The sequence below is a fragment of the Psychrobacter sp. BI730 genome (assembly GCF_013414195.1).
GTDB lineage: Bacteria > Pseudomonadota > Gammaproteobacteria > Pseudomonadales > Moraxellaceae > Psychrobacter.
This window is the reverse complement of record NZ_JAATTV010000004.1, coordinates 115,343-173,013: the sequence shown is the minus strand read 5'-3', so window position 1 is coordinate 173,013 and position 57,671 is coordinate 115,343. Positions and strand designations below refer to the sequence as shown.

Genomic DNA, 57,671 nt, shown 5'->3' with positions numbered 1-57,671 from the left:
GAAAAAGGCGAAACAATCAAATTTGAAGACGTGTTGATGGTTGTTGACGGTGATAACGTCAAAATCGGTCAGCCTGTTGTTGACGGCGCTAGCGTAGAAGTTGAAGTTGTTGAGCATGGTCGCGGCGAAAAAATTCGTATCATCAAGCACAACCGTCGTAAGCATTATCACAAAGAACAAGGTCACCGCCAATGGTACACCTTGTTAAAAATCAAAGCGATTAATGCCTAATTATCCATTTAGCAATTATTGCTAAATAGCGCACTAAATGCTTAAGAGTTATCGCATCAGCGGTAAGTCAAATTAACAAGGAGATTTTCTCATGGCACATAAAAAAGCTGCCGGTTCGAGCCGTAACGGTCGTGATTCAAACCCAAAAATGCTAGGCGTAAAAATCTTTGGTGGCCAAGCTATCACAGCTGGTAACATCATCGTTCGTCAACGTGGTACAGAATTCCACGCAGGCGAAGGCGTTGGCATGGGTCGTGACCATACTTTATTTGCACTGAATGACGGTGTTGTAAAGTTTGCGACCAAAGGTAAATTTAACCGTCGTTATGTTACGGTTGAAAACGCATAATTATCTATTTAGATCGTTTTATTCTTTGGATAGAATGATTAGATAATTAAAAAAGCCCTTACTGCCTTATGGTAGTAGGGGCTTTTTACGTTTGTGGGGTGATATAAATTAATAATAATTCTAAGCGATATCTTTAAAGCCACTATTAGCATAATTACTGTAGCTAATAATTATAAATGCAAACTTTTACCGTGTAACTGTATTGGTTACAAGCGTGTATGGCAGCCGTAGTAAAGATTGCAAATCATGACTAGGCGCGTAATAAAAAAACTGGCACACTGTTGCCATTGCTGATGGTTACCAGCTTTAGCTTGGTAAAATCAGTATTTATAGAAAACAAAAATTTCAATAGAATATTTTATTTTTAGCGACAACTTTAAAGCGATTATGCTTTTTTAGAGAGGATTTATGATGAACTTATCTACGAAAAAATCAACCAAACAAAAAATGATGAGTGGGGCTTTAGCAGGTGTATTAATGACATCGCTAGGTGTCGCAGCGCCAATGATGGCATTGACTCAAACGGCTACAGCAGCTCCTGCTGACAACCTAACAGCTGCTAAACGTTTGAACAAATTGCTGACCAATACCAAGAGTATGACAGCCAATTTTAGTCAAACAACTAAAGGCGCGAGTAGTGGTACGTTTAAAGGCTCTATGAGTGTCCAACGTCCAAATAACTTCCGCTGGGAAACCAAGTCACCATCAGAGCAGCTGATCGTTGCTAATGGTAATTCTATGTGGGTTTATGACAAGGATTTAGAGCAAGCGACCAAGCAAAACGTCGACAGCCAAGTAGGTAATACACCAGCTTTGCTACTGTCAGGTGATCCGAGCAAAATTGATCAAAACTTCAAAATCACTCAGCCATATGACAACAAAAACTACTATGTACTCTATCCTAAGTCAGACAGTGCAAGTTTTAAAAGTCTCTCAATAAGCTTTAGTGGTGGCAAACCTGTCATGATGGTATTGAATGACACCTTGGGTCAAACAACTTCTATCAAGTTCAGCGGTATTAAGATGAACCCAAGTATTGGTAGCAGTCAGTTTAAATTTACACCGCCAAAGGGTGTTGATGTGATTAATCAGTAATTAACAGATATATTGCTAGGTTTTGATATCAGTTCAAAATTAGCAACATAATAAAAAGGACAGATCCTATGCGGTCTGTCCTTTTTTATGTGAGTAACTATAGTTTGTTCAGCAGAAAATTTAAGACATGGATCGTATGGTTTCCATATCTGGCATAGGTGGTAATTCATCTAAATGGCTTAATCCAAAGGCATCTAAAAACTGCGCAGTAGTATGAAGCAATGCAGGACGGCCTAAAGTATCTTTAAAGCCTTTCTCCACAATCCAGCCTTTATCAAACAACTGGCGCAGTATATTGCTCGATAATGTTACTCCGCGCACATGCTCGATATCACTGCGTGTCACAGGTTGTTTATAAGCAATGACACTTAGGGTTTCAAGTAAAGCTTGGCTCAAACGTTCCTGACGCTGCGGAAAAATACGCTGAATTAGACTGCTATAGTCATCAGATATCTGTAAACGATAACCGCTGGCGGTCTCATGTAGCCTAAGCACACCTGTATCTAAGCGTTGTTGGAGTACTTCCAAAGTTTGCTTTAATTCTTTAGTAGATAATGACAAATGTTTTTTTAACGAGTGAGCTGTCAGCGGTGCCTCTGAGGCATGCAGCAGCACCTCAATACGTTTACTCATCTCTTCCAAAGAATCATGCTGCGCTTCAGCTGATGGTGATGTAGTCATAGCTGTTGATTCTTGGGTTTCGTCATGTTGCTTTGGGTCTTCAATATCTACCATCTAAAGTATGCTCTTATTTCAATATTGTGATTTTGATAGAGAATGGGCTAGGAGACAGTCTTAGAGCCTGCTAGGCAAGCCACTGTAACGTAAGTGCGGTAGGCTCACTATCCATATCAGACGGTTCGTCATTGAGAGCAGAGTTGACGATATCGCTATCTACCTCAGTATGGACAACACCAACCAACTGTCGCTTTATAAGCTCAAGTACGGCGACGAAACTCACGACCACGCCTATTTTACCTTGTGCTTTATCTAGTAGTTCATAAAAGGAGCGCGCCCCATCTGTACTTAATTGCCTGCTAATACTGGCAATACGATCGGCAAGGGGTACTGCATCAACTTTGATTGTATGCATTTGATAGTCAGGCTGTAGTTGCATTTTAAATAAGCTATCAATCAGCAAGTTAGGTGAGTAGCTTGGCAGTTCCGCATTCATAACATCTTGACCAGGCATACTAACCATTGCCAAAAACACATCGCGCTCTAGACGTACTAGATTGTCTAAGCGCTGACTGACCACTTTGATTTGCGCGTATTCTTCGAGGCGTTCGATCAGTTCTGCTTTTGGGTCACGCTCATCGGTTGGGGTGTCAGGGGCGGGTAATAGTAGTTCGGTTTTGATAGCGATGAGCGTTGATGCCATTAGCAGATAATCACCCGCTAATTCAAAGTGCTCGGTATCCAATTCACCGATATAAGCTAAATATTGCTCAGTGATGGGCAGAATGGGCATCTGGGTCAAATCGACGTTGTTCTTTTTGACCAAATACAATAGAAAATCCAATGGACCAGCGAATTGCTCTAACCAAATAGCAAAGGCTTGCGGTGGTACATATAGATCTTCTGGCAAATGCTGCACAGGCGTTTGATAGATACGTAGCGACATATCATGGTTGACTGATTCATCAGGCTCATTCTGATTGTCCATAGGCTCAGAAGTTGAATCAGCCATAGCAGATAAGGCGGCTTTAGACAAAGCCGCCTGTTTGGTGTTTGGTTCAGTTTGCACGTTTAGCACCCGCTTTGATAATAAATTGCGCCAGTAAAACGACTATTCCAGCAACGATTATTTAAGCTTAGCAAGCGGACGGATACCGATAGCACGGCGAGCTTTGTCTAGTTGCTTACGACTATGGCGACGGGCTTTATCCGCACCCATCTGCAAGATTTCTTCTAGCTCTTTTGGATTGGCCATCAGCTCTTCATAACGTGCACGGAATGGCGCGATTTCGTCATTAATCTTATCAAACAGAGCTTGCTTAGCGTCACCCCAGCCAATACCAGCGGCATAACGCGCACGCATATCAGCAATCTCTTCAGGGGTCGCAAATGCTTTATAAATCTCAAAGATAGCTGAGTCATCTGGATCTTTTGGCTCATCAGGTAACTGTGAGTTAGTCACGATCTTCATGATGGCTTTATGCATTTGTTTTTCAGGACTGACTTGTGGATTTGGCTCACCGAAGAGGGGAATCGTATTGCTATAGCTCTTACTCATTTTGCGGCCATCAAGCCCAGTAAGCAGCGGTATATCGTTATCAACGACTGCGGACGGTAACGTAAAAAGCGATTTATAACGATGATTAAAAGTACCTGCGATATCACGCGCCATCTCGATATGCTGCACTTGGTCACGACCAACAGGCACGTGGGTCGCATTAAACATCAAAATATCAGCCGCCATTAGCACTGGATAACCAAACAGACCCATGGTGACACCTTGATCAGGATCGACATCGGCTTTCTCTGTATTGATATCAACGGCTGCTTTATAGGCATGGGCGCGGTTCATCAAACCTTTGGCACATGAGCAGTTCAAAATCCAAGCAAGCTCTGGAATTTCAGGTACGTCTGACTGACGGTAGAATGTCACACGCTCTGGGTCTAGACCACAAGCAATCCACGTAGCGGCAATGGCTCTAGTCGATTCATGAATGATAGCAGGGTCATAGCAGCCGATGATGCCATGGTAGTCTGCTAAAAAGAAAAACGCTTCATGATCACTGTTTTGAATAGACTCAATCGCTGGACGAATCGCACCAACATAGTTACCCAAGTGCGGAATACCAGTTGGTTTGATACCAGTCAGAATACGCTTAGCTTCGGTTGAAGTATCAGAATTTTGATTGTCAGGAGTACTTTTATTGCTCATGGAAAATCCGTTATTTTGTTTATCAAATTATTATCAGTGCATAGCTAAAATGCAAAATATTAGCCGCAAAGTATAGCAAACTTCACCAGTATTTTTGGGAATAAAGGCTTACTTATAGATATCAGTACGACCGTTTGGCCCATGTTTAAAACGACGATGGAACCACATCCACTGCGTAGGATCAATACGAATGAGCCCTTCTAAAACTTCATTGACCCGAGTGGCATCAGCGACTTCATCTTTACTTGGATAGTTGTCTAATTCTGGCGTAATTGTTAAATGATAATGGGGACGTTTACCACGCGGCAAGTTGTCAGGCGTTTGCCGATAAGTATGCAATGCCATGACAGCTGGTGGCTTTGCTTTGCTACCCAGTTTTGCCATGCGACGCGATGCAGTGATAGTCGCGGCGGGCACACCGAAAAATGGTGCCATGACCCCTTGCTTAAGGCCATAGTCTTGGTCAGGAGAGTACCAAATGACGTGTCCTGCTTTGATAGAAGTAACTAAGCTTCGCATATCACGACTAGAGATTTGCTTACCAAATATATTGGTACGACCATTATAGATAAACCAGTCCAGCAAAGGGTTGTTTTGCGTACGATACATACAATCTACTGGGAAAAACTGCGCACATAATAGGCCGCCCAAATCTAGCATCGTATAATGCGCACCGAGCAGGATAACTGGCCGCTGCTCATTTTGCGCATTAACAATATGCTGTAACCCTGAGATGGATACAGTTCTAGTAAATACATCTGGCCTGAACCAAGCGCATAATGTTTCAAACACACCAATGCCTTGATTGACAAATACTTGCTTGGCCATTAATTCACGTTCAGCTTCAGGCTTCTCTGGAAAAGCCAACTTCAGGTTGATTAATGTATCGCGTCTACGTGAGCCAGCAGCTTTATAAATCAATATACCAAGCTTACGACCTAGCCAAAACTGCCAACGTAACGGCAGATATATCATGGGTAGCATTATTAAGAATAATAACCAAATGCCCCAATTCTTTGGTGATAAAAACTGCCACTGAAATGGCTTGTTATCTGCTTGCGCTGTACGCTTATGATTTTGAGTAATCGTCGGTGTGCCAGCAGGTATAGCAGGCGACTTAGCCGACTGTTTCATGCTAGGTGGCACGCTGCTATTGGCAGATGGCTTGCTAGGGTCGAATTGTTCTGGCGCTTTCATAATATCCTTCTGCGGCACGGTTTGAGGCATCATGGCTAATAATAAAAAGTTACTGATATGATGGGGTAGCGTTAAACGCTTTGCAAGTTAGAATTTCTACAGAGGCTCTACTCTGTAGGATCGAAACAAAGTGCCCATGTTAGTTATTGCCGCAAAACAAAGCTGGTTTGATGAAGACAATCAGATAATCAACACGCTATCAGTAGGCATAAAAAAACCTTATAAGCTGTGACCAGCTTATAAGGTTTTGCAAAACCAGACTCTTATTTAACTTTGCTACTGAAGCTCTGAGAAAAAGACAACAGCAGCAAAAATATAAGAGATAGTTTTGATTAACGTTTTGAGAACTGTGGACGTTTACGTGCTTTACGTAGACCCAGTTTCTTACGTTCAACTTGACGTGAATCACGAGTAACAAAACCAGCTGCTTTTAGGGCAGGCTTCAAAGTTTCGTCAGCTTCGATTAATGCACGTGTGATGCCGTGGCGGATTGCGCCAGCTTGACCACTAATACCACCGCCTGCAACAGTTACATATAAATCATATGCGTTAACAGAGTCTAGTAGTTCTAATGGCTGACGTACAACCATGCGTGAAGTTTCACGGCTGAAGTATTCGTCAAGTGGCTTACCGTTAACAACGATACTACCAGTACCTTTTGATAAAAATACACGAGCAGTAGACGTCTTGCGGCGACCAGTTCCGTAATTGCGTTCCATAAGTATATCCTTAGATGTCTAGTTCTTTAGGTTGCTGTGCAGTATGTGGATGATCAGTACCCGCATAAAGTTTCAGCTTCTTGATCATCGCATAGCCAAGAGGGCCCTTTGGAAGCATACCCTTAACTGCTTTGTGTAGAACATCTTCAGGCTTATGTGCAAGCAACTTATTGAAGTTGGTTTCTTTAATACCACCTGGGTAGCCACTGTGACGATAGTACTTTTTGTCTTGTGCTTTTTTACCCGTTACCGTGATTTTGTCAGCATTGATGACAACAATAAAGTCACCAGTATCAACGTGCGGAGTAAAAGAAGGCTTGTGCTTGCCACGTAAGCGAGTTGCGATTTGAGTGGCTAAGCGACCAAGGGTTTTGCCGTCAGCATCTACGACATACCAGTCATGGGTCACTTCAGCTGGTTTTGCACTAAGTGTTTTCATGATAAAACCTTAAAATTAGAATTCGTTGAGAGTTTAGCTGGGAACGGGGCTCTCAAAAAACAGACTGCACATTATAAGCAGTAGCGCCTACGCTTGCAAGCTGCATTGGGGTTTATTTTCGCCTTATATACATTAAACTGCAGCGTCGGCCAGTTTTTAGCGGTTCTAAACATTTGTAAAATACGTTAACGGCTTTCATTAACCCGACAATTATGACGATGATAGACGATAAAGTCCAGCAACAACTTGTCCGACTTTGGTTTGTTTGAGGCAATTAAAGCTGATTGGCGCTTGTATCATTGATGTTTCATTGAATATATTCGCTAGCTGATTCAATTGTGCTGCTAAGTCTTTATCGGCCTCTAAATAAATAAGGGTCGTGGGGCTAATGAGCGACTGGCTGATAAGCGTCGTTAAAATCGGCTGCCACAAATCTTCAGCATAGGGCGGATCGATAAAGACAATATCAAAAGGGCGCGAGACAAGGTGACTTTGCATCAATACTTGCTCTGCGGTGCCATTGATAATCTGATAGGTATCAGCGTCGAGGCGTAATTGCTCAGCACTCTGACGTAGCATGTTACTTTGTGCTGGATTAATTTCGATAAATGTCGTGTGGGTCGCACCGCGAGATAGCGCTTCAAACCCCAGTACGCCACTGCCGGCACAGCTATCGAGCACATGGGCATCATGAATGTCAGCGAGTAGCCAGTTAAATAAAGTCTCCCGCAAGCGATCTGGGGTCGGGCGCAGGCCATCTGCATCGATAAAACTTACAATACGGCGCTTAAACTGACCGCCAATGATGCGCACATCACCCGCTGCCGCACTTTTCGCCTTACGGTTATTCTTTGGTGCGCGTCCATTTGAGGCTTTTTTCATTATCGTGTCTCGCTTACCAATTCTTTGCTAGGTTTTACTTTACTAAGTCTTATTTCACTAGGTTTTGCTTTTTATACTATTAATCACTTAAACGTCTAGTTACTCAGACGTCGCTGCTGCCGCTTCAGCTTCCGCCGCTTCTTTCTCTTCCAATGCTTTTGCTTCTTTATCACGAATGGCATCACGCATCGCTTTTTCAAAAGCCTTTTGGCGTTTAATGACTTTTAGCTCATCAGCAGAAGGTGGCAGCACTGGATCTGTCTTACGTTGTAATACCCAGTAATCAAACAGAGCACGGCCAATAGGCGCTGCAACAGCACTACCACCGCCGCCATTTTCGACCAATACTGCAAGGGCAATCTGCGGGTCTTCTACTGGGGCAAAACCATTAAACCAAGCATGATCCCAGTGACGCTTATCGATTGCCGACTTGTCATAGCGCTGGCCTTGAGCGATAGACTTTACCTGTGCAGTACCTGTTTTACCAGCGATACGATAGCGTGGAGTATAGATGCCGCGGCCTGTCCCTCTTTTGACGGTGTCTTCCATAGCATCATGCATTCGTAGCCAGTCAGACGGCTTACCGTTATAGTCTATTTTGCCATCTGGCTTAGTGATGATTTTGACGTCCGCAGCACCGTCACTGCTCTTTAATAAATGCGGGGTAATGTGCTGTCCTTTACTGGCAGTCATGGCTGTAGCATTAGCAATCTGTAGCGGCGTTGCCAAGAAATACCCTTGTCCAATACTGACCGAGATGGTTTCGCCCGGTAGCCAGTCTTTATCGTAAGTGTCTTTTTTCCATTTTGGCGATGGCATGATGCCTGATTTTTCGTTGGGCAAATCAATGCCTGTTTGTTGACCAAAACCAAAGCGTGTCATCCAATCATGTAGACGTTGTATGCCCATCTCGTAGGCCAGTTTGTAGTAATACGTATCGACCGACATCATGATGGATTTTTTGAGGTCTACCGTGCCATGACCGCCACGTTTCCAGTCACGGAATCGATGCGTGTCACCAGGTAAGCTAAAATAACCAGGGTCATAGATAGTGCTGTTCCAATCGCGTAGACCATAATGAATACCGCCCAAACCTTCGAACGGTTTAATAGTAGAAGCAGGGGGGTACATCCCTTGGAGTGCGCGATTGTATAGTGGCTGATCTAAATCTTCGCGTAGATCGTCGTAGTCTTTGAAAGAAATACCCGATATGAAAGGGTTAGGGTCGTAGCTTGGATTACTAACAAATGCCAATACATCACCGTTTTTGGGATCTATCGCGACGATTGCACCGCGGCGTCCATCGAGTTGCTGTTGGGCGATGGTTTGCAAACCATAATCCAAGCTCAACGTAATATCGTTACCCGCTATTGGCGGCTTGGTATCCAGTTGACGTAAGATATTCCCATGTGCGTCTGTCTCTACCGATTGATAACCCGGTTGCCCAAGCAAAATATCTTCATAGTAGTCTTCGATACCGATTTTACCAATCAAGTCAGTACCAGCGTAACGATCTTTATCGATACGCTTTGACTCTTTGTCATTGATACGCCCGACATAGCCGATGACATGAGCAAACAGCTCATCATAAGGATAAGAGCGCGTAAGCTTGCTTTGGATAGAAACCCCGCGGAAGAATGGCTTACGCTCGCTAAACTGAGCCAACTGTGCTTCTGTTAAATCAATCTTGATGGTTACAGGGTCGTTTTTATTTTTACTTAGACGCGCCAAGATATCAGTAATATCTGTATCGGTTAAATCAAAAATCGGCGCAAGCAGATGCAACGTGCGCTCAGGATTTTCGACCTCATCAGGGCTGAGCATCGCTGTAAATACAGGCTGATTGTCTGCCAGTATTACCCCGTTACGATCATAGATATACCCACGACTAGGCGGCGCAGATATCAGTTTGATACGGTTGTTATCGGCTTGCGTTGTGTACTGATCATGAGCGTAGACTTGCAAATACCCATAACGTGTTATCAAACCGCCCAAACCAATCAATATTATAATCCCAAAGATGATAATACGATTGGTAAAGGTACTGTTGACCTGTTCGGTATTGGGAGTTATCGGTTTATTCATAGAAGATCAGAGCCCAAACGGTCAGTGAGTCAATAAAAGAAAAATAAGAGGGCAGGTTGGTTAACCAAAGTGCGGTGAGTCTAAAAGATAATGCAAATGGTTTCAATCACATAGAAGGGTATGGTGTGAAATCGTCATGCAGTCATTTATACGCAGGTAGTTTTTGTTATTTCACTACAAATTATAACAGAACAAATGAGCAGGCGCAGTACTCAGTCATATATTTTGTCTTGATTATCTACTGACCAAGCACTGGCTTATATTTAGGTTTTTATTGGGGAGCAGACGATATCAACCATGTCATCTTTAGTCACAACTTGCCGCTGGTCTATATGTGCTAATAAATGGCAAGTATGCTAAAATCAAGCGATTTATTTTATAGTAGTTATTATGGGCGGAGCGTCTTTTGAAACGTTCTCATTTTGCTAAAGTCTCGTTATCAGTAGCGACAATATTAGCAACGACAATCAACCTGTCAGGGACTAGATAAGTCATGGACGTAAATTCATTATGGCAGACGATAGCTGAACATCCAGAGTTCTTTGCCATGCTGACCATTCCACCAGTGACGGCATTCGTCACTTGGGTACATGTGTGGATGGCGCTCAAGATGCTGTTTTATCCGGTTAAGTTCTGGGGTATTCGTATTCCTAACTTCCCGTTTTTTGGGTTGCCAGGTATCGGTTGGCAAGGTATCGTTCCGCGCAAAGCGGGCAAGATATCAGGAGTTATCGTTGACCAGACGCTCTCAAAACTCGGTTCGCTTGATGAGTTTTTTAAGGCGATGGAGCCTGAGCAAATGGCGATATTTGTCACTGATACGGTAGACAAAAACCTTGAGCCATTGATTGATGAGATTATGTTGGATCACTCGCCAGCATTGTGGGGCAACCTTCCTTACGCCCTAAAGCGCCGTGTCTATGCGCAAGCACACAAAGAGCTGCCCAGTATTATGCAGTCGCTTGTGACAGATTTGACTTATCATGTCGAAGACTTGGTCGATATGCGTAAAATGATTGTCAACACCATGGAAAACGATCGTCGCCTGATGGTCAATATGTTTTTAAAGGTCGGCCAAAAAGAAATCGATTTTATCTGGCACATCAGTGCGTTGATTGGTCTAGTGTTTGGTATTATCCAGATGTTTATATTTTTGGTGGTGCCGCAGCATTGGACTGTGCCGTTCTTTGCTGCGATTTGGGGTTTTCTCACCAATTGGATTGCCATTTGGATGGTGTTTAATCCAGTAGAGCCGCACTTTATACCTTATTTAAAGCTGTTTTCGGTGCAGAGTCGCTTTCCATTTATCAAACCCGTCATACCACATATTGCAAAGTATCGTTTGCAAGGCGGCTTTATGAAGCGCCAAGAGGAAGTTTCTGAGGTTTTTGCTGAAATTGTGGTAAAGGATTTGGTCACTTTAGAAAACATCATGAATGAGATGATGTATGGTGACCGCTCAGCGCAAACTCGTGATTTGATGAAATCGCATCTATATACGGTGCTAGAGTCACCAGTGATTAGCACGACTCTACGTGTGGGGTTGGGACGCCGTGATTATGGCCAACTTAAAAATACCATTATCGACAAATCTATTGTCGCAACGATGGTGCCACTGCGAGATCCTGAGCTAAATGAAAGCCGAGCCAGTAAGATATTTGGTCTGTTTCGCGATAGAATACGTGCGCTCACGCCAAATGAGTTTCAGAACCTATTGCGTCCCGCTTTCCGCGAGGATGAGATGACGTTGATTGTTTTGGGCGGTTTGACTGGTTTTCTAGCAGGTTGGTTGCATTTAGTGTTAGTATTTTTCCCCTCGATGCAATAATGCATCAATAAGTATTTTTAATTAGTCATGAACGGCTGTATTGAATAAGCTTTGAATAACTAAAAAATGTAAAATTAACAACAGATAAGCATTTTGTATCAATCATTCATATTGGTACGTCACAATGATAGTAGCGGGTTTTATGTGCTTCTACAGCAATTGAAACCTCAGTTTTTAACCGTAAACTATGACCGCATAAAGGACTATTAGCGTTTGCCAGTGGCTAGCAATGCCATCGGTGAACCCTTAATTGTATCCAAGGTAAACAAGGTTAGACCGTATGTTAATCACAGAATTGGGTTATTTTGCCTTGCTGGCCGCTTTTATATTGGCGATTTTGCAGGTGGTACTACCAACCATTGGCGTCATGCGTGACCACGTCGCTTGGCAGCGTTTGGCGCCAAGTCTGGCATGGGCACAATTTGCGGCAATGATTACCTCATTTGCTGCGCTGATGGCAGGCTTTTATTACAACGACTTTAGTCTCGTCTACGTCACTCAGCATTCCAATACATTGCTGCCTTGGTACTATAAGCTGTCGGCGACATGGGGCGGGCATGAAGGCTCGCTACTGCTTTGGATGACCATCATGGCCACTTGGTGTGCGCTGGTCTCTTACTTCAGTCGTGGATTACCGTTGTCTATGCGTGCGCGAGTGCTGGTGATATTGGCAGGCGTGCAGATGATGATGTTAGCGATGCTTATCTTTACCTCATCACCATTTGATCGCACATTACCTAATCTACCTGTTGATGGCGCAGATCTAAACCCTGTATTGCAAGATTTTGGTCTGATTATTCATCCACCGATGCTTTATATGGGCTATGTGGGCATGGTTGTGCCATTTGCGTTTTGTATGGCAGCATTGTGGGAAGGGCGTTTGGATGCGGTATGGACACGTTGGTCGCGTCCATGGGCATTGGCTGCTTGGGGTTTCTTAACAGTCGGTATCGCGCTTGGCTCGTGGTGGGCTTATTATGAGCTTGGCTGGGGCGGTTGGTGGTTCTGGGATCCAGTAGAGAACGCCTCATTGATGCCGTGGTTGGCAGGGACGGCGCTACTGCATTCACTTGCTGTCACCGAAAAACGCGGTGTATTTAAAGCATGGACGATTATGCTCGCAATCTTTGCTTTTGCGCTTAGCTTGCTTGGTACGTTCTTAGTACGTTCAGGTGTCATCACCTCAGTGCATTCGTTTGCCGCTGATCCGACGCGTGGTCTAGTGATTCTAGTCATACTCGGTATCATCGTCGGTGGTGGTCTATTGATGTTTGCTGTACGTGGTTGGCGTTTGACGGTCGAGAGTCAGTATCGACTCATCTCACGTGAATCATTTTTGGTGATTAACAACGTTATCATTCTCATTTCAACCTTAGTGGTACTACTTGGTACGCTGTATCCTATTATTGCTGATGCCTTTAATTTAGGTCAGGTATCTGTCGGCCCTCCATACTTCAACGCCCTGTTTGTGCCGTTGACATGGCTGCTACTGGTGGCGATGGGCATGGGTTCTAATATCCGCTGGAAACAAGACAGCCGCCCGTTATTGGGTGCTGGTATGGTTATCGCGGTGAGCAGTTTGGTATTGGCTGCCATTATCACCTATTTCACCAGTCCATCAGCTATGCTAAATATCGGTGTCACACTGGCCGTGAGCTTCTGGGTATTGTTATGGATGGTTGTCGATTTCAAAGACAAGACCAAAAATGCCCCAAGTCGTTTAAACGGCTTACGTCAGTTGCGTCTAAGCTACTGGGGTCAGCAAACCGCTCATATTGGCGTTATCATTGCAGTTATCGGCGTGGCATTTACCACTACGTTGAGCATTGAGCGCGATGTGGCATTAGGGCCCAACGACAGTGTCAATGTGCAAGGCTATGACTTTACGGTAAAAGGTTTTAGTGAAGTAAAAGGCAGTAACTTTGACGCTACGCAAGCAGAAGTAACAGTCAGTAAAGACGGTCAAGAAGTGACCACGTTATATCCTGAAAAACGTAACTATATTATCAGTATGATGCCGATGACGGAGGCTGCGATTGATGCCAATCTGATGCGTGATGTGTACGTAGCACTTGGTGAGCCGATTGCTGAAGATAGCAATGAATGGGCGTTTCGTATCTATGTCAAACCGCTTATCCGCTGGATATGGTTGGGTGCGCTTATCATGGCGTTCGGTGCATTGCTCAGTATGCTAGACAATCGTTACCGTATCAAAAAAACCAAAACACCTGCGCAAATCGCGGCCAAAAAATCAGGATTTGCGACGGTTGCAGATTTGGATACGTCAGCTACAAAGATAGGGGAGCGTTAGTATGACTACCTCAAACAATGAACCTGATAAAAAAGCTCAGCAAAAATCTGTAAACGAGATTAAAACGCCAAGCAGCAATAAAGTAAAAACTAAGAAAAAACTGAAAATTGGGTTTTTGATTCCGCTGGTTATCTTTATTGGTTTGGTCGCTATGCTCTATATGCGTTTGGGCAAGCCGACTGATATCGTAACCAATACAGCACTTGAGCGTCCAGTACCTGCCTTTGAGTTGCCATTATTATCAGATACCAGCCGTATCATGACCAATGACAACTTGCCAGATAAGCCATTCCTCATGAATATCTGGGGCTCTTGGTGTCCAACTTGTATCATTGAGCATCCTTTTTTGATGAAACTAGAAGAGCGCGGTGTTAACTTGGTGGGCGTAAACTACAAAGATGATATTGGTGATGCGTTAGGGTACCTGAATCGCGGTGGCGACCCGTTCTCTATGTCTATTCAAGACTTGTCAGGACAGTTCGCTCTTGACTTAGGTCTGACTGGTGCGCCTGAGACTTTCATCGTCGATGGTGATGGAATTATTCGTCAGCATATCATCGGTGAAATCAATGAGAGCAATTGGCAAAGCCGTATTACGCCTTGCTTAATGGTACTCAATGACGCTAGTAATAATGGTGTCAGTCCAGATCCGAGCCAAATTGCGGAGGCGTGCAAATGATAGCCTACCAAATAAGAAACGCGACCATAAAGTTAGTAAGCTTGTTTATCGCTTGTCTATTCAGCATGGCAAGCTTTGCTGCCATTGATGTCTACGATTTTGATTCTGTGCAACAAGAAGCCCAGTATCGCGGTCTCATCGAAGAGCTACGCTGCCCGAAATGTCAAAATCAGAACTTGGCAGGGTCTGATGCGCCAATTGCGCAAGACTTAAAGCAAAAAACCTATGACTTGATAAAAGATGGTCGTAGCGACGGCGAGATTCGAGCCTATATGCAAGAGCGTTATGGCGACTTTATCAGTTATAAGCCGCCAGTACGTCCTTCAACATGGATTTTATGGTTTTTCCCACCGTTATTATTGATCGTTTTATTGGTCGGTTGGTTTTGGCAAAGTAAACGCCGTCAGCTTGTCGCCAGCGGTGAGAGTGGTGTAGCAGTAGACAACCATGTCAAAGCGTTGTCTGCCGCTGAAAAAGCAGAACTTGATCGCTTATTGTCACGAGCCAATAACGATGACAAAGACGACACTACAAGCCTTGGGGGCAAAAAATGACCATATTTTCTACTGTTGGCTTATTTATTGCGCTAAGTTTACTTGTCGCTCTTTTATTGGGTGTTATCACCATTAAGCCGTGGTTAAGAGCACCGCGTTCGCATAGCATGCCTGTGGACAATCAACTGCTGGATATCAACGTTGCTGTGTTTCGTGAGCGACTAGCAGAGCTGAAAACAGACAAAGACAGTGGTATCATTGATGACCATCACTATCAAAACCAGAAGCTTGAGCTTGAACGTCAGCTTTTGGATGCTCAGCGTGAAGTGTCACCAATGGTCACGCCAGGTATCAAAAGCCGATTGATTATTATGGTTTGGGTGCCTGTATTAACGGCCATGGCATATCTGATGGTCGGTGATCGCACACCTGTATTTGAGCTATGGGCTGCTGAGGACAAAGTCGGTCAAGTGGCAGACGATCTATTAACAGGTAGAATCGATCAGCCACCGGCTTGGGCAATTGAAGATGGTAATCAGCTGATTAGTGCCATGCAGACTAACGTCTATCGTCATGCCAGTGACTACAATCGCTGGATGCGCCTGTCGGAGCTGTTCTTGTCATTAGAGGCGACTGATTCGGCATTAGAGGCTTTGTCGCGCGCTTATCGTCTATCACCTGATAACGAAGAGATTGCGACCACTTATGCGCAGATTAGTTTCTTTGCTAATAAGGGTCAGTTAGATGCCAATAGCCGCCGAGTGTTAGAAAACATACTGGCCAAAAACCCAGAGCATGAGGGCGCACAAATGCTTATGGCGATGGGTGAGGCACGTGCTAGCAACTTCGATCAAGCGCAAGGCTGGATTAAACGTCTGCGTGACAGTATCGCGGCCAAACCAGGCGATCATACGCAAGCGCTATCAAGTCTAGACGAGCTTAGTGCTAATGTGGTGATGCAGCAGCAGCAAGCCTCTGAAGGCGTTGAAGTGACCGTTAAAATAAATGCTAGTCTGTTACCATTGGTAAAAGCTGACGATACGCTATTCGTAGCGATACGTGACGTGAAAGGTGGTCCACCATTTGCGGCTAAGCGTCTACCAATTAGCAATATCAAACAAGGCGAAGCAGTTATTAGCCTAAGTGATCTTGATGCTATGATGCCAGAACGTACCCTAGGATCGGCTCGTTCTGATAAAGTGCAGCTAGCGGTCATCGCTCGTATCAGTCATAGTGGCAATGCTACCGCAGAGTCAGGCGACCTTTCGGGCAATCCAGTGGTTATCAGCGCAGAACAAAATCAGGTCAACGTGGAAATCAATCAACAAGTGCCATAGTCATAGTAGTCATATAAATACCGGACGCTAATGGTATTTATCATACAAACGCTGTTGCTCAGCATAGCCTCGAGCAGCAGTGCTATGATTGTTCTAATTTGAAAGGGATATGAAGTGAACCCAGATGTATAAATGGGCGTTTCAAACGCAGTCAATTCTGCTACTTTTTATCTTGAATTGACCATGTATGAACAGATAAGTCATGCCAACTTGTCACATCAATAATGAAAATACTTGAGCTTTGCAGGGCCACAAGGTAAGGTAGCTTTGCAAACAACTAATCCCAGAGTTTTATTAATCCTAAAATCCTATCTATTAAGGAGAGTCGTGTAATGATGCGTATTATTTTACTAGGACCACCAGGCGCCGGTAAAGGTACCCAAGCCCAGTTTATTTCTAAAGAATATGATATTCCACAGATCTCAACTGGCGACATGCTACGTGCAGCAATCAAAGAAGGTAGCGAGCTTGGCAAAAAAGCCAAAGATATCATGAATGCTGGTGGTTTGGTTTCTGATGACCTCATTATCAACCTAGTGAAAGAGCGTATCGCTAAGCCTGATTGCGTGAATGGTTGTATCCTAGATGGTTTCCCGCGCACTATTCCTCAAGCGCAAGCACTTGCAGACGCTGATGTTGCTATCGACCATGTTATCGAAATCAGCGTACCTGATGACGAAATCGTGAGCCGTTTGTCTGGCCGTCGTCAGCATCCAGGTTCAGGTCGTGTTTATCATGTCGATCACAATCCACCAAAGGTTGAAGGCATCGATGACGTCACTGGTGAAGCGCTCATCCAGCGTGAAGATGACCAAGAAGCGACTATTCGTGACCGTCTATCTACTTATCATGAGCAAACATCAGCATTGGTTGGTTTTTACCAAGACAAAGCTAAAGAAGGCGGTGATGCGCCTAACTATGACAAGTTTGATGGTACGCAAGGTATCGATGACGTTAAGCAGCAAATCCTATCTGCACTAAAAGGCTAACTATCGAGGTTAGCTAATTGATTTAGCCAGTCGATGTAGTCATTGAAGACCCTGTTTAATAGCAGGGTTTTTTTATGGCTGATAATTTTATGCCTCATAAAACATACCCACAAAAAAACCGCTTACTCATTATAAGTAAACGGCCTTTTATCAAATATACGACTGGTAGAACTCATATATTTTAATTAATGCTTATGCATTACCTTGAGCACCAACTTGTGCTTGCTGTTGGCTCTGTGCATACGCTTGATCAAAGTTTACAGGTGCTAGTAGCAATTGTGGGAAGCTACCACGTGTCACGATGTCGCTGATGACTTCACGAGCATATGGGAACAACACATTAGGGCAGTATGCGCCTAGGATTTGACCGATTTGATCTTCTGGAATGTCTTTTAGTAAGAAGATACCTGCTTGATGCACTTCAGCGATAAATGCTGCTTCTTCCGCATTTTTGGCAGTAACGCTCACAGTTAGGATGATTTGATAATGATCGTCATCTAGTTTTTCAGCGTTGCTAGACAAATTGATATCAAGCTCTGGGTTCCACTCTTTGGTGAATACGCTAGCGCCTGGGACTTCAAGTGACATGTCTTTTACGTAGATGCGTTCTAGTGCCAATTGTGGTTGTGCTTGTTCTTCAGCCATGGTAAATCCTCTAAAATTAAATCAAATGATTGGGCAAATCGTCATTTTAATAAAAGTTCATTGTAATATAAATCGAGACTATTTTTTGGTATTGTCTCGATATTTTTTATCGTTACTTCTTACTGCTCTATTAAAACATGCCACTGTCTATCTTTACATAAATAAAGACAGACAGTAAAGAAAGGTAGCAGATTAACCTGCCAATAGCTCGTCAAGTTTGCCTTGCTGGTTCATTTGGTTGAGCTCATCAAAACCACCGACAAAGGTTTCACCAACGAAGATTTGCGGCACAGTGCGGTAATTATTGGTTTTCTTCATTAACGCTTGGCGCTCTTCGCTGCTCATATCATGCATGCCGATTTCTTCATAATCAACGCCTTTGGTTTTTAGTAGTTGTTTGGCGTTTGAGCAGTATGGGCAGATAGGGGTAGTGTAAACTTTCACAGATACAGTCATGATAAATCCTTATTTATAAATTGATGAGATAACAAACGTATTATAAAGAGCATGATAAATTATCATAGTCTAAGCGTTGGTATAGTCTGTTATCAATGAGTAAAGTAAAAATGCATTCGGTGATGCTCATTACTAAAGTGGGGATGGGCATGACAAATTCAAGCCGTTTTGGCTCAAAACGTCCTTTAGTGCTATAAAACATGATAAATAGAATATAAAAAATAAACCACAAAAAAAGACACCTGATAAAAAGGTGTCTTTTTTATAGAGCTGATAATGTTAGTCAGGTCGCATAAACATCAGGTAAGCGATGTGTATAAACGCTTCACTTAAGCGCCCATACAGGTCTATTACTTGCTTAGACTTGGTTTTGTTTTACCTTTAGCCTTTGCTTTGGCGTCTTTTATACCAACCAATGGCATGCCAGCGCCTTGCCAGCCGCCAATACCGCCCTCTAAGCGATAGACACTATCTTTACCAATCATCTGAATCGCAGCGCCTGCTTGGACGCCCATGTCACAGATGATAATCACTGGCTGCTCAATCGCGCGAATCTCTTCTAAGCGGTCTTTGAGGTCAGTGAACGGTATGTTACGGCTGCCTTGAATATAGCCTGATTCAAACTTCTTCTTAGCGCGAATATCGATAAGCTGCGCGTTTTGAGAGTTGACCATCATGCCAAGCGTGTTAGGCGATATTTTTCTACCGCTACGTTTGTTTTCAATCGTAAAAAACAGTATAGCAAGTACGGCTAATATACCAAATAAAAACGGGTGGTTGCCCACAAATTCCAGCGCACGATCCAAACCATACCTCCAAAAAAATAAGTGTTCTATTGAGCTGAGAAGACAGCCCAATGATAGTGAACAAGGCGCTATTATACCGATAAGGCCATCTATAGTAAACGGGCGATAATATAGGCAATAATTGGGTGGTTATTGTACTTATCTATGGAGCTTCTCAGCCTAATAAAAATATCTACTCACAATACCGTTTTTAATTAAGGCGAACACTAACAAGCCAAATATTAATAAGGCTTCGTATCTGCCTCTTCTCGTAGCGTGACGAGGTTTTCAACGCGGCGCTGCAATACCTCACCATCAGCTACTGCTTGCCATAGCGCGCAGCCTTTGCTGTTGTGAGTATGGCGACAGTCACGGAATTGGCAACCGCCGGCCAATGGTGCTAGCTCAACGAAGCCTGAAATAATATCATCAGGGGTAAGGTGCCAAATGCCATATTCACGAATCCCTGGTGTATCGACGATACCGCCTTGGGTGAGGTCTTCGGGGTTGAATGGCAGCAGTCTACTGGTCGTCGTGGTGTGCTGACCGAGCTTAGAGTTTTGCGAAATGATATTGACGCTCTGTCCAGAGTCAGGCAGAAGAGCATTGATTAAGCTGCTTTTACCGACGCCAGATTGACCCGCAAAGATGACCAGCTTTTTATCTATATAGCGTTTTAGTTCATCAAGGCCTTCTTGCTCATCGCTCTCAGCGATATTTTCAGGGCAGTCGACCGAAGTCAGAACGCTTTCATAGCCAAGCGCGGCATACTGTGCCAATAATTCATTGGTGTCCACGCCGTTCTCTTCTGCCAATAAATCGGCTTTGTTGAGTACCAACAGTGGTTTGACACCTGCATGATGACATACCACGAGATAGCGATCGATCAGCGTTGGTGCGGCGGCAGGTAATGGTGCAAAAACAATCGCCAAAATATCGACGTTGGCGGCAACAGGTTTGAGCTTATGATAGCGGTCAGGACGAGAAACCAGCGATGTACGCGGTTTGACCGCTTCGATACGTCCAAAGCCAGTATTAGAATCGGCATTCCAGCGTACTTGATCGCCAGCAGCTAGCATCGGTAGATTGGTACGCACATGACAGCGCCAGATATCATTCAATTCAAGCGTTTGCCAAAACGGCTCAGGATCATCAGGCGCAATCTCTGGCTGCTCAGGTATGACAGCTGGCAGGCTAGTGACTTGTACTTCTAGTTGCTTACCGTAATGCGCCATGACCACGCCATCCATCAAACTGTCATCAATACTATCTTGATTGGACAGTTGCTGCTTGTCGATGCGACGAATCTGTTGTTTAGTCAGTTTGCGTTGCCGGATTAATGCCATGGGTTTTTGACCTATTATAAAAATATTGCTAAGTGTAGCGTGAAAATTTGCTAACATACAGCCTAAAGCGTCTGCGGCAGACAGTGGTTTTGTAATATTTTGGCTGCTTGCTAGATTTTTTGAATCAATCAGTGCATTACAATGCTGCTTGAATATGAGTATTCAACCGTAATACGTTTTTTAAATTATGTTTAAAACTGTCCCAAAATTTAATGACCATAGGATATTGTATGACTACCGGTGACCATCCCAACAAGATTAAAATCAAAAATCAAGGCAAAAAAGGGCTGGTGTGGATTGATTTAGAAATGACCGGACTTGATACCTTAAACGATGAGATTATCGAGATTGCTACTGTCGTTACTGACGAAGATTTGAATGTACTTGCTGAAGGGCCGGTGTTTGCTATCAAGGTATCAGATCAAGTCTTAAATAAAATGGATGACTGGAATACCAAGCAACACGGTCAGTCAGGATTGGTCGATCGTGTACGTCGTAGTACGGTGACATTGGCAGAAGCCGAAGCTGAGACCGTCAAGTTCCTAAACAAGTGGGTTGATAGTGGTAAGTCACCAATGTGCGGTAACTCTATTTGCCAAGATCGTCGATTTATGGCGCGGCAAATGCCAGAGCTTGAGCGGTTTTTCCATTATCGCAATCTTGATGTGTCGTCTATCAAAGAGCTTTGTTTCCGCTGGCGTCCTGATATCTTAAAGAACTTCGAAAAAGGTGGCAGTCATTTAGCCTTAGACGATATTCGTGACTCTATCCGTGAGCTAAAGCACTACCGTCAGCATTTCTTTAAGCTAATACCTTAAACAGCAAGTAGGCGATAAGCTATTTAAAAGTGTAGTAAAAGAATTGTAGTAAAAAATAAAAAGGGTCTGTTGATATTTCAACAGACCCTTTTGTTTTTTAGATAGGTTCAAAGATCAAGTCAAACAAGCATTGTAAACTCAAACAATTCAAACTTAGCATCATTACTGCTTAAATCGTTACTACTAAAACCGTCATTTGAATGCTGGTCATCTGTCACTGCACCAATCACAGCATTGACTTTCGGCTGGCGAGTGTCTTTATCTAATAATCGCCAGTCGCCAAGCACGTAGCGCTTTTTATCATCAGTCGCCTGATGAATGTCTGGACGATGAGTATGTCCGTGTAATAATGCATCGCTAGTAGTAATGGCTTGACGTACAGCTTTATCATTCACATCCATGATATGAGCAGCTTTATGAGCATTATTCTGCTGGCTTCGTTGACGCATATTATCTGCGATGGCTAAGCGTTTTTCTAATGACTTATTAAGCAAATACCACTGAGTCAGACGGTTACGCATGATTTTGCGAAAGAATTGATACTTCTTGTCATCAGTACATAGTGCGTCACCGTGTTCTAAGCGGTAATTTTGTTGACCGACAGGCAAAGTATATGGCTCATAAATCAGCTCACCGCCGAACAGATTACAAAACGGCTGTCCCAGTAGAAAGTCACGATTGCCATGCATGACCAATACCTCGCAACCATTGATACGTAGCTGCTTGAGTTTGGCGATAAGCGGCGTTAGCCAGTGCGTTATTTGTTCGTCCTCTAACCTTTCTTCTTTTAATAGGGATAAATACATATCATCACCTAGCCACACCTCAAACCAGTCGCCCAATATAAAGAGGCGTTTGAGCACTGGCAGGGCAAGGCAGTCATCAAGCAGCGCCAAAAAAGCCTGCACTAAGGCAGGCTCCTGAGGCGATAAATGCAAATCGCTAATCAATACTTGCCGCACTTGATGAGGGCGGGTCGTGATTAAATGATTAAAACTTTGCATTTATCTTTGTCCTCGTGACTTATCGTATAGCGAGCATTAATTAGTAAATTCTACTAGAAAATACTCGCTCATTCATAGCTATTGCTAAGTAACTATTACTGAATAGCTGCTATTGAATGACTATTACTGAGTAACGATGGTTGCTGAGTTGATTACAACTGGCTCTTTTGGCACATCAGCATGCATGCCGAAACGACCCGTTGGTACGCTGCGCATTTTTTCGATAACGTCCATACCGCTGGTTACTTTGCCAAATACGGTGTAACCCCAACCTTGCATGTTTTTGCCAGAGTGGTTTAAGAAGTCATTGTCTTTTACGTTGATAAAGAACTGGCTAGTCGCTGAATGCGGATCTTGGGTACGCGCCATTGCGATAGTACCTTTATCGTTCTTTAGACCGTTGTCCGCTTCGTTTTCAATAGGCGCATTGGTTGGTTTTTCATTCATCTCAGCGTCCATTCCGCCGCCTTGAATCATGAAACCATCAATGATGCGATGGAAAATTGTACCGTCATACTGACCAGATTTTACGTAGTTCAAAAAGTTTTCTACAGTTTTTGGTGCTTTTTCTTCGTTGAGTTCGATAACGATCGCACCCATATTGGTTTCTAGTTCTACTACTGGTGGCATGTCTACCATGGGATATTCCTTTTTTGTTGCAGCGCCTTAAATGACGCTGTCAAGTGGTGGTTAAAAATTAGTGATTAAAAAGTTACGGGTAGTCTAACGGCTTTTTTATCCCGTGTCATGTATCAGGCTGTTAATGCGTTTGCGAAACCTGATAGAATAACGCAACTTTACCCATTTTTGAAAAATTTTGATAATGCGGTCGCACTATCTAAGTTTTAATATTCTCGCTTTATTTTAGCACTTTAGTTTAAACGTTTCGTGATGCGTGATGGCACGCACCATGAACTGACAATTTGCGTTAGGAGCAATGCCCGATGAGTGATCACTCAAGCAACAATGCACAAAAAGACGAAGCAAAAAACGATTTTATTCGTAATATCATTCGTGACGATGTCAATGCGCAAAAATACCAGCAAATTGTAACGCGCTTTCCGCCTGAGCCAAATGGCTACCTGCATTTAGGCCATGTGAAATCTATCTGCTTAAACTTTGGTGTGGCCAAAGAGTTCGGCGGTGTGTGCAACCTACGTTTTGATGACACCAACCCAACTGCCGAAAAGCAAGATTACATCGACAATATTAAAAACGATGTGCAGTGGTTAGGTTTTGAGTGGGCAGGAGAGGCACATCATGCCTCAGGTTATTTTGATCAGCTACATGCATGGGCAATCCAGTTGATTGAGCAAGGCGACGCTTATGTTGATCTGCAAACTCCTGAGCAAATCAAAGAAAACCGTGGTTCATTCAATGAAGCGGGCACGCCTTCACCATATCGTGATGCCAGTGTTGAAGAAAACCTAGCGCTTTTCAACGATATGAAAGACGGTAAATACGCTGAAGGAAAGGCTATTTTGCGCGCCAAGATTGATATGGCTAGCCCAAATATGAACCTACGTGATCCTGTTATCTATCGCGTGATGCATCAAGAGCATCATCAGACTGGTGATAAATGGTGCATCTATCCGATGTATGATTTTGCTCATCCACTCTCGGATGCGTTAGAAGGGATTACCCATTCATTATGCACGCTTGAGTTTGAAGATCATCGTCCATTCTATGATTGGGTCATCGCCAAGATTGGCTTTGACGTACCGCCGCATCAGTACGAGTTCAGCCGCTTAAACGTTGACTATACATTGACCAGTAAGCGTAAGTTAAAGCAACTGGTAGATGAAGGTATCGTTAGTGGTTGGAATGATCCCCGTATGCCGACCGTTGCTGGCATGCGTCGCCGTGGTTATACGCCAGAGGGCTTGCGTGATTTTTGTGAGCGTGTGGGTGTGACCAAAGCGGATAGTGTGGTTGATTTCCGTTTGCTAGAGTTTAGCGTTCGTCAATCGTTAGAGACGACAACTGGTCGCGGTATGGCGGTGCTAAAGCCATTAAAAGTGACCATTACTAACTTTAGCGAAGCGGTCAGCAGTTGGGAGTCGCAAAAAGCCGATAGCGTTAATGCACGTTTTGACGATGCGACTCAGACGCTTTGGTTGACTCAGCCGAACCATCCTAACGTCGATATGGGTGAGCGTGAGATTCCATTTACCGAAACGCTATACATTGACCAAGGTGATTATGAAATTGAACCGCCTGCAGGCTACAAGCGTCTCTCTCCAGAAAAGCCAGAGATTCGTCTGCGTAATACTTACGTGCTAGCCGTCACTGAACATATCACTGATGAAAATGGCAATGTCGTTGAGCTAAAAGCGACGATTGACCCTGCTACTTTGGGCAACAACCCTGAAGGGCGCAAGGTCAAAGGTGTGATTCATTGGGTATCAGCCAGTCAAGGTGTGCCAGCGACGGTACGTATGTATGAGCAGCTATTCAGTGCTGAGGATCCAAGTAGCGTTGCTGATGTTTATCAAGCGCTAAACCCGAACTCGCTCACTGAGCTAAATGCAGTGGTTGAACCATCTTTGGTCAATGCAGATGCTGGCACGCGTTTCCAGTTTGAGCGTGAAGGTTACTTCATCTCTGATAGCGAAGATCACAGCACTGATAAGCCAGTATTTAACCAAATCGTTAGCTTACGTGATAGCTATAAGCCAGCTTAATTTATGTTGGCTTAGTATTTAAAAGTATCCTTATCCAAATAGATATTTTGAAATAATACTGAACAATAGTAGTTTATAAGTTAGCCCATTTCTAGTACGCTAGGGATGGGTTTTTTTGTGTGTAGTTATAAAGTTAAGTATGATTATGGTGCGAATTTTGCTTATGGGATGCAGGTATGGTGGTTTAATTATTTATCAAAGCTGCTTGTCCATAAAAATTCATTAAAAAATTTGTCCATCAGCTTAGAGGTAAATGGAATAACCGCATTACAATCCGTCACAAGACATTCATAACCAGTTTGTTAAGATAAAGTCAGTTTTTGCCGATGTGCTTTATGTTATATTTGATAGCTGAGCACGTCGATGACAATAATAGAACGCGAGGCCGACGTGTCGATATAAGCGTTCATTCACATAGCTAAGGAATCAAGCATGGCACATTTACGTTTAGGTGATACCGCACCAAACTTTGACGCTGCGACCACAGAAGGCGATATTAATTTCCACGAGTGGGCAGGCGATCATTGGGTGGTTTTTTTCTCACATCCATCAGACTTTACCCCAGTATGTACCACTGAGCTTGGACGTACCGCAGCACTAGGCGGTGAGTTCCAGAAGCGCAATGTTAAACCAATCGCGCTATCGGTTGATGGTTTAGAAGATCATAAATGTTGGGTAAGTGACATTGAAGAAACCCAAGGTACTGCTGTCAATTTCCCTATCATTGCAGACCCTGAGCGCAAGGTTGCAGATCTTTATGACATGATTCATCCAAATGCTGACAATACAGCGACGGTCAGAAGTGTGTTTATTATTGATCCTAAGAAAAAAGTTCGTCTAACGCTGACATATCCTGCCAGTTGTGGCCGTAACTTTGATGAAATTATCCGCGTAATCGACGCACTACAGTTGTCGGATGAGTATAACATTGCAACACCTGTAGACTGGAAAGATGGCGACGACGTGATCATTCCACCAAGTGTGAAAAACGAAGATATCGCTGCAAAATATCCAAAAGGTCACAAAGAGATTAAACCGTATCTACGCACCACACCTGCACCAAATAAATAATTAGACTGATGTATAAATGTGATTAAATAAAGCCCCATGACTCAAGGTTATGGGGCTTTTGCTATTTTTACCTCATGAATAATAAGCCTTTGCCATGACGGTCAGAGTAGGCTATAACTATGGTATGGAGTATCAATAGATAGGTGCTCATTAGTGCCACCATCATAATAAGGTGTATCAGCGCCAAATCGCTGTCCAATCATTCTTACAAGGAGTTTGCTATGAAAAAATTATATATTACCCGTACAGCGCCCAATCCACGTAAAGCGCTTATCTTATTGGCTTCAAAAGGTATCGATGTTGATGACATGGATGATGTCGATGTGATCGATATTGATTTTGCGGCAAATGAGCAAATGTCAGAATCCTTTACGCAAATGAATCCAATGCAGACCGTACCTGTTTTGACCTTAGATGATGGTACAGTACTGAATGATTCTCAGGCAGTTTGTGAGTATCTGGACCGCGTTTACGGTGAGCGTTCAGTTATGGGTAATGATGTGGTACAGCGTGCGCAAGTTTGCTCTATGCGCCGTATTGCTGAATTTGAAGTCCTGTACAACTTGATGCTCGCGTTTCAGCACAGTCATCCATCTAAAGCACAACGTGTTGAACAAGTGCCCGAGTTCGTCGCACCATCAATTGCTCGTGCTGTCAAAGCCATGGCGTATTTTGAGACGATATTAGAAGATCGCGAATACCTAGTAGGTGAACAATTAAGTTTTGCTGATATCGTGTTATATCTGGGGTTAGACTTTGGTAAAATACTCAAGGTCAATCCTAATGAGCAAGGCGGAAACCTGGCTCGTTTTTATCAAAAGATGAATGAACGCTTCAGTATTAAAAATATGGCTAAAGCCAAACCTGCCAGTGTGAATGACTAAAAGGTTCTAGAGAATAGTTTAAATCATAAAATTTATCTATTAACCTATCCGATAAATTGCTCGCTATAAAGCAAAACAGCTAACCTCAATCGTTAGCTGTTTTTTTATGAAATATAATAAAAATCAACATTTCGTTACATAGGTTAATAGAGCCAAGGTTATAGTGGTTAATCTAGCTTAGTTATATCAATTATGTTTTTAAATTGTTCACTAAAGAAGAATGCGTTTAAATTATGGCTTCTTTTGAATAGATTTTTGAAACATAGATGGTACGCGAGATAAGTTGTACAAGCTTACTAAGAGGTATGTAATATGGTAGGTAGCCGAAATAAGCCAACGTTAAAACTACTGCTATTACCCAGTATGATGGCAGTTAGTTTGATGCTAAGTGCGTGTCAAAAAGAAGCGGCGTCTAGCGAGAATGATACATCGCAGGGTACTGAAGCTGGCGAGATGACAGACTCAGCCGTAAGTGAAGATCTGGTATCTAGTATGAGCCCTACATCAGACGAATCTGAACCTGTTGAATTAACCGCTCAAGAAAAGCTGACGACCACCTTATCTCATCATCGTTGGACGTTAGTAAATGCAGTCGACGCCAATGAACAACTTATGGCTGAATTTGCGAATATCAACAGTCAGGTAACGCTTGCATTCAACCAGTATCAAGGGCAAGACACGCTAAGCTATAGCGTAGGCTGTAATACGATTAGTGCTGGCTATCAGTTAAAAGGGCATACCTTAACTACTGAAGAGGGTATGAGTACCAAGATGTCTTGTGGCGAGCTAGATGTGGCTGAAAACACCTTGAATACGTTGATGCAGGGCAGTAGTGAGTTCAAAATTGATCAAGGCGATAACCCAGTATTAACCCAGTTTACCGACGATGATGTAACTCTGGTTTGGAATGGTAGGCTTACTGCACAAGCGAAATATAACAGTAAGGGTGAAACAGTATTTTGGGCAGTAAACTCTGAAACTGTACCTTGCGAAGCAGGTAACTCTGAGCAGTGCTTACAAGTTAAGCCTATTACTTATAATGATCAGGGCATTAAAACTCACGAAGGACAGTGGCGAGTATTCGTTGGTGAAATCGATGGCTATCAGCATGACAGCAAACACGAAGAAGTATTACGCTTACAACGCTATCCACTATATATCGATGAATTATCAGAGACTAATGAGCCAACTAAAGATGATACTGCTGATGAAAAGTATGCTTATATACTAGATGCTGTGATTGAAAGTGCAGTTGTAGAGTAGCTTACTGTAGTTTGAGCTTTGAAATGCTCATAGCCATAAAAAACACGCGTCTAATAGCGCGTGTTTTTTATGGGGTGTCTAATTTGCTGTTTATCTATTTTGACGATTGTTTTCTTTAACACCTCGCTATTTTAAAGCTGATCTTTAACGTAAGTTACCTAAATCTTCTTCGGTCAAACGCCAACGGCCTTTCTTTTTAGAAGCACCGCGGCCACGCATGGCGCTATTCAATATCAGTTTGTTCATTGAATGGCTTGAGTGAGCATGACAGATGGCGCAGGCAAGACCATCGGCAGCATCTTGTTGCGGTACGACTTCTAACGCTAATATCCGGCACACCATCTCTTGCACTTGTTCTTTGGCCGCTGCTCCATAGCCACAGACGGCTTGTTTGATTTGCCGAGCCGTATATTCTGATACTTCTAAATCTAGTGCAACCATCGCTGCAATCGCTGCACCTCGTGCTTGCCCAAGCTTAAGTGCAGAATCAGGGTTTTCTGCCATAAATACTTGCTCAATCGCCGTATAGATAGGCTCGTCTGCGTATTTTAAATGATGCTGTGTGATACGGGTTAGTCCATTAAAGATACGCTTGAGGCGTTCAGGCATCTCTTTGGTATCTGTACGAATCGTCCCTGCATCGATATAGGTCAGCTTGTCACCTGTCTGCTGTACTATCCCATAACCAGTCATGCGTGACCCTGGGTCAATGCCTATAATAATTGCCATAATATTCCGTCTTGCTTACCTGTCATTTTATATTCAGTCCTATAGAAATCGGATATGGAGTCAGACTCGCTTAGCCTACTGCTAGTAGCACTGACGTTTGTCTTCCTTGTATCCAAATTATATTGTACCGACTATATGGCTTAAAAATTAGCCTTAAGTTTGATAGTATAGCAACCAATCCCCATATACATCATATGTTAGCCATTTTAATTTTCATGGCGCTCAATTTATTGGTTTTTATTTTATAGGACGACACTTTATGGGTCAGATAGTTGGTATAGCCATCGTTTGGTTTATTATCGAGATGCTACTGTGGTATTTGCTTGCTCAGTTTATGAGCGGCTGGTGGGTGTTTATGTGGTTTATTATCGCCGCGGTTATCGGTATCTCTTTGATGCGCAAAGGTATGGCTGCTCTTAATCCAATGGCACAGCAAATGAAAGCTGGTGGCATGATGAACCCTGCGATGCGTCCGCCAGAGACCACGATGATTAAGAGTATCGCGATGGCAGCTGCAGGTATTTTATTGCTTATTCCTGGGGTACTTAGTGATTTGATGGCGCTGTTGGTGGTATTGCCACCTGTGCAGAAAAAGCTAAAAGACTTGGCCAATAATTATGTCATGAATAATCAGCAAAAAATGATGGAAATGATGGCGAAGCAGATGGGTGGTCAAATGGGTGGTGGTCAAAATCCATTTGGCGGTGCTGGTGGTATGGGCGGTCAAAACCCGTTCGGTGGCGCAGGTGGCATGAATGGCCAGAATCCGTTTGGTCAACAGCAGCAAAACCCATTTGGTGACGTGTTTAAACAGCATACTACGGTTGATGGTACTGCCAAAAACATCCCTAAAGATGTCAAGAAAATTACCAAGTCTGCTAATGACGAATAACTATTCAGTTAAATCGTAAGCATAAAAAAAGCCCCTCTCGTCGATGACGAAAGGGGCTTTTTAGTGGTAGTAAATAAATTATAAGAAATATATTTACTAACCGAATGAAACAACCGAAGTGCCGCTGTAAGATGGTGACCCATGAACCGTGAAGTTCAGGGCGGATGCGTCATCATCTCTGCAGGTTTCCTGATACACCGCAAGCGGTGCAGGCATACACAATGAGACAATAGGTACCACATCCTGGTAAAGCATTATCGGCTCAGGGAATAAACATCTACTAGCCAACACTTCAGAATAGTTTTATCTTAACCAATGAAAAGAGTGATTGCAAGTCTGAATTACAGATTGATACGTAGCTTGGTTGGTTGGCCGCACTTATATTGTCTTATCTAGAAAAAACGTCATAAGATAACCCTATAAAATTATTCATAAACTCACGAAAAATGCTCAGTTTTTCAGCTATTTCAAGATGTGTGTTAATATAGAGGGCTTTATATTCCCTTACACAGCATTATAGGCGTTCATTCACTCGAGGAGCGGTAATATATGACCAGTACCCAACAAGCATCAGACTCTATTGATAATAATAAAACACAGCTTAGCAATAACCAAGACGGTGCACAGAATAAAAAAATACCGCATGTCTTGATGATATTGGACGGCTTTGGTCATCGTGAAGAAGATAAAGATAACGCCATCGCTGCTGCCAATATGCCAAATTTAGACAAGATTTATCAGCAATATCCTCATGGGCTTATTTCAGCTTCAGGGGAAGATGTTGGTTTGCCAGATGGTCAGTTTGGTAATTCAGAAGTCGGTCACATGAACTTAGGCGCAGGGCGTGTTCTTTATCAGGACTCAACACGTATCTCAAGTGAGTTGGCCAATCGTGAATTCTATAAAAATGAAGCATTGGTCAATGCCGTAAAAGCGGCTAATGAGCGTGGCGGTAACGTCCATATTATGGGCTTGCTCTCTGATGGCGGCGTCCACTCACATCAAGACCATATCGAAGGCATGTGTCATTCAGCATTGGTCCATGGTGCCAAGAATGTCTTTATTCATTGTTTCTTAGATGGCCGTGATACCCCGCCTAAATCTGCTGATAAGTACATCAATCGTCTGCGCGACTATATTGATAAATTGAATGCTCATTACGAAGGTGGCCGCGTACAGATTGCAAGTATCATCGGTCGCTACTATGCAATGGATCGTGACAATCGTTGGGATAGAGTGCAAAAAGCTTATGAGCTGATTACTGAAGGGAAAGCTGATCGTCTATCGACACGGGCAGATGGCGCTGTTCAAGCTGCTTATAAAGCGCGTGAGACCGATGAGTTTGTCAGTCCAACGACTGTAATTGGACGTGATGAAGTGCCATATACTGTCAATGATAACGACGCCCTTATTTTTATGAATTTCCGTGCTGACCGTGCTCGTGAGCTTGCCCAAGCGTTTGTTCTGCCAGATCATGAGTTTTCTGGATTTGCGCGTCAAAAACAGCCAAAGCTGGCGGCATTTGTGATGTTAACTAAGTATTCAGATGTCCTAGCTGACAATCCAAAAACCACCATTGCTTACTACCCAACGTCTCTGGCCAACACATTGGGAGAGTACTTGCAGGATCAAGGAAAAACCCAGCTGCGTATCGCTGAAACTGAAAAATATGCGCATGTGACGTTTTTCTTTAGTGGCGGCCGCGAAGAAGAGTATCAGGGCGAGACCCGTATATTAGTGCCATCTCCAGACGTTGCGACTTATGATCTACAGCCTGAGATGAGTGCACCTGAAGTCACTGATAAATTAGTAGAAGCGATTGAGTCTGGTAATTATGATGTATTGGTGGTCAATTATGCCAATGGTGATATGGTTGGACACACAGGTATCTTTGATGCAGCGGTAAAAGCGGTAGAGGCTTTAGATGTATGTGTTGGCCGTATCGAGTCAGCGGTGCGTGCTGCTGGTGGTGATATGCTTATCACAGCCGATCATGGTAACTGCGAGCAGATGCAAGACTATGAAAGTGGTCAAGTGCATACACAGCATACGACAGAACATGTACCATTAATTTACGTAGGTGACCAAAAGCTGCAAGTACGCCGTGGCGGTAAACTTAGTGATGTGGCGCCGACTATTTTATCATTGATGAATGTCGATGCCCCTGCTGAGATGACAGGTGAGAGCTTATTGGTTCCAGCAGTCTAGATCAGTCGAATTAAACTACAGTACTTGAATGACTGTGGTTTATACTGATTTGACAGCTGTACTAGAAGATATCGAAAAGGAAAGGATAACCTATTATCCTTTCCTTTTTTTGTGATACATTTTACTTAATTTACTTGCAATACTATGCTAGTTCGAAATATGCGTTTGGTGCTATCTTATAAATCGCTATATAACGATAAATTCGCATTCTCTATTATTCAAATGAGTTCTTTTATGCAGCCTATTTCTTTCGCACGTTCTTTTTTATTCAAAGGGTTAAGTAAATCAGTAGAGAAGGCATCCGTCGCGTCCAAGGTTTTGCAGCCTGCAATTTTAATAGGTGTGCTTGGTTGTGCGATTAGCGTAAATGCACAAGCAGCAGTGGGAGCTTCTACAAATAATGATAATCCTACGAATGGTCTACAGCTCATTAGTCTAAATGCAGATGAGATAGCGGATGAAAACGACGCTGATAATTTATCTAACATTGCTGATATGTTAGATGTTGCCGATGAGCCAGATGACTCGATAGATAGTGTGCCAGATGAAAGCGCGCTAACAGATGATGCCGATGATATTGATACGGAGATTCCAGCAGAAGTTGCACAAGTTTCGCTAAATGCTATCTCTCCTGAGACGCTAAAGACATTTGTGGCGGTGGTGGATTTAGTACGTCGTCAATACGTTGATGCGGTCAATGACGAAGAGTTGTTTAGCAATGCGATGAGCGGTATGCTGACCAAACTTGATAGCCATGCTGAGTTTTTGGATGCAGAAGCTTATGAGAACCTGCGTGCTTTTACTGAGGGCGACGTTGGTGATATTGGTATTAAGGTTAATTACCAGCCAGAGGCGGGCTATTGGGTCGTGACAGAGGTTATCGATGATTCACCTGCAGACAAAAAAGGCATCGCAGTTGGTGATTATTTGCATCAAGTTGATGAGTTTAAGCTAGACGAAGGGCGACAGGTCAATGATGTTGAGCAGCTCTTAACGGGTATTGCCGGTACGCAGGTAGATATTATTACTTCCAAAGCTGGCCGCCGTAAGCACACAACGACGTTGCAGCGTAATAATAGTCATCCGCAGATTATCGAGACCAAACTGGTTGATGGTATTGCCATTGTCAAATTACCGGCGTTTCAAAACAACAGCCGTGAGAAATTACTAGAAGGTTTAATTAACCTAAACGCTCCGATATCAGGAATTTTACTAGATATGCGTGATAATCCAGGTGGCGTACTGACATCAGCAGTGAGCGTGGCCAGTTTATTTATGGATGATACCGATGTAGTGCAGGTGCAAGCACGTCAAAATAAATCACGCGTACTATCGACCCAAGGTGATGCGATACTTAAGCCTTTGCCATTAGTGGTATTACAAAATCGCTATTCAGCATCAGCAGCAGAGGTGCTTGCCAGTAGTTTACAAGCACAAAAACGCGCTACTATTATCGGTGAAGTTAGCTATGGTAAGGGCTCAGTACAATCAGTCATACCGTTAAACGATGAGCAAGCCGTCAAATTGACTGTGGCCAATTATATGACGGCAGCAGGCAAACAAATAGATGAGTTCGGTGTAGAGCCTGATGTGACCTTATCAGGCAGCGAGAACACGTGGGAGCAGCAAGCTTTAGAATTAGTAAAGGCGCGTGCGCTTGATTCGGGTATTCGCTTTGTTAGAAAAAATGCTACGAAAGAATAGAATTTCGTAGCATTCAATTAACAGTACATACCATTCAACGCTTAAAAATATTTGATGATGACGTTCAAAAGAAACTAGTCGAACGCATCTTCAGAAATTTCGAGCTTTTTCATACGGTAGCGTAAAGAGCGAAAGGTGGTTCCTAATAATTCAGCTGCTTGGGTTTTGTTCCAGCCAGTTTGTTTGAGTGCCGTGATAATCAGCTGCTTTTCTTGTTCCTGCAAATAATGTTCTAACCCTTGAGGCGGTAATTGACCGTCAAACAATTCTTGTAAACCCGATATGTCTTTAGATGTTTCTTGTTGGACGTTGGAGTCAAGGAGCGACTCTTCGTCATGAGTACTTGCTACGTTGGTTGACGAACTGTCATTACTAGCTGACGAATGCTGCACCATTGATGGGTAATGGTTGGTGTTAGTACGATAGAGATGTAAATTGATAGCTCTTTGCTCAACCGGCCTCGCCATATTGCTAGATGGAATGACTTGCTCATCGTCCTTTGTTGATTGGACTGTAGATTGAACGTCTATTTGATTTTCTACGTTACGAGCAGGTAGATCAGAGCTATCGACAGCTGAGCTATGATTTTGCTCTTGTATATCTACAAGCTCAGGTTCAATGTCAGGAAGACCTAAATGACTAACGTCAATGTATGAGGTTTCAGCTAACGTAACTGCACGCTCCAACAAGTTGCGTAGTTCACGGACATTACCCGCAAAATCGTGGCGTTGTAAGCGTTCGCAGGCTTCCATCGTCAATGACGGCGGCGACTCTAATTGCCAGTCATCGGCGATCATCGCCAAAAAGTGGTCTGCTAATACAGGAATATCATCACGGCGTGCATTAAGCGTTGGAAGCTTTAGCTCAATGACATTGATGCGATAATATAAGTCTTGTCGAAATGCACCATCTTGTACCAATTGGCTCAGGTCTTTGTGAGTGGCAGACAAAATACGGATGTCTACTGGCACTTCTTTTGTATCACCAATTGCCCTTACTGTTTTTTCTTGAATGGCACGTAACAATTTAACCTGCATGGCTAAAGGTAAATCTGCCACTTCATCTAAAAATAGCGTGCCACCATTGGCTTGTTGGAATAAGCCTTGTTTATCAGCGACAGCCCCTGTAAAGCTGCCTTTTTTATGACCAAAAAACTCCGACTCCATTAACTCCGATGGTATCGCACCGCAGTTCACTGGTACAAAGCTGCCATCACGCCGTGGACTTAAATCATGGATCAATCTGGCGACCACTTCTTTGCCTGTGCCAGAAGCGCCCGATAAAAACACAGGTGCCTGTGAGCGTGCTAGCTTTAAAATAGTATTTTTGAGGGGATGCATGACAGCAGAATTACCAATCAATCTACTATCTAGCATTTTTTGTTCAGGAGAGCATTCCGGTGCAGCCTGTACTTCGTTATCTTGATGAATAACTTTTATGGCATTCTCTACCAGTTGGCGCAAACGTGGTAGTTCTAGCGGTTTATTGACAAAATCAAAGGCACCAAGCTTTAATGCCTCAATAGCTAAATCCATGCTGCCATGAGCCGTAATCACCGCTATTGGAATATTAGAGCTATTGCTAATTTCTTTTACCAGCTCAAGTCCCGAGCCATCTGGCAGTTTTAAATCCGTCAGACAGAAATCGTAGTCATTGTCTTGCCAAAATGTTCTTGCTTGCGACAATGTATAAGCCACATCACTTTTGATACCCATTTTAGTCAAGGTAATTTGCATCAATCGACATAAATCTACTTCATCATCGACGACTAGCGCAGTTGTTGTCATACATCATCTCATTGTATTTTATGGCTATAAAATCAATATCTGGGTCTAAATGGGCGTAATAGCTTTCAAAAGGTAAATTTAGGTAAGATTTTCTTCGATAGTTTGAAATTTATTATCAGATTTAATAGAAGGTACAATTAATCGAAAGCATGTTTTCTCATGTTCAGGAATATAGAGTAAACGTGCTTGATTGGCTTCACAAAATGCTTGTGATAAATAGAGCCCTAGCCCTGTACCAGCTTTATCTGTTGTAAAAAATGGATCGAACAAAAGTTCTAAATTTCCAGCACTAACACCATTACCATTATCTAATATATCGATTATAACATCGTTGTCTGCGCAGTAAATGTCGATTTCTACATAAGCATGAGGATGAGAATAGCTACTATAACGCAGGCCATTATTAATTAAGTTGATCAATATCTGCTCTAACTGATGAGTATCAAATGATATGATGGGTTTGGTTTTTATTCGTAGAAAAATGTCGTGTCCTTGAAAGTAATTCTCCAAAAACGATGGCATCCATTCAGCTAACTCGAGCACCTGCTGGGTAGCCGTCTGCTGACGAGACAGCTTTAAAATATCTTCGATGATACGGTTTACACGTTTTGTCTGTGAAAATATCATTTCATAAAGCTCATGGTTGCCGGTCATGGCAGCATTCGATTCACTTGTTAATGCACTGTCATCTTCCATTTGTTCTGCAACATCTTCTATTAATAGCTGGCTGGCTTGCGATATCGCTGCTAATGGGTTTCTGATTTCGTGGGCAATACTGGCAGTTAATTGCCCTAAAGAAGCCAGTTTCAACTGTTGAGCACTGGCTTGCTCACGGCGTAAATCTTCTAATATGACAAGTTTGCTATCGTCTTTTAGTGGAATAATCTGTACGCGTAATTTGCCAAATATTGAGGCATTTGCCACAGCCGGAACATCGTAGGTAAAAGCGCGTGACTGCCCAGATGCTACCGACAAGCAGGCATTAAATAACTGGGAATGCTGCTTATTGAGTTGCTGCTCGAAATTAGAGAGAAGCGCTTTGTTTTGAGTCTCTTTCACATCTTCAAAGGTATTCTGCGCTGTGGTAGGTGTGGCAGGCGTGACAAATGAAAGGCTCAGCAACTGATGTGCGGCAAGATTTGCTAAGACAATATGTTGCTTATCGATAACAATAACACCATTCACCATCTGCGTGATAACCTCTTGATTGATCACGTTTAGTCGCTCGACTTCCTTAGCATGGTTTGCCGCGACTTTTTCAAGCTGTACCAATCGTTGAGAGATAGACCAACTCAAACCGCCCACTGCCAAAAAACTCGCTGACATCAGTAGCGCATCACCTAGATTAGCTAGACTCATGCTATTAGCAATAGCGTAGAAAAATTGCTGATAAATAACGAGAATGATGGCAAGTAAAGTAATAACTAGCGCTTGTGAACCATGTAGTAGCATAAAGCTAGCTGCGACGACCACCATGTATAGCATGGTTAACTGCAAATCAGGGTTACCTGTCGTGTAGAGCAGCAGACTTAATATAATAACGTCTAAGGCCAGTCCGAATGCCAGTTGGCGGCGCATATGTTTTCTAACAACATAAAATAGCCCAAGCAGTATCAAGCTTAACAGCATATAAAAACTTAAAGTGGTTTGCTGCAAAAAGCTGGGTAGGGAGGCACTGCCGTCAGTACGAGCAGAGATGTATAGCATGAGCATAGAGAACAGGCTAACAACGAAACGATAGCTATTATAAATCAGTCCTAACTTACGCAATTGTGGTAAAGGCAGCGTATCTTCATCATATACGTAGTGAGTAATGACAGACCTAATGTTGGTAGTAGCAGATTTCATAAACTGGCCGTAATAAGTAGATGCTTTATGGTTGAATCAGACCATGGCGAATGGCCAAATGAGTCAATTTAACATCGCTATCAACCCCAACTTTTTCATAGATACGGTAGCGATACGTATTAATAGTTTTGACGCTAACAAATAATTGATCGGCTATTTGCTGAGGGCTTTGACAATTAACAACCATCATGGCCACTTGTTTTTCTCTGTCACTTAATAAGTCAAAAGGTGAGTTTGCATTATCAGACAATAAAACATCTGCTAACTGTTCAGCCACATCCTGACTGAAGTAACGACCTCCTTGATAAATCTTTTTGACCGCACGTATCATTTCATCAAGCGGCGTGCCTTTGGTAATGTAACCATTGACACCTGCTTTGATCAGCATTGAGGGATAGGGCTGTGCAGACATACTACTGACCGCCAAAATCTTGATACCCATATCAAGTTGTATCAGACGTTTGGTTGCTTCAAGCCCGCCAATATTCGGCATGTTGACGTCTAGCAAAATCACATCAGGATGTAATTGTTTGGCTTGTTTGATAGCCATATCACCGCTGTCTGCTTCACCTACCACTTCAATATCGGGGCTGTCTGACAACATACGGCTAATGCCCATCCGTACCAAATCATGATCATCTACCACTAATACTTTAATCATAACCATACTCTTTATTGATTGTCAGAATGAACGCTTTATTAGGTTCAAATAGTATAAAAAACGAATATATTTCAACCATTGTTTGTATCTTTGTATCTTTGTATCTTTGTATCTTTGTATCTTTGTATCTTTGTATCTTTGTATCTTTGTATCTTTGTATATTCAAAATACCGCTGATTAATATAACAAAATACGAGTAATCATAACATTCGAAGTTAAATTATATTGCTGCAGTGTGAATTGATGTTTCTATAATATAAATTGGTTGTAGCAAAGTTTGAATGAAGCCAAAAAAAACTACTAAATCAGTTTGATAGATTAAACTTAAATGTAAACCATGATACACTAAAAATACAAAAGCTCTATGTGAGTACTTACAAACACATCTATAAACGCTACGTACGTTTTTGGCGTCAGACAATATGTAACTGGCGTAATAGCGACAGCAGGAGGCATAATGAAGCAACTACCATTAACCAAACAGCAATTGATCGCTGCTATGATTTCATTGAGTTTGGGCAGTGTTGCACAAGCCGCGCTTACAATTAATGGTAGCACTGACACTGCCTCTAGTGCACGCCTGAGTTGGGGCGGCGCTGATAGTTTGTCTGAAGCCCGCAACATAATGTACAAGTCTAATGGCTCTGCTATTAAGAAAGTCGATAATGGCTATGGTACTACCAATATTACGAATACTAATAGTTTTGCTAGTAGTAATAACACTAATAATGCTCGCTATAACACAACCTATCGTGGGGCTTTCGGTAGCAGTGATATGATTCCGATTAGCACCGATTCACGTAGTGTTGCGGTGATCGATGCTGAAACTGGCGAATCTATCTACGAAAAAGATGCTGATATCGCGCGCCCAATGGCCAGTATCACCAAGGTTATGACGGCTATGGTCGTATTGGATGCAGGCCTTGATATGCGTGAAGAAATCACGCTTGATCCAGAGGATTTTGTTGGTCCTAAGCGTGCAAGCTCACGTTTGAAATCAGGTGATCGTTTAAACCGCGCTGAGATGCTATTGATGGCGTTGATGAAGTCTGAAAATCCAGCAGCGAAGAGTTTAGCGCGTAATTACCCAGGTGGCTATGATGCCTTCATGCGTGCGATGAATCGTAAAGCACAAGACTTGGGCATGAATACGGCATTTTTTGGTGATCCAACTGGACTTGATAAGCGCAACGTAGCTTCTTCAAAAGATTTGGTCAAGATGGTACGTGCTGCTGGTAATTATGATGTTATTCGTCGTTTTTCTACTACTAAGAGCTATGACTTTTTTGTCTCAAACTACTCAAGTGGTAACCGTACCTATAAAGCCAGTAATACCAGCACGTTGGTCCGTGACGGCAGCTATCCAATCGGTATCTCTAAGACAGGCTTTATCAATGAAGCCGGACGTTGTGTGGTAATGGAAACTCGGGTCAATAATCGTCCTGCGATTATCGTTATCTTAGGAGCAAACAGCTCAGCAACACGTTGGGGCGATGCTAAAAATATCTTAAATAGTTTGGCTACACGCCGTACAGTATAAGCTATCTTTTCTAAATGTATAAAAAAGCTGTTATATCATATAACGGCTTTTTTATTGTGTTGAATTTAAGAATTAAGGATACACGCTATGAGTCGTTCATCATTCTCCTCAGTTATGCCTAAGCTATATTTATTGACCAACGATGATGAATTTGAGCTGTTATATCAAAAGCTAGAAGCAGCCTTATCGACAGGATTAATTGCGCTATTACAAATTCGTCGTAAGCAAGTTCTTAGTCTACCTGATGGAGCTTTGAAGCTTTTTGATGAGGCGCAAAGAATCGTTGAGTTAGCTAAAACGTATAACGTGCCAGTTGTTATTAATGATGACGTGAAGTTGGCCGAAAAGCTTGGCGTTGGGGTACACCTTGGTCAAACAGACGGCAGTATCGGTGATGCTCTACAGTCTCTATCACCGCATCAAATCATCGGTCGTACCTGCCATGGTGATGTAGCGCTGATTAAAGAAGCAAAAAATGACGGCGCAAGTTATGCTGCGATGGGTGCTGTATTTACTTCTACAACTAAGCCAAATGCTAATATCATTTCGCGTCAGCAGCTTGTGGAAGGGTGTCAGCAAGGCATACCAATATGTGTGATAGGGGGGTTAACCGCAGAAAATGTCTCAGAGCTGGTAGATTTGCCCATTGCGCTTGTGGCAGTAGTCGGGGATATCATGGATCTACCAGTAGCAGACATAGCTCAGCGCTGTCACCAATGGCAGCAGGCATTTTCTAGATGGAAAATACCTACTTGAAACATGCTTTTTAGAGAAGTTTTAGAGTAGCAATAGTCTTACAATATAGTATTAATATGACAGTGCTACTCAGCGTGTTCCATACATAAGGTAGCATAGGGCAGCGCTTCTAAGCGTTGCTCTTCGATCTGTTCACCGCAGACTTCACACTCGCCATAAGTACCATTTTCAATCCGACCTAATGCATTTTCGACATAGATTAAGCTTTGACGTGCCTCACTCATCAAATTTTTACGCATGTCATTTTGACGATAGGATATAGCCTGATCTTCCCAGTGTTCATTGAGATCATCTTGCGGATTCTGAATATGATCTTCTATCTTATCAATTCGAGATTCGTACTCATCTTTTAATTTTAATAGGTTTTGTTTAGCAATGTCTAAGTTGATGCTCATTATTTTCTCCTAATGGATTATTTTTATTGTCAATGTTTCTATCATAAAGAGCTTGACTGCTGAGTACCACCACGAAATGTTACGGTTTATTGACTATGCTGAAAGCTAGCAACTTCAGTTGTTGCCATCGAATAATGGTCTGAAGATAGGGGCTCAATATTTAAAATGTACTGAAATTTGTGTCAGGTTGCTTGTGAGACTGCTGTAGAAAACTGGTAGAATACACCGCCGCTGAATTCTGCTTACTTGATCGACTCACCAGAGTGGTCTGATAAGTGTCAGAGCCAAGCGTTAAAAAACATTAAAACGTAATAAAGCTGATAATGACTATATAGCTTGGCTATAAGATAGCGTGGTTGTAAGACAGGCGAGCGAGAGTGCTACAAAATAGTAGATTGATCGAGCTTAGCACTGAATCTGATTTATATAGAGCTGACTATAATGGTCCTATCAGTAACGACAGTAATCGCAAATTAACAGATATATTGATACATAGGAGCAGGTGATGAATTTTTTGCGTATGAGTGAGTTGAACTTAACGGATGAAGTGGTGTTGATCCGAGAAGATTTAAATGTGCCTATTAAAGATGGTAAGGTCACGAGCGATGCGCGCTTGCAAGCCAGTCTTCCTACCATCAAGATGGCGCTCGAAAAAGGCGCTGCGGTAATTGTTTGCTCACATTTAGGCCGCCCAACAGAAGGCAATCCTGAAGCTGTATATTCATTAGCGCCGGTTGCTGACTATTTGACGGAAAAATTAAGCTTGCAACTATCGACACCTGTACGTCTTAATACTGATTACCTTACCCAAGGTGCCAATGTAAAATCGGGCGAAGTGGTTCTATTAGAAAACGTACGCTTCAATGACGGTGAAAAGAAAAACGATGCCACGCTAGCGAAAAAGTACGCTGATTTGTGCGATGTATTTGTGATGGATGCTTTTGGTACAGCGCACCGTGCACAGGCATCAACAGAGGGTGTTACGCAAGCGATGCGTCAAGCAGATAAAACTGTGTGTGCAGGGCCATTGTTAGCCGCCGAACTTGATGCTTTGAGCCTAGCGCTTGAAACACCAGCACAACCAATGCTTGCTATCGTTGGTGGGTCAAAAGTGTCTACAAAATTAGAAGTGCTACATAGCTTGGCTGAAGTTTGCACACAGATTATCGTTGGTGGCGGTATTGCTAATACTTTCTTAGCAGCACAAGGTCACAGTATTGGCGCCTCATTGTATGAAGCAGATTTACTCGATACTGCACGTGACATTATGATCAAGACTGAAATTTTGCTGCCTGAGTACGTCGTAGTCGCTGATAAAAATGACATCGATTTCGCTGATTTTACTGGCTCATTGCAAAAAGCCACCGCAACGATCAAATCAGTTGATGCGATCGGTGACAATGACATGATATTGGACATCGCACCAGAAAGCGCAAAACAGCTTGCCGATGCTATTATTAATGCAAAAACTATCTTGTGGAATGGTCCAGTGGGTGTTTTTGAAGTTGATGCTTTCGGGCAAGGCACACAGATATTAGCTACTGCTGTAAAAGACAGTGACGGTTTCTCTATCGCGGGCGGCGGTGATACATTAGCAGCTATCGATAAATATCAAGTTGCTGAAGGCGTGAGCTATATGTCAACGGGTGGCGGTGCCTTTTTAGAGTTTGTTGAAGGTAAAGTACTTCCAGCTGTCGCTGCGCTGCAAATAGATGCCTAATTAGTTAACGATACTCTGTAGCTTAGTAACATTAGACGTACAACTAACTTTAAATAACTAAGGTAGTCTGTAAAAATAATATTTTGGCTGTTGATTTGCTTGTTTTTATTAGCATAAGTAGGTGCAATAGCTAACGATTATTATTAAGCAGTAATTATTTATTTATATACTGAAAATTATTATTGCATGTCTGATTCGCACTCTATAAAATAGCGCGACCATGTATTTTGACATGCATTATTTACGAGAGGTTTATTATGTTAAAACGTCATTTATTACTTGCTAGCGTACTTGCTGGTACCTTTGCAATCACTGCATGTAGCCAACAAACAGAAGAAAACACAGAAGCTGCTGTTGAATCTGCTGGCGATGATGCTGCTGCAAACGCTGATGCTGCTGCCGCTGAAACAGAAGCTGCTGCTGCTGAAGCTGAAGCTGCTGCTCAAGACGCTGGTACTGAAGTTGCCGAAGGCGCTGACACTGCTGGTGCAGCTGCGACAGACGCTCTAGAAAACACTGGCGATGCTATTGCTGAAAGCACTAACACAGCGGTTGAAAATACTGCTGAAGCTGTTGCTGATGGCGCTAACGCTGTCGCTGATGGCGCAAATGATGTTGCAGTTGATGCAGAGCAACAGTACTAAGCTACGCGATGACTAAGCACTATAATGACTGATTTACTGGGAAGCTATCGATTGATATGTAACCTTTAAGAATAGTCATTGCTTTATAAGCCTCAAAATACTAAAAAAGCCTTGGTGATTGCCAAGGCTTTTTGCGTTGTATGTCATTATAGTAGTTTATAAAGTTACAGTTTATAAAATTAAACTGATATCAAGAGACGGTATAGACTGACAAATAGTCGGTCAACCGCTACGAAGACAGAACAATTTTTGCTATAATCACCGCGTGGTAATCATATCCAATATCATTCAGACCTTTACTAGCCTATATACGGTCAGTATGGTCAAATATACAGTGAAATGATTGCTATAAAGCTGTTTTTTAAAATACTATTCAAAATCCAATCAGAGAGCGTCTTATGGCCCTAATATCCTTACGTCAACTTCTAGATCACGCCGCTGAACACAGCTATGGTGTTCCTGCCTTTAACGTCAATAACTTAGAGCAAATGCGTGCAATCATGATGGCTGCGGATGCTTGTGATTCACCTGTTATTGTTCAAGCCAGTGCAGGCGCACGTAACTATGCAGGGTCAGCATTTTTGCGTCATTTGATTATCGCTGCGATTGAAGAATGGCCACATATCCCAGTGGTAATGCATCAAGATCATGGTATGTCGCCAGCTATCTGCCAACGCTCAATCCAATTAGGTTTCTCATCAGTGATGATGGACGGCTCACTTGGTGAAGATGGCAAAACGCCAATGGACTACGATTACAATGCTAGCGTCACGCGCGAAGTTGTTAAGATGGCTCATGCTTGCGGCGTCTCTGTAGAGGGCGAAATCGGTTGCCTAGGTAGTCTTGAAACTGGTATGGCTGGCGAAGAAGATGGCTCTGGCGCTGAAGGCGTATTGGATCATGAGCAGCTTTTGACCAGTGCTGATGAAGCTGAGCAGTTTGTAAAAGATACCAATGTCGATGCGTTAGCGATTGCTATCGGTACTAGTCATGGTGCCTATAAGTTCACACGTCCACCGACAGGCGATATCTTGTCTATTGAACGCGTAAAAGAGATTCATGCCCGTATTCCTAATACGCATTTGGTCATGCATGGTTCTTCATCAGTGCCACAAGAATGGCTAAAAGTTATTAATGAAAATGGCGGTGATATCGGCGAAACTTATGGCGTGCCAGTTGAGCAAATCGTTGAAGCGATCAAGCATGGTGTGCGCAAAGTAAACATCGATACGGATTTACGTCTGGCATCAACTGGTGCTATCCGCGAATTCCTTGCAAAAAATCCAAGTGAATTTGATCCACGCAAATATTTCAAAGCGTCTATGGTAGCGATGTCAGATATCTGTACCAATCGTTTTGAAGCGTTCGGCTCTGCAGGTCAAGCACACAAAATTCGCCCAACCAGTCTTGAAGGTATGGTAAATTTTTACCAATAAGACTGTGTGGTAGAACGTAGTTGTTAATCACGAAGTAGCAGCTGATTTTATAATATCTCACATAAGAGGTCATAAGTAATGATTGGATTGATTACTGGACAGGTGCAGTACTTGATGGCACCGACGGCTTGCATCATGACGACCTCTGGTGTGGGTTATGATATTGAACTGCCATTGTCTTCATTTTGTCAGTTACAGCTCAATGAGCAGGCTAGCATCTGGACACATTTCCATGTTCGCGAAGATGCCCAGTTGCTATACGGCTTTATCGATCGAAAAGAACGTGATGTCTTTCGCCAGTTAATTAAAATTAATGGTGTTGGAGCAAAAATGGCCTTGGCTATGCTGTCTGCAATGTCAGCAGCTGAGCTAAAGATGCACGTCGAGCAAGAGTCGGAGACGGCATTAACTCGTATCCCAGGCATCGGTAAAAAGACGGCGCAACGCTTATTAATTGAGCTGAAAGACAAATTAAATAATATCGACGTTGATAATGGTACGTTTGAATTGACACCTCAGGAAACTACGATTTCTCACGAAGGCAGTATCATCGCTGAAGTGGAAGGCGCGTTGATTAGCTTGGGATACAAAGAAAAAGAAGCTCAGCTAGCGATCAAAGCTGCTAAGAGTAAAGGAGATACTTTTGCTGATACTCAAGGTCTGTTAAAAGCTACTTTACAGCAACTATCTGGCTTTTAATTCATATTAATTAGCCGTCTATCGATGACAACCACATAATGTATCAAAGTAATAAGCGACATTGAATGTCGCTTATTTTCGTTTTAGTGCTCGCTTAATGAGGTTTTGCATGACTTATGCGCAGCGTTTGGTTATGCTATTTGTTAACTAATTTTTTAATATAATGATAAATTCTATGACGCAAGATCGCTTAATTAATCCGCTAGAAGGCGCAAGTGATGCTCCTGATGCCAATATCCGACCAGCATTATTGGCTGAGTATATTGGTCAGCCGGTGGTACGTGAGCAGATGGAAGTGTTCATCGGTGCTGCTCGTGGCCGTGACGAAGCGCTAGATCACACACTTATATTTGGTCCACCGGGTCTAGGCAAGACGACCCTCGCCAATATTATCGCTCGTGAGATGGGTGGTAATCTGCGTTCTACTTCAGGGCCTGTGCTTGAGCGCCCAGGAGATTTGGCAGCCATGCTGACCAATCTAGAAGCGGGTGACGTACTGTTTATTGATGAAATTCACCGTCTAAGCTCGGTTATTGAAGAGATACTTTATCCAGCGATGGAAGATTTCCAATTAGATATTATGATTGGCGAAGGGCCTGCTGCGCGTTCTATCAAGCTTGATTTGCCACCGTTTACCTTGGTAGCAGCAACGACTAGAGCAGGGCTACTGACGTCACCACTACGTGACCGTTTTGGGATTGTACAGCGCCTTGAGTTTTACAACATCGCTGATCTAACGACGATTGTCAGTCGAGCAGCACGTCTAATGCGTGTACCAATGAGTGAAGATGGCGCTATAGAGATTGCGCGCCGTGCACGGGGTACACCAAGGATTGCTAACCGCCTATTACGCCGTGTGCGTGACTATGCCGAGGTAAGAGGCGACGGTAGTATTAATGGCGCGATTGCAGGTAGCGCGCTAGATATGCTGGCAGTGGATAGACGTGGTCTTGATCATCTAGACAGACGCTATATCGAAATATTGCACGAGCGCTTTGACGGTGGTCCGGCTGGTGTTGAAGCAGTGGCAGCAGCGATGGCTGAAGACCGTGGTACGCTTGAAGATGTGATTGAGCCATATCTGATTCAACAAGGTTATGTGCTGCGTACTGCTCGTGGCCGCGTACTGACACAGATGGCAATCGATCAGATGTTATAGTAATCAGTATTCAATATAAAAAATGCGCCTGCTTTTGATGAGAAGTAGGCGCATTTTTTTGTTTAAATCTAAAATTATGAAAATTTTTCTGAACTGATTGAGTAAAAATAAATCTGATTTCTAAGCTAAAATTCGCCAAACAACTACCAAGACCGCCAGTATATAAAATATAGGTGATAGCCAGCCGATAACTTGCGTAGCGATAGCGATAAATATAGCAAACCCTGCAAGTGCCAACCAATCACGACGACGGTCGTTTAGCATGTCAGCGCGAATTTGCTGTATTTCCCGCAGTTGACTGTCCTGACGAGAGCCCTGTGAGGCAAGGCTTTGTAGCCCTTGATCTAATAGTTTGGGAATATCAGTGGTAGATAGGAGCATTTCAGGCAGTTGTTGGCGCAGTTGCTGTAGGTTACGCATAGGATCTAACTGCTCTTTAATCCAACTGCTTAGAATTGGCTTGGCAAGTGACCAAATATCAAGGTCAGGATATAAATCACGACCGAGTCCTTCCACATGGACCAAGGTTTTTAGCAGAAGCATCAGCTGCGGCGGGATACTCATATGGTGTCTACGCGCAATGTCCAAAATCTGCATCAGTACGCCAGCAAAGTCGATATCATCGATTGATTTTTGTAGCATAGGACCGACGGTACGTTTCATATCACGCATCAGGGCATGCTTATCAGCATTTGGTGGTATCCAACCTGCACGGCTAACAATATCAACCACAGCGGTAAAGTTATTGTTCATCACGGCAAGTAACATCCGCGCCACGATGAGCTGATCGTTTTTTGATAAAGTGCCCATGATGGCGCAATCAAGCCCGATATAGCGTGGTTCATGACCTAAATCAACTGCTGACATACCTGCATGTAAGGTTTGCACAGGTGGTGTTTCTACGAACACATTGCCTGGGTGCATATCAGCATGAAAGAAGTTATCGCGGAAGACCTGGGTAAAAAATATCGTTAGGCCTTTTTCTGCAAGCGCTGCACGGTCATAGCCTAACTGATCGAACACCTCAACTTGTGAGATAGGGACACCTTGGATACGCTCCATGACCATCACGTTTTTGGCAGCGTCATAAACTTCAGGCACATACATCAATGCTGAACCCAAGAAGTTATTACGCATTTGAGTAGTATTATCAGCCTCAAGCGTCAAATCTAGCTCGTTGAGCATGACTTGCCGATAGTCTTCGACAATATCGATGATATGAACGGCACGTGCTGCTTCAATACGCGCAGATGCCCAACTTGCCAATTCCCGCAATAGTTCAAAGTCAGAAACAATCACAGTGCGAATATCGGGGCGAACCACTTTTACCACGACTTCACGCCCATCATGTAGGGCAGCCGTATGAACTTGGGCGATAGAAGCGGCCGCTAACGGTTTGATATCGAACCGAGCAAACAAGGTTTCAATAGACTGGCCAAGACCATGTTTAGGGTGCTGAATTTGAGCGACAGCAATATCAGCGTCAAAAGGCTTAACTTTGTCCTGCAACTGAATCAATTGAGCGATAATCTCAGGCGGTACCAAGTCGCGACGTGTTGAGAGTAACTGGCCAAGTTTCAAAAACAGCGTACCCATGTCCTCAAGCGCATATTTAATCGCATTTGGTTGGTGCTTTTTGCCCCATGCTGCTGGATGCATGCGAATTAATCGCGCCAAAGGTTGCAGCTGCGGTGCTTCTTCGATAGAAAAATGGGTATCAAGGCGATACATTGCGGCGATACGCCAAAGCTGAAGTAGACGAGCGCGGTGCGATAATAGCATGGGATTAGGTACTCTAAACAAAGACGAAAATGGGGTAAGCGCTGTGCTTAATCACAAATATTGCCATCGGTAATAGCGTTCATTTATGATTGATGCAATCGGCTATTGATGAAACGAGTTATTGAGAAACTGCGCTTGCTCTTCTTTGATAGCAGCAAGTTTGGCTTCTTCTCGTTCGACGTCAGCACGTAATTTTAACAGTTGCTGTTTCAGATCATTTGCTTCAGCCACCTCGATAGGATCAGGTGTGCTATTGCCAGCTACTTCATTGGCCCAATCACTGACTTCATCAAAAGCACGTTTGGCACTATGCCGCCAGCTACCTTTAAGCTGAGAGATAAGAAGGTGTAACTGGCTAGCCATTGGTTTACCAATAAATGGTTCAAGCTGTCCAGCCACGTCAGGATCAAATCCTGCAACCAGTTGTTTGAGCTGCATTAGCACCTTGTAATCACCAGCAATTGGCAGGTTGCCTTCAGCGCCACGCATCAAATTGAGCAGTTGAGCAGCATTATCTACGGTAATGGTACAATCTGGACGACTATGACCAAAACGTGCGCGCTCCATGCTAGCTTTTTGGCGCTCATTCATTTGGCCACTTGGCTCAAATACGCTCTCCGTCGTGACTGGCTCAAAGCGTAAACGCTCATGAGTGAACAGGATGTCTAAATGAATCTCAGGCAGTCCCATATTAAGACGTAACACCTTACCTGCAAGCGGCGCTAAACCTGCTTTGGTAATCTCATCACTAGCAATGGCAATGTTAATTAGCTTTTCGGCACTAGCTAATAGAAGGACAGTCAGCATAAGGCTCTCGCATCGTTAAGTGAGCGCCTTTGCATTAGCTGCATCAGCGCATCGTGTGTTCGTGTTAGGTTCAATAGGGTCTGTTAAACGTAATGGTCTTGCCAATCGTAATTTAGCGTTACGCTTTAAAGCCGCGATGGACAGCCACGATACCAGCAGTCAGGTTATGATAGTCACAGTTCTCAAACCCAGCTTGTTGCATCATCTGCTTAAGTGTCTGCTGATCAGGGTGCATACGAATTGACTCAGCCAAGTACTGATAACTTTCAGCGTCATTAGCAATCAGCTTACCCATCACTGGCAATGCAGTAAATGAATACAAATCATAGGCTTTAGATAGTGGCTCAAAGACTGGCTTGGAGAACTCCAAAATCAAGAGACGACCGCCTGGCTTTAGGACGCGATACATAGACTTTAGGGCAGCATCTTTGTCTGTGACGTTACGCAAACCAAAGCTAATAGTGACTAAATCGAAGCTTTCGTCATCAAAAGGCGCTAATGTCTCAGCGTTTGCCAAGACAAAATCAACGTTGTTACAGCCAGCATTGATCAGGCGCTCACGGCCCACTTCTAACATCGCAGCATTAATATCAGATAGTACTACGTGGCCATTTCTACCGACTTCACGGCTAAATACTTTGGCTAAATCGCCCGTACCACCAGCGATATCAAGGACATGCTGACCAGCACGCACGCCTGATAGACTAATCGCATAGCGCTTCCATAGACGATGAATACCAAATGACATCAAATCATTCATGATGTCGTATTTTTTGGCAACAGAAGTGAATACGTCAGCCACACGTGCTTGTTTTTCTGCTTTATTGACGGTCTTATAGCCAAAATGCGTCTGCTCATTACCATCTGTTTCAGGCGTGTGCGGATTATTGATATCATCACGCTGATTGAATAGCGTTTGTTTTATGGTTTGCTCTGAAGTATTTGTGCGAGTCGTTTTGTCGTTGTTTGGCATAGTGGTTTGTTGGCCTTGCGGCGTTCCAGTAGGTAGGTCTTGAACTTTAGTAAAGTCGCTATTGTCATCACTAGCAACGCTGTTATTCTTGCTCGGCACGACATTGGTGGTTTGATTACGTAATATCTGCGCGCTGATCTGTTGATTATGAGCAATACTGTCTTTTACCAGTTTGTCTTGCAAATGACCATTAGTCGTTGTGGCTTGATTAGAAGGAGCGCTGCTATCTTTTGCATTATCAGTCATCATGTTGTCCTAGAATTTATTTTTATGATTGTCTTTATCGGAGAAAGTCGTTAAATAGTAAGCGTCAATTAGCTATTTAACATATTGAGTTTATGATACACCAAACGCTACCGGCTTACTGCCATTATCCGTATCATGAACCTGATCGATAATGGACAGTTCACGCTCGCAGAACGGCTCAATAAAATCGCTGACGCTACTCAGAGGTTTCATGGCCTTAAAGCCTGTATCAATAAAATCATAAAGCGGCTGGTAGCCATGACGATAGGCTGTACTTTTTGCTAGTGCAAAGGCTTTTTTGAGCATAAACGAGTTTAGGTGTTTGTCCGTGCGATAACAGACGTCTTTTAGATTAGCAATCTGAACTCGGCGCTCGTCTTCTTCATCGACAGTACGGTAGGCGGTTAGCATATTCTCTTCGTTTACTGGTAAATCCTGAGCGAGTAACCACTGGGCTAAATGCAGATCTAGCTCAATGGCAAAAATCGCTGCTTGGATGCCCATGCTACCAGCCTCTAGGGCTGACTCTTTAGCAAGACGTTCTAGCTTTTTCGCTTTTGGCAGGATACGTGCTAACTGCTCCGCCAATAACTTGAATTCTTCGCCACCATATAGCTGAGTGAGAAAGTAATCTGCCATTAGTTGGTTTTTAGGTTGTTCAAATAGCTCGCGATGCGTCTGCTGGAGACGTGTTTGTTGCCATGATTGTACTTCTTTGAGCTTAGCATTTAATTCATCATCTTGGTGATAAGGCATCGCCCAAAAACGTGTCAAATGCTGTTGTAAATCAGCTAAAGCGGTCATGGCAGTGAATCCTGTAGAAGTAAATAGGGTAATCAAATTTAAGTATAGTTGTTTTAAATATTGTGAGTCAGGGTTATAAGGCTTGCAACAACTGTTCTACCCTATACCCAAAATTGTGTTCACCTTAAAAGAAAATAATTAAGAATACAAATACCAATCTGTTACACAGCAATATTATTTACTCAATTGGTGCAGTGCTATGATTAAATGAGATAAAAATGAGCGATGAGATAAAAATGTTGAGAGTTATCTTATCGAGAGCTATCCCATAAGTCATTCATTAGTAAAGCAGCCCAATAACAATAGCGAGTGTAATCATGTCTCAAAAAAATGATACTACTGAACCAAAAGCACCACAAGCGGTAAGTACACAATTTAGCGAGCAAGTTGTGGAGCAGCGTCTAAAGCCTAATCCTTTAAGTCAGTTTTCACTGGATGAGGATTCGCTTAGACTGGCATTGGTGACGGCTCAGTATGCTTTAAAAGCCACTCGCCAGCAAACGCCTCCGACCCTCAATAAGCCAACAGGTCTGTTAGTACTAGTTAATGGAATGGAGCAGGCAGGTAAAGGTACCGCCGTTAAACAGTTGAGGCAATGGGTGGATCCAAGGCTGCTTAAAGTTGAGGCAACCATTGGTCATTCGCCATTGAGTTATCAACCCATTTGGCAAGCGCATACTAGCGCTATGCCGCGTCATGGCGATGTCATGGTATATTTCGGCAACTGGTATGCTGATTTATTATACAATGTCATGCGACTGGCGACATCCGATAGTGAGAACCTTGAAGCATTATCAAATGATAAAAGTCAAAAAAGTAAAAATTCGCTTCCTATCGCTCAGTGGCAAGACTATCTACAGCAGCAATTAGACACGCTAAAAGCATTTGAAAACGATCTCAGTGCCAATCAAACCAAGTTATTAAAATGTTGGTTTCATGTCGATATTGAAACGTTGCACAGTCGCTTAAAGGATGATGAGGCAGATCCGCAGTTTTTGTATCAAATTGACTGGAATAATAAACAAGTCATTGAGAAGTTTAATGAAGTGGCTGCAACCTTGCTGCGTCAACAGGATGATTGGGTCATTATTGATGGTGATGATAAGTTAGAGGCCGCTGATAACTTTTGTCATTTGGTGCTACATGCTATGCAAACCGCGCTGGCGAGTAGTCAGGCAGATAGCGATGACAATGATAATGAAATATCAGCAAACGATTCCCAGTCCAAGAAACTGGAACTTAACTCAGATACTAAGCAAAAACAGTTTGAGCCTGTGTCGATACCTAAGCAGCTGACGTCTATTAAAGATAAAAAAATCAGTAAGTCCGACTATCGTGAGGCATTGGCAGAGAAGCAAGCGCGGCTTGCTGAGTTGCTACGTGCACGCCAAGGTCGGCATGTTGTGTTTGCCTTTGAAGGGATGGATGCCGCCGGCAAGGGCGGCGCAATCAAAAGATTGGTCGCACCGCTAGATCCTCGCGAGTATCAAATCTATAATATTGGCGCGCCGATGTTATATGAGACTCAGCATCCTTACTTGTGGCGTTTCTGGACAAGATTGCCTGACGAGCAAACGAATCGTATTAGCCGTATCGCCATTTTTGATCGTACTTGGTATGGGCGTGTGTTGGTTGAGCGCATTGAAGGATTTGCGTCTCCTAATGAATGGCAACGAGCATATGATGAAATTAATCGTTTCGAGGCGGACTTGGCAGCAGCAGGAACGTTGGTTATCAAGTATTGGTTAGCGATTGATAAAAAAGAGCAGCTTAAACGGTTTGAAGATCGTCAAGAAACACCGCATAAGCAATTTAAACTAACGGATGATGACTGGCGTAACCGTGATAAATGGTCAGACTATGTGCAGTCTGCAGCAGATATGCTGGCACGCACGGATACAACGACAGCGCCATGGTGTGTTATTGCGACCAACGAAAAGCGTCAGGCGCGTTTAGACGTGTTAGATCATGCTATTGAGCAGTTGTCTGCATTTTCTGAAAGCAAATAGTTGTCAAAGATGCCTGAAGTTTAAGGACTCTTATAAATTTATATAATTGTATTTTCCACGTGTTTCCTAAGTAGGATGGCTCGAACCATATTCGAGCCATCCTGTCTTTTACAGAGTGTGGTCTTGTCCGTATACACCCGCAGTTACAAATCTCGCAATATCATCATGCATTATGTGCTCATATTTAATATAATAGAGCGCAAAACAGCTCCTGCTAAATAATAATTTTAATTTAGCAAACAACGTGTTTTGGTTATTTAGTATAGATAACTTAATAATTACGACAAAAATTGTTACAATAGCTGTTAGTAGTACCACAAATATCGCTAAGAAATATATAAGCCGCAAGATGCTGTAATCAGACGATTTGGCAATATCACTTGCGGCTTTGTGACATGTTGAAGGATGTGCTTTCCCTTTCGCTCTAGTCGGTTCAAGGCCTTCTAATCTTATGTTATATATTTTCCATTGCTACTTCACTAGATGCTGCGACAAGCACTGTGAGTAGCAGCGCAATATTATCAACCTCATATAATTTTAATCAGCTTACGCAGGACGTACTAACGTATGGGTATTAGCAGCAGTTCTACAGAGTCAGTCAAGCCAGTTGGCTCTATGAGAATCAATCTATTTTTTGCCATTTTACTGATTGCGATGACTTCCTACTTTTTGTGGTGGGGTTTAGATTACACCATGCGTCAGCAAACGACGCTATTCATTGTGGCGACCGCTTTTGGTGTCTTTATGGCATTCAATATCGGTGGTAACGATGTCGCCAACTCCTTTGGTACTTCGGTGGGTGCAGGGACGTTGACTATCCCGCAAGCATTGGGTATTGCCGCGATATTTGAAGTATCGGGGGCAGTCCTTGCAGGCGGGGAGGTGACTGATACGATTCGAAGCGGCATTGTCGATCTAGATGGTCTATCAGTGACGCCCAATCAGTTCATTTATGTCATGCTCTCCGCATTGGTTGCAGCAGCATTTTGGCTGTTATTTGCGACCAAAAAAGGTCTGCCTGTTTCGACCACACACTCCATTATTGGCGGTGTGATTGGTAGCTCCATCGTTTTAGGTATCACGTTAGGTGGTACGGACATGGCGCTATCAACGGTAGACTGGGGAACGGTTGGAACTATCGCTATTTCTTGGGTGTTGTCGCCGCTACTAGGTGGCGTGTTGTCTTATCTTTTATATGGACAAATTAAGAAAAACATCATTGAATATAATGATAAAACCGAAGCTTATATTGCGACGCTAAAAGGCAATAAAAAAGTCTTAAAGCAAAACCATAAAGAGTTTTTGGATGGTTTGACAGAGTCTGAGCAATTGGCCTATACGTCAGCGATGCTACGTGATCAGGAAATCTATAAAGATGACGATTGTGTCGTTGAAGACCTAGAAACTGATTACTACAAAAAGCTTTATGATATTGAGAATGAGCGTAGTAGCCTTGATACTCTAAAAGCACTTAAGCAATGGGTACCTATCATTGCTGCCGCAGGTGGTGCGGTGATGACTTCTCTAGTCGTCTTTAAAGGTCTAAAAAATGTTAATAGCGGCCTGACCACGCTGCAGGGCTTCTTGATTATGGGTATGATAGCGGCGCTAGTATGGTTAGCGACTTATATCTATACCAAGAGTATCCGCGGTAAGCATAAAGAAGATTTGACCAAAGCGACATTCATTATGTTTAGCTGGATGCAGGTCTTTACCGCGTCAGCTTTTGCCTTTAGTCATGGTTCAAACGATATTGCCAATGCCGTTGGCCCTTTTGCCGCCATTATGGATGTGATCCGTACTAATAGTATCGCTACTGAAGCTGCTGTGCCACCTGCTGTCATGCTGACTTTTGGTGTGGCACTAATCGTTGGTCTTTGGTTCATTGGTAAAGAAGTGATTCAAACCGTTGGTACCAATCTAGCGAAAATGCATCCAGCTTCAGGTTTCTCAGCTGAGTTGGCGGCGGCGGCGGTTGTGATGGGCGCATCGACTATGGGTCTGCCTGTATCAAGTACTCACACGCTAGTAGGCGCGGTATTAGGTATCGGTATTGTCAACAGAGATACGAACTGGAAGCTTATGAAGCCGATTGGTTTGGCTTGGATTGTGACGCTACCTGCAGCGGCTACTATGTCTGCCATCAGTTATCTTGTATTGAGCAACATTTTTTAATGCGCTGTTTTCATCAGTGAATTATCATAATTGAGTTTTAATCACTAGGTTCAACGCAATAAAAAACGCTTATCAGCATCATGCCGATAAGCGTTTTTTTAATGATGTACGACGATTTATTCGGTACCAAATTGCTTACGTTTCTTGGCAAAAAATCTGTCCAACCTATCCATCGCATTTTCTAGGTCAAGCAAATTAGGTAAGAACACCAGACGGAAATGGTCGGGTCTGTCCCAGTTAAACCCAGTACCTTGAACCATCAATACGTTTTCTTCAACGAGCAAGTCCATCATAAAATCCATATCATCGGTGATAGGGTAAACCTCTGGATCCATTTTCGGAAAACAGTAAAACGCGCCTTGAGGCATGGTACAAGAAATACCCTTGATAGCATTAAGACGTGAGACTGCCATCTCACGTTGTTTATATAGGCGACCTTTTTCAGAAGTCAGATCTTGCATGCTCTGATGCCCACCCATCGCTGTTTGAATAGCATACTGTCCCTGCACATTAGAGCAAAGACGCATGGATGCTAGCATATCTACGCCTTCAATAAAGTCAGCTGCGTGCTGTTTGCGGCCTGATACCATCATCCAACCTGAGCGAAATCCTGCAATACGATGCGACTTCGACAAACCATTGTAAGAGAGTACGAGCACGTCGTCAGTTAAGGTGCTCATTGGGGTATGTACATTGTCATCATAGAGAATACGATCGTAAATCTCATCAGCCATGATGATTAAATCATGCTCTTTAGCAACTTCGATAATTTGCTTTAATAACTCATCGCTATAAAGGGAGCCTGTCGGGTTATTTGGGTTAATAACCACGATACCTTTCGTTTTGCTCGTGATTTTAGACTTAATATCTTCAATATCAGGGTGCCAGTTGTCTTCTTCATTACAGCGATAGTGCACAGCAGTACCGCCAGCGAGGTTGGCCGCGGCAGTCCAAAGAGGGTAGTCTGGCATCGGAATCAGGACTTCATCACCATCATTCATCAACGCCTGCATAGTCATGACAATAAGCTCAGAAACCCCATTGCCCAAATATACGTCACGTACGTCAACGGCCGACAGCAATCCCTTTGATTGATAATATTGCAAAATGGCTTTGCGCGCTGAGAAAATCCCTTGCGAGTCTGAATAGCCAGTTGCCTCAGATAAGTTCATAGCGACATCACGCAAAATCTCATGCGGGGCTTCTAAACCAAAAGGTGCTGGATTGCCCACGTTTAGTTTTAATATGCGTTTGCCTTCTGCTTCCATCTTATTCGCAGTCTGCAATAGAGGACCACGAATGTCATAGCAAACGTTTTGTAATTTATCAGATTTTTTTATGGTGTTCATAGCATGACCGTTTTTCGGATTGGTTGTCGAATTGGTTTTTGAGCCTTTAGGAGCAGTAAAAGGTTTCGTGGACTGAGCATCAGTTGTTTTAATATCTGACTGGGTGTGGGAAATCGTATCTAGCTTTTGATATTCACTGCGCTCTATAGATGATTTTAATTTGTCCGTATCAATAGAGATAACCTCATTGTTGAGGTCGCCGCGTAACAGATAGCCTTCACTACAGCCCAAAATACGTGCGAGTGTAGGCAGCTTGGATGAGACAATGCCATTGGTACCGCGCTCCCAGTTTGAGATAGCACCACGGCTCACTTTTGCACCAGCGGCTGTCATGGCTTGCGCTAGCTGCTCAGCAGTAAATCCTTTGTCACGGCGCAACTGTACCAGTCGTTCCGCTTGCGTACCTTTGCCATTGTCGTCAGACATTGTTATATGAGCCTTTGTTAATCAGTAATTATTCAGAGTAGAGATATATTAAACATTTTATTTAAATACTAATGCAAGATATTATTGCATTGATAGTTAATTTGCAAATGATTTTATAATCGGTTCAATTATGTATTGCAAGTATATCTTGCAATTAACATTTGGTTTATTTCTCTATATCTCTAAATCCCTTATATAGAGCATAAAATGTATAGGTATTAAAATTACATCTTTACCCATCATTATCCAAAATTAATTTGGTATATTTGACTCAGTTAATCTCCTCAATCATGCTTTCTATCTCCCAATATAGAGAGTACTTTTCTTATATATGCCTTGAATAGTGTGCCGATAACCAACAGATAGAGCACGTCGTTCTCATAATCATATGGCGATAAAATAGTTACCGAGATTAGATAATAAATACTCGAATAAGGATAA

Annotated in this window: 50 protein-coding genes and 1 other RNA gene (1 of these 51 cut by a window edge); 26 read left to right on the top strand and 25 right to left on the bottom strand. The window is 43.0% G+C overall.

Features of this window, described 5'->3' with window-relative positions:
- The 3 genes from rplU to lolA all read left to right on the top strand — a co-directional run.
- A protein-coding gene (rplU, locus tag HCZ91_RS04320; RefSeq protein WP_057761012.1) for a 50S ribosomal protein L21 crosses the window boundary here: on the top strand, window positions 1–231 show its 3' portion. The gene continues 81 nt to the left of window position 1, outside the view; the window shows 231 of its 312 coding nt (coding positions 82–312); its start codon lies off the left edge, out of view; it ends in the stop codon at window positions 229–231.
- Window positions 232–322: 91 nt separating this feature from the next.
- Window positions 323–580, top strand: coding sequence for a 50S ribosomal protein L27 (rpmA, locus tag HCZ91_RS04315; protein WP_021813611.1), 258 nt, complete (start codon window positions 323–325; stop codon window positions 578–580).
- 411 nt (window positions 581–991) lie between these two features.
- Complete coding sequence (lolA, locus tag HCZ91_RS04310) at window positions 992–1,675, top strand: outer membrane lipoprotein chaperone LolA (protein WP_102091002.1); 684 nt, start codon at window positions 992–994, stop codon at window positions 1,673–1,675.
- Window positions 1,676–1,795: 120 nt separating this feature from the next.
- Here the strand turns inward: lolA and scpB are convergent, their stop codons facing one another.
- The 8 genes from scpB to mrdA all read right to left on the bottom strand — a co-directional run bounded on the left by scpB (window position 1,796) and on the right by mrdA (window position 9,887).
- A complete protein-coding gene (scpB, locus tag HCZ91_RS04305) occupies window positions 1,796–2,356 on the bottom strand; it encodes an SMC-Scp complex subunit ScpB (RefSeq protein ID WP_179798485.1) in 561 nt (186 codons plus the stop codon).
- A gap of 124 nt (window positions 2,357–2,480) precedes the next feature.
- Window positions 2,481–3,341 carry a segregation/condensation protein A gene (locus tag HCZ91_RS04300; RefSeq protein WP_238069439.1) on the bottom strand — a complete coding sequence of 287 codons (861 nt, stop codon included), beginning with the start codon at window positions 3,339–3,341 and terminating at the stop codon, window positions 2,481–2,483.
- A gap of 138 nt (window positions 3,342–3,479) precedes the next feature.
- On the bottom strand, window positions 3,480–4,565 hold the full coding sequence (locus HCZ91_RS04295) for a tryptophan--tRNA ligase (protein ID WP_179798400.1): 1,086 nt from the start codon (window positions 4,563–4,565) through the stop codon (window positions 3,480–3,482).
- 108 nt (window positions 4,566–4,673) lie between these two features.
- On the bottom strand, window positions 4,674–5,762 hold the full coding sequence (locus tag HCZ91_RS04290) for a lipid A biosynthesis acyltransferase (protein WP_179798399.1): 1,089 nt from the start codon (window positions 5,760–5,762) through the stop codon (window positions 4,674–4,676).
- A 332-nt stretch (window positions 5,763–6,094) separates the two neighbouring features.
- Window positions 6,095–6,481, bottom strand: coding sequence for a 30S ribosomal protein S9 (gene rpsI, locus HCZ91_RS04285; protein WP_101206364.1), 387 nt, complete (start codon window positions 6,479–6,481; stop codon window positions 6,095–6,097).
- 10 nt (window positions 6,482–6,491) lie between these two features.
- Window positions 6,492–6,920 (bottom strand): 50S ribosomal protein L13, encoded by a 429-nt coding sequence (rplM, locus tag HCZ91_RS04280; protein WP_057761004.1) that lies wholly within the window; start codon window positions 6,918–6,920, stop codon window positions 6,492–6,494.
- A gap of 210 nt (window positions 6,921–7,130) precedes the next feature.
- Window positions 7,131–7,802, bottom strand: coding sequence for a 16S rRNA (guanine(966)-N(2))-methyltransferase RsmD (rsmD, locus tag HCZ91_RS04275; RefSeq protein ID WP_179798397.1), 672 nt, complete (start codon window positions 7,800–7,802; stop codon window positions 7,131–7,133).
- Window positions 7,803–7,901: 99 nt separating this feature from the next.
- Entirely contained in the window at window positions 7,902–9,887 is a 1,986-nt protein-coding gene (gene mrdA / locus HCZ91_RS04270) for a penicillin-binding protein 2 (RefSeq protein ID WP_179798395.1), read from the bottom strand.
- A gap of 493 nt (window positions 9,888–10,380) precedes the next feature.
- Between mrdA and HCZ91_RS04265 the strand changes: the two genes are divergently transcribed.
- The 6 genes from HCZ91_RS04265 (at window position 10,381) to adk (ending at window position 17,525) form a co-directional block, all read left to right on the top strand.
- Complete coding sequence (locus tag HCZ91_RS04265) at window positions 10,381–11,715, top strand: hypothetical protein (protein ID WP_102093742.1); 1,335 nt, start codon at window positions 10,381–10,383, stop codon at window positions 11,713–11,715.
- Window positions 11,716–11,995: 280 nt separating this feature from the next.
- A complete protein-coding gene (locus HCZ91_RS04260; RefSeq protein WP_179798394.1) occupies window positions 11,996–14,026 on the top strand; it encodes a heme lyase CcmF/NrfE family subunit in 2,031 nt (676 codons plus the stop codon).
- A gap of 1 nt (window position 14,027) precedes the next feature.
- Window positions 14,028–14,705, top strand: a complete 678-nt coding sequence (locus tag HCZ91_RS04255) for a DsbE family thiol:disulfide interchange protein (protein WP_179798393.1) — start codon at window positions 14,028–14,030, stop codon at window positions 14,703–14,705.
- A complete protein-coding gene (locus HCZ91_RS04250) occupies window positions 14,702–15,259 on the top strand; it encodes a cytochrome c-type biogenesis protein (protein WP_179798392.1) in 558 nt (185 codons plus the stop codon). The genes HCZ91_RS04255 and HCZ91_RS04250 overlap by 4 nt, the downstream gene beginning before the upstream one ends.
- Window positions 15,256–16,536 carry a c-type cytochrome biogenesis protein CcmI gene (gene ccmI / locus HCZ91_RS04245; protein ID WP_101206371.1) on the top strand — a complete coding sequence of 427 codons (1,281 nt, stop codon included), beginning with the start codon at window positions 15,256–15,258 and terminating at the stop codon, window positions 16,534–16,536. Before HCZ91_RS04250 ends, ccmI begins: the two co-directional genes overlap by 4 nt.
- Window positions 16,537–16,871: 335 nt before the next feature.
- The gene (gene adk / locus HCZ91_RS04240) at window positions 16,872–17,525 is read left to right on the top strand and encodes an adenylate kinase (RefSeq protein ID WP_179798483.1); all 654 of its coding nucleotides are present in this window, start codon (window positions 16,872–16,874) and stop codon (window positions 17,523–17,525) included.
- Between the two features lie 192 nt (window positions 17,526–17,717).
- On the opposite strand, the gene secB is transcribed toward adk, so the two are convergent.
- The 4 genes from secB to rsgA form a co-directional block, all read right to left on the bottom strand.
- A complete protein-coding gene (gene secB / locus HCZ91_RS04235) occupies window positions 17,718–18,170 on the bottom strand; it encodes a protein-export chaperone SecB (protein WP_179798391.1) in 453 nt (150 codons plus the stop codon).
- 192 nt (window positions 18,171–18,362) lie between these two features.
- Complete coding sequence (grxC, locus tag HCZ91_RS04230) at window positions 18,363–18,626, bottom strand: glutaredoxin 3 (RefSeq protein ID WP_021813631.1); 264 nt, start codon at window positions 18,624–18,626, stop codon at window positions 18,363–18,365.
- A gap of 350 nt (window positions 18,627–18,976) precedes the next feature.
- Window positions 18,977–19,432: a rhodanese-like domain-containing protein gene (locus tag HCZ91_RS04225; RefSeq protein WP_179798390.1), complete on the bottom strand. Its 456-nt coding sequence runs from the start codon at window positions 19,430–19,432 to the stop codon at window positions 18,977–18,979.
- A 221-nt stretch (window positions 19,433–19,653) separates the two neighbouring features.
- Window positions 19,654–20,757, bottom strand: coding sequence for a ribosome small subunit-dependent GTPase A (gene rsgA / locus HCZ91_RS04220; protein ID WP_057760985.1), 1,104 nt, complete (start codon window positions 20,755–20,757; stop codon window positions 19,654–19,656).
- Between the two features lie 230 nt (window positions 20,758–20,987).
- Here rsgA and orn point away from each other — a divergent pair, with 230 nt between their 5' ends.
- A complete protein-coding gene (orn, locus tag HCZ91_RS04215) occupies window positions 20,988–21,575 on the top strand; it encodes an oligoribonuclease (RefSeq protein WP_179798389.1) in 588 nt (195 codons plus the stop codon).
- Window positions 21,576–21,694: 119 nt separating this feature from the next.
- Here the strand turns inward: orn and HCZ91_RS04210 are convergent, their stop codons facing one another.
- Window positions 21,695–22,579 carry a UDP-2,3-diacylglucosamine diphosphatase gene (locus HCZ91_RS04210; protein ID WP_179798387.1) on the bottom strand — a complete coding sequence of 295 codons (885 nt, stop codon included), beginning with the start codon at window positions 22,577–22,579 and terminating at the stop codon, window positions 21,695–21,697.
- Between the two features lie 123 nt (window positions 22,580–22,702).
- Window positions 22,703–23,218, bottom strand: a complete 516-nt coding sequence (locus HCZ91_RS04205) for a peptidylprolyl isomerase (RefSeq protein ID WP_179798385.1) — start codon at window positions 23,216–23,218, stop codon at window positions 22,703–22,705.
- 305 nt (window positions 23,219–23,523) lie between these two features.
- Between HCZ91_RS04205 and HCZ91_RS04200 the strand changes: the two genes are divergently transcribed.
- From HCZ91_RS04200 to HCZ91_RS04185, 4 genes are all read left to right on the top strand, one after another.
- Window positions 23,524–25,263 carry a glutamine--tRNA ligase/YqeY domain fusion protein gene (locus HCZ91_RS04200; RefSeq protein WP_179798383.1) on the top strand — a complete coding sequence of 580 codons (1,740 nt, stop codon included), beginning with the start codon at window positions 23,524–23,526 and terminating at the stop codon, window positions 25,261–25,263.
- A gap of 432 nt (window positions 25,264–25,695) precedes the next feature.
- Window positions 25,696–26,334: a peroxiredoxin gene (locus HCZ91_RS04195; protein WP_179798381.1), complete on the top strand. Its 639-nt coding sequence runs from the start codon at window positions 25,696–25,698 to the stop codon at window positions 26,332–26,334.
- Between the two features lie 221 nt (window positions 26,335–26,555).
- A complete protein-coding gene (locus HCZ91_RS04190; protein ID WP_179798379.1) occupies window positions 26,556–27,218 on the top strand; it encodes a glutathione S-transferase family protein in 663 nt (220 codons plus the stop codon).
- A 312-nt stretch (window positions 27,219–27,530) separates the two neighbouring features.
- Complete coding sequence (locus HCZ91_RS04185; protein ID WP_179798377.1) at window positions 27,531–28,481, top strand: META domain-containing protein; 951 nt, start codon at window positions 27,531–27,533, stop codon at window positions 28,479–28,481.
- Window positions 28,482–28,625: 144 nt separating this feature from the next.
- Here the strand turns inward: HCZ91_RS04185 and ruvC are convergent, their stop codons facing one another.
- Window positions 28,626–29,210 carry a crossover junction endodeoxyribonuclease RuvC gene (gene ruvC / locus HCZ91_RS04180; protein ID WP_057760973.1) on the bottom strand — a complete coding sequence of 195 codons (585 nt, stop codon included), beginning with the start codon at window positions 29,208–29,210 and terminating at the stop codon, window positions 28,626–28,628.
- 259 nt (window positions 29,211–29,469) lie between these two features.
- Here ruvC and HCZ91_RS04175 point away from each other — a divergent pair, with 259 nt between their 5' ends.
- On the top strand, window positions 29,470–30,102 hold the full coding sequence (locus HCZ91_RS04175; protein ID WP_057760971.1) for an FxsA family protein: 633 nt from the start codon (window positions 29,470–29,472) through the stop codon (window positions 30,100–30,102).
- Between the two features lie 106 nt (window positions 30,103–30,208).
- On the opposite strand, the gene ssrS is transcribed toward HCZ91_RS04175, so the two are convergent.
- A non-coding RNA gene (gene ssrS, locus HCZ91_RS04170) (6S RNA) lies at window positions 30,209–30,404 on the bottom strand.
- Window positions 30,405–30,651: 247 nt separating this feature from the next.
- On the opposite strand from ssrS, the gene gpmI reads away from it, so the two are divergent.
- Both gpmI and HCZ91_RS04160 read left to right on the top strand, forming a co-directional pair.
- Complete coding sequence (gene gpmI, locus HCZ91_RS04165) at window positions 30,652–32,310, top strand: 2,3-bisphosphoglycerate-independent phosphoglycerate mutase (RefSeq protein WP_179798375.1); 1,659 nt, start codon at window positions 30,652–30,654, stop codon at window positions 32,308–32,310.
- 234 nt (window positions 32,311–32,544) lie between these two features.
- Window positions 32,545–34,014, top strand: a complete 1,470-nt coding sequence (locus tag HCZ91_RS04160) for a S41 family peptidase (protein ID WP_179798373.1) — start codon at window positions 32,545–32,547, stop codon at window positions 34,012–34,014.
- Window positions 34,015–34,088: 74 nt separating this feature from the next.
- On the opposite strand, the gene HCZ91_RS04155 is transcribed toward HCZ91_RS04160, so the two are convergent.
- From HCZ91_RS04155 to HCZ91_RS04145, 3 genes are all read right to left on the bottom strand, one after another.
- Entirely contained in the window at window positions 34,089–35,801 is a 1,713-nt protein-coding gene (locus HCZ91_RS04155; RefSeq protein ID WP_179798371.1) for a sigma-54 dependent transcriptional regulator, read from the bottom strand.
- Between the two features lie 78 nt (window positions 35,802–35,879).
- Window positions 35,880–37,649 (bottom strand): ATP-binding protein, encoded by a 1,770-nt coding sequence (locus tag HCZ91_RS04150; RefSeq protein WP_179798370.1) that lies wholly within the window; start codon window positions 37,647–37,649, stop codon window positions 35,880–35,882.
- A gap of 25 nt (window positions 37,650–37,674) precedes the next feature.
- Complete coding sequence (locus HCZ91_RS04145) at window positions 37,675–38,310, bottom strand: response regulator (protein WP_101206382.1); 636 nt, start codon at window positions 38,308–38,310, stop codon at window positions 37,675–37,677.
- A 457-nt stretch (window positions 38,311–38,767) separates the two neighbouring features.
- Here HCZ91_RS04145 and HCZ91_RS04140 point away from each other — a divergent pair, with 457 nt between their 5' ends.
- Both HCZ91_RS04140 and HCZ91_RS04135 read left to right on the top strand, forming a co-directional pair.
- Window positions 38,768–39,850, top strand: a complete 1,083-nt coding sequence (locus tag HCZ91_RS04140; RefSeq protein WP_179798368.1) for a serine hydrolase — start codon at window positions 38,768–38,770, stop codon at window positions 39,848–39,850.
- 87 nt (window positions 39,851–39,937) lie between these two features.
- Window positions 39,938–40,606, top strand: coding sequence for a thiamine phosphate synthase (locus HCZ91_RS04135; RefSeq protein ID WP_102090458.1), 669 nt, complete (start codon window positions 39,938–39,940; stop codon window positions 40,604–40,606).
- Window positions 40,607–40,671: 65 nt separating this feature from the next.
- Here HCZ91_RS04135 and HCZ91_RS04130 read toward each other — a convergent pair whose 3' ends face one another.
- Window positions 40,672–41,001, bottom strand: coding sequence for a TraR/DksA C4-type zinc finger protein (locus HCZ91_RS04130; protein WP_179798366.1), 330 nt, complete (start codon window positions 40,999–41,001; stop codon window positions 40,672–40,674).
- Window positions 41,002–41,506: 505 nt separating this feature from the next.
- Here HCZ91_RS04130 and HCZ91_RS04125 point away from each other — a divergent pair.
- From HCZ91_RS04125 to ruvB, 5 genes are all read left to right on the top strand, one after another.
- Window positions 41,507–42,721: a phosphoglycerate kinase gene (locus HCZ91_RS04125; protein ID WP_179798364.1), complete on the top strand. Its 1,215-nt coding sequence runs from the start codon at window positions 41,507–41,509 to the stop codon at window positions 42,719–42,721.
- 257 nt (window positions 42,722–42,978) lie between these two features.
- Window positions 42,979–43,365, top strand: a complete 387-nt coding sequence (locus tag HCZ91_RS04120) for a hypothetical protein (RefSeq protein WP_160020824.1) — start codon at window positions 42,979–42,981, stop codon at window positions 43,363–43,365.
- Window positions 43,366–43,763: 398 nt separating this feature from the next.
- Window positions 43,764–44,801 (top strand): class II fructose-bisphosphate aldolase, encoded by a 1,038-nt coding sequence (gene fba, locus HCZ91_RS04115; protein ID WP_057760953.1) that lies wholly within the window; start codon window positions 43,764–43,766, stop codon window positions 44,799–44,801.
- A 78-nt stretch (window positions 44,802–44,879) separates the two neighbouring features.
- Entirely contained in the window at window positions 44,880–45,500 is a 621-nt protein-coding gene (gene ruvA / locus HCZ91_RS04110; RefSeq protein ID WP_179798362.1) for a Holliday junction branch migration protein RuvA, read from the top strand.
- A gap of 175 nt (window positions 45,501–45,675) precedes the next feature.
- Window positions 45,676–46,659, top strand: coding sequence for a Holliday junction branch migration DNA helicase RuvB (gene ruvB / locus HCZ91_RS04105; RefSeq protein WP_201569780.1), 984 nt, complete (start codon window positions 45,676–45,678; stop codon window positions 46,657–46,659).
- A gap of 120 nt (window positions 46,660–46,779) precedes the next feature.
- Here the strand turns inward: ruvB and HCZ91_RS04100 are convergent, their stop codons facing one another.
- The 4 genes from HCZ91_RS04100 to HCZ91_RS04085 form a co-directional block, all read right to left on the bottom strand.
- Window positions 46,780–48,441 (bottom strand): AarF/UbiB family protein, encoded by a 1,662-nt coding sequence (locus HCZ91_RS04100; protein ID WP_179798358.1) that lies wholly within the window; start codon window positions 48,439–48,441, stop codon window positions 46,780–46,782.
- Between the two features lie 102 nt (window positions 48,442–48,543).
- Window positions 48,544–49,248, bottom strand: a complete 705-nt coding sequence (locus HCZ91_RS04095) for a hypothetical protein (RefSeq protein ID WP_179798356.1) — start codon at window positions 49,246–49,248, stop codon at window positions 48,544–48,546.
- Window positions 49,249–49,366: 118 nt separating this feature from the next.
- Window positions 49,367–50,467 carry a bifunctional demethylmenaquinone methyltransferase/2-methoxy-6-polyprenyl-1,4-benzoquinol methylase UbiE gene (ubiE, locus tag HCZ91_RS04090; RefSeq protein WP_238051173.1) on the bottom strand — a complete coding sequence of 367 codons (1,101 nt, stop codon included), beginning with the start codon at window positions 50,465–50,467 and terminating at the stop codon, window positions 49,367–49,369.
- A 90-nt stretch (window positions 50,468–50,557) separates the two neighbouring features.
- Window positions 50,558–51,271, bottom strand: coding sequence for a hypothetical protein (locus HCZ91_RS04085; RefSeq protein ID WP_179798354.1), 714 nt, complete (start codon window positions 51,269–51,271; stop codon window positions 50,558–50,560).
- A gap of 317 nt (window positions 51,272–51,588) precedes the next feature.
- Between HCZ91_RS04085 and HCZ91_RS04080 the strand changes: the two genes are divergently transcribed.
- Both HCZ91_RS04080 and HCZ91_RS04075 read left to right on the top strand, forming a co-directional pair.
- Window positions 51,589–53,280 carry an ATPase gene (locus tag HCZ91_RS04080; protein WP_179798352.1) on the top strand — a complete coding sequence of 564 codons (1,692 nt, stop codon included), beginning with the start codon at window positions 51,589–51,591 and terminating at the stop codon, window positions 53,278–53,280.
- Window positions 53,281–53,847: 567 nt separating this feature from the next.
- Window positions 53,848–55,455: an inorganic phosphate transporter gene (locus HCZ91_RS04075; protein ID WP_102090468.1), complete on the top strand. Its 1,608-nt coding sequence runs from the start codon at window positions 53,848–53,850 to the stop codon at window positions 55,453–55,455.
- 116 nt (window positions 55,456–55,571) lie between these two features.
- Here HCZ91_RS04075 and HCZ91_RS04070 read toward each other — a convergent pair whose 3' ends face one another.
- Window positions 55,572–57,230: an aminotransferase class I/II-fold pyridoxal phosphate-dependent enzyme gene (locus HCZ91_RS04070; RefSeq protein ID WP_179798350.1), complete on the bottom strand. Its 1,659-nt coding sequence runs from the start codon at window positions 57,228–57,230 to the stop codon at window positions 55,572–55,574.
- Window positions 57,231–57,671 lie beyond the last annotated feature (441 nt).

Coding starts and splice junctions, on each gene's coding strand:
- rsgA (WP_057760985.1), bottom strand. CDS start 20,757: ATGGCATTAATCCGGCAACGCAAACTGACTAAACAACAGATTCGTCGC.
- HCZ91_RS04300 (WP_238069439.1), bottom strand. CDS start 3,341: ATGGACAATCAGAATGAGCCTGATGAATCAGTCAACCATGATATGTCG.
- HCZ91_RS04290 (WP_179798399.1), bottom strand. CDS start 5,762: ATGAAAGCGCCAGAACAATTCGACCCTAGCAAGCCATCTGCCAATAGC.
- mrdA (WP_179798395.1), bottom strand. CDS start 9,887: ATGAATAAACCGATAACTCCCAATACCGAACAGGTCAACAGTACCTTT.
- HCZ91_RS04175 (WP_057760971.1), top strand. CDS start 29,470: ATGGGTCAGATAGTTGGTATAGCCATCGTTTGGTTTATTATCGAGATG.
- ubiE (WP_238051173.1), bottom strand. CDS start 50,467: ATGACTGATAATGCAAAAGATAGCAGCGCTCCTTCTAATCAAGCCACA.
- HCZ91_RS04075 (WP_102090468.1), top strand. CDS start 53,848: ATGGGTATTAGCAGCAGTTCTACAGAGTCAGTCAAGCCAGTTGGCTCT.
- HCZ91_RS04145 (WP_101206382.1), bottom strand. CDS start 38,310: ATGATTAAAGTATTAGTGGTAGATGATCATGATTTGGTACGGATGGGC.
- rplM (WP_057761004.1), bottom strand. CDS start 6,920: ATGAAAACACTTAGTGCAAAACCAGCTGAAGTGACCCATGACTGGTAT.
- HCZ91_RS04160 (WP_179798373.1), top strand. CDS start 32,545: ATGCAGCCTATTTCTTTCGCACGTTCTTTTTTATTCAAAGGGTTAAGT.
- HCZ91_RS04210 (WP_179798387.1), bottom strand. CDS start 22,579: ATGCAAAGTTTTAATCATTTAATCACGACCCGCCCTCATCAAGTGCGG.
- ruvC (WP_057760973.1), bottom strand. CDS start 29,210: ATGGCAATTATTATAGGCATTGACCCAGGGTCACGCATGACTGGTTAT.
- HCZ91_RS04130 (WP_179798366.1), bottom strand. CDS start 41,001: ATGAGCATCAACTTAGACATTGCTAAACAAAACCTATTAAAATTAAAA.
- HCZ91_RS04140 (WP_179798368.1), top strand. CDS start 38,768: ATGAAGCAACTACCATTAACCAAACAGCAATTGATCGCTGCTATGATT.
- HCZ91_RS04190 (WP_179798379.1), top strand. CDS start 26,556: ATGAAAAAATTATATATTACCCGTACAGCGCCCAATCCACGTAAAGCG.
- secB (WP_179798391.1), bottom strand. CDS start 18,170: ATGGCTGAAGAACAAGCACAACCACAATTGGCACTAGAACGCATCTAC.
- HCZ91_RS04250 (WP_179798392.1), top strand. CDS start 14,702: ATGATAGCCTACCAAATAAGAAACGCGACCATAAAGTTAGTAAGCTTG.
- rpsI (WP_101206364.1), bottom strand. CDS start 6,481: ATGGAACGCAATTACGGAACTGGTCGCCGCAAGACGTCTACTGCTCGT.
- HCZ91_RS04100 (WP_179798358.1), bottom strand. CDS start 48,441: ATGCTATTATCGCACCGCGCTCGTCTACTTCAGCTTTGGCGTATCGCC.
- grxC (WP_021813631.1), bottom strand. CDS start 18,626: ATGACTGTATCTGTGAAAGTTTACACTACCCCTATCTGCCCATACTGC.
- scpB (WP_179798485.1), bottom strand. CDS start 2,356: ATGACTACATCACCATCAGCTGAAGCGCAGCATGATTCTTTGGAAGAG.
- HCZ91_RS04155 (WP_179798371.1), bottom strand. CDS start 35,801: ATGACAACAACTGCGCTAGTCGTCGATGATGAAGTAGATTTATGTCGA.
- HCZ91_RS04205 (WP_179798385.1), bottom strand. CDS start 23,218: ATGGTAGACATGCCACCAGTAGTAGAACTAGAAACCAATATGGGTGCG.
- HCZ91_RS04265 (WP_102093742.1), top strand. CDS start 10,381: ATGGACGTAAATTCATTATGGCAGACGATAGCTGAACATCCAGAGTTC.
- rsmD (WP_179798397.1), bottom strand. CDS start 7,802: ATGAAAAAAGCCTCAAATGGACGCGCACCAAAGAATAACCGTAAGGCG.
- HCZ91_RS04080 (WP_179798352.1), top strand. CDS start 51,589: ATGTCTCAAAAAAATGATACTACTGAACCAAAAGCACCACAAGCGGTA.
- HCZ91_RS04135 (WP_102090458.1), top strand. CDS start 39,938: ATGAGTCGTTCATCATTCTCCTCAGTTATGCCTAAGCTATATTTATTG.
- lolA (WP_102091002.1), top strand. CDS start 992: ATGAACTTATCTACGAAAAAATCAACCAAACAAAAAATGATGAGTGGG.
- HCZ91_RS04085 (WP_179798354.1), bottom strand. CDS start 51,271: ATGACCGCTTTAGCTGATTTACAACAGCATTTGACACGTTTTTGGGCG.
- HCZ91_RS04200 (WP_179798383.1), top strand. CDS start 23,524: ATGAGTGATCACTCAAGCAACAATGCACAAAAAGACGAAGCAAAAAAC.
- gpmI (WP_179798375.1), top strand. CDS start 30,652: ATGACCAGTACCCAACAAGCATCAGACTCTATTGATAATAATAAAACA.
- HCZ91_RS04120 (WP_160020824.1), top strand. CDS start 42,979: ATGTTAAAACGTCATTTATTACTTGCTAGCGTACTTGCTGGTACCTTT.
- rpmA (WP_021813611.1), top strand. CDS start 323: ATGGCACATAAAAAAGCTGCCGGTTCGAGCCGTAACGGTCGTGATTCA.
- HCZ91_RS04185 (WP_179798377.1), top strand. CDS start 27,531: ATGGTAGGTAGCCGAAATAAGCCAACGTTAAAACTACTGCTATTACCC.
- HCZ91_RS04295 (WP_179798400.1), bottom strand. CDS start 4,565: ATGAGCAATAAAAGTACTCCTGACAATCAAAATTCTGATACTTCAACC.
- HCZ91_RS04125 (WP_179798364.1), top strand. CDS start 41,507: ATGAATTTTTTGCGTATGAGTGAGTTGAACTTAACGGATGAAGTGGTG.
- adk (WP_179798483.1), top strand. CDS start 16,872: ATGCGTATTATTTTACTAGGACCACCAGGCGCCGGTAAAGGTACCCAA.
- HCZ91_RS04095 (WP_179798356.1), bottom strand. CDS start 49,248: ATGCTGACTGTCCTTCTATTAGCTAGTGCCGAAAAGCTAATTAACATT.
- HCZ91_RS04070 (WP_179798350.1), bottom strand. CDS start 57,230: ATGTCTGACGACAATGGCAAAGGTACGCAAGCGGAACGACTGGTACAG.
- ruvA (WP_179798362.1), top strand. CDS start 44,880: ATGATTGGATTGATTACTGGACAGGTGCAGTACTTGATGGCACCGACG.
- orn (WP_179798389.1), top strand. CDS start 20,988: ATGACTACCGGTGACCATCCCAACAAGATTAAAATCAAAAATCAAGGC.
- ccmI (WP_101206371.1), top strand. CDS start 15,256: ATGACCATATTTTCTACTGTTGGCTTATTTATTGCGCTAAGTTTACTT.
- HCZ91_RS04255 (WP_179798393.1), top strand. CDS start 14,028: ATGACTACCTCAAACAATGAACCTGATAAAAAAGCTCAGCAAAAATCT.
- HCZ91_RS04150 (WP_179798370.1), bottom strand. CDS start 37,649: ATGAAATCTGCTACTACCAACATTAGGTCTGTCATTACTCACTACGTA.
- HCZ91_RS04260 (WP_179798394.1), top strand. CDS start 11,996: ATGTTAATCACAGAATTGGGTTATTTTGCCTTGCTGGCCGCTTTTATA.
- ruvB (WP_201569780.1), top strand. CDS start 45,676: ATGACGCAAGATCGCTTAATTAATCCGCTAGAAGGCGCAAGTGATGCT.
- fba (WP_057760953.1), top strand. CDS start 43,764: ATGGCCCTAATATCCTTACGTCAACTTCTAGATCACGCCGCTGAACAC.
- HCZ91_RS04195 (WP_179798381.1), top strand. CDS start 25,696: ATGGCACATTTACGTTTAGGTGATACCGCACCAAACTTTGACGCTGCG.